The 44,025-nt window shown below is 42.7% G+C and carries 33 protein-coding genes and 4 pseudogenes; 27 read left to right on the top strand and 10 right to left on the bottom strand.

The genetic code is table 11. From position 1 onward, the window contains the following. The first annotated feature begins 327 nt into the window (after nt 1-327). The 5 genes from TOL9009_RS43730 (at nt 328) to TOL9009_RS49545 (ending at nt 4,251) form a co-directional block, all read left to right on the top strand. Complete coding sequence (locus tag TOL9009_RS43730) at nt 328-444, top strand: photosystem II reaction center protein I (RefSeq protein WP_072022158.1); 117 nt, start codon at nt 328-330, stop codon at nt 442-444. A 206-nt stretch (nt 445-650) separates the two neighbouring features. Then, the gene (locus TOL9009_RS0121295) at nt 651-3,167 is read left to right on the top strand and encodes a DUF3769 domain-containing protein (RefSeq protein ID WP_029634550.1); all 2,517 of its coding nucleotides are present in this window, start codon (nt 651-653) and stop codon (nt 3,165-3,167) included. A 320-nt stretch (nt 3,168-3,487) separates the two neighbouring features. After that, nucleotides 3,488-3,664, top strand: a complete 177-nt coding sequence (locus TOL9009_RS47580; RefSeq protein WP_186227619.1) for a hypothetical protein — start codon at nt 3,488-3,490, stop codon at nt 3,662-3,664. Nucleotides 3,665-3,689: 25 nt separating this feature from the next. Further along, nucleotides 3,690-3,923 (top strand): hypothetical protein, encoded by a 234-nt coding sequence (locus TOL9009_RS0121280; RefSeq protein ID WP_029634549.1) that lies wholly within the window; start codon nt 3,690-3,692, stop codon nt 3,921-3,923. Nucleotides 3,924-4,080: 157 nt separating this feature from the next. Then, a complete protein-coding gene (locus TOL9009_RS49545) occupies nt 4,081-4,251 on the top strand; it encodes a hypothetical protein (RefSeq protein ID WP_242055790.1) in 171 nt (56 codons plus the stop codon). Between the two features lie 175 nt (nt 4,252-4,426). Here TOL9009_RS49545 and TOL9009_RS0121270 read toward each other — a convergent pair whose 3' ends face one another. The 5 genes from TOL9009_RS0121270 to TOL9009_RS47575 all read right to left on the bottom strand — a co-directional run bounded on the left by TOL9009_RS0121270 (nt 4,427) and on the right by TOL9009_RS47575 (nt 8,004). Continuing rightward, entirely contained in the window at nt 4,427-6,568 is a 2,142-nt protein-coding gene (locus TOL9009_RS0121270; protein ID WP_029634548.1) for an endonuclease, read from the bottom strand. 126 nt (nt 6,569-6,694) lie between these two features. After that, nucleotides 6,695-6,892, bottom strand: coding sequence for a hypothetical protein (locus TOL9009_RS45995; protein ID WP_144238298.1), 198 nt, complete (start codon nt 6,890-6,892; stop codon nt 6,695-6,697). 34 nt (nt 6,893-6,926) lie between these two features. Continuing rightward, nucleotides 6,927-7,052, bottom strand: coding sequence for a hypothetical protein (locus tag TOL9009_RS49540; protein WP_260675924.1), 126 nt, complete (start codon nt 7,050-7,052; stop codon nt 6,927-6,929). A 95-nt stretch (nt 7,053-7,147) separates the two neighbouring features. Then, nucleotides 7,148-7,720: a peptidoglycan-binding domain-containing protein gene (locus tag TOL9009_RS48490; protein WP_051502980.1), complete on the bottom strand. Its 573-nt coding sequence runs from the start codon at nt 7,718-7,720 to the stop codon at nt 7,148-7,150. A gap of 116 nt (nt 7,721-7,836) precedes the next feature. Then, nucleotides 7,837-8,004, bottom strand: coding sequence for a hypothetical protein (locus TOL9009_RS47575; RefSeq protein ID WP_186227618.1), 168 nt, complete (start codon nt 8,002-8,004; stop codon nt 7,837-7,839). A gap of 45 nt (nt 8,005-8,049) precedes the next feature. Here TOL9009_RS47575 and TOL9009_RS45985 point away from each other — a divergent pair, with 45 nt between their 5' ends. Continuing rightward, the gene (locus tag TOL9009_RS45985) at nt 8,050-8,238 is read left to right on the top strand and encodes a hypothetical protein (protein WP_144238297.1); all 189 of its coding nucleotides are present in this window, start codon (nt 8,050-8,052) and stop codon (nt 8,236-8,238) included. Nucleotides 8,239-8,302: 64 nt separating this feature from the next. Further along, a complete protein-coding gene (locus TOL9009_RS0121250) occupies nt 8,303-8,536 on the top strand; it encodes an EF-hand domain-containing protein (protein ID WP_029634547.1) in 234 nt (77 codons plus the stop codon). Nucleotides 8,537-9,252: 716 nt separating this feature from the next. Here the strand turns inward: TOL9009_RS0121250 and TOL9009_RS0121245 are convergent. Beyond that, a complete protein-coding gene (locus tag TOL9009_RS0121245) occupies nt 9,253-9,915 on the bottom strand; it encodes a TetR/AcrR family transcriptional regulator (protein ID WP_029634546.1) in 663 nt (220 codons plus the stop codon). Nucleotides 9,916-10,035: 120 nt separating this feature from the next. Here TOL9009_RS0121245 and TOL9009_RS0121240 point away from each other — a divergent pair, with 120 nt between their 5' ends. Both TOL9009_RS0121240 and TOL9009_RS0121235 read left to right on the top strand, forming a co-directional pair. Then, the gene (locus tag TOL9009_RS0121240; RefSeq protein ID WP_029634545.1) at nt 10,036-11,025 is read left to right on the top strand and encodes a Rieske 2Fe-2S domain-containing protein; all 990 of its coding nucleotides are present in this window, start codon (nt 10,036-10,038) and stop codon (nt 11,023-11,025) included. A gap of 693 nt (nt 11,026-11,718) precedes the next feature. Continuing rightward, on the top strand, nt 11,719-15,462 hold the full coding sequence (locus tag TOL9009_RS0121235; protein ID WP_029634544.1) for a WD40 domain-containing protein: 3,744 nt from the start codon (nt 11,719-11,721) through the stop codon (nt 15,460-15,462). Nucleotides 15,463-15,474: 12 nt separating this feature from the next. Here TOL9009_RS0121235 and TOL9009_RS40005 read toward each other — a convergent pair whose 3' ends face one another. Next, on the bottom strand, nt 15,475-16,146 hold the full coding sequence (locus TOL9009_RS40005; protein WP_051502979.1) for an AMP-binding protein: 672 nt from the start codon (nt 16,144-16,146) through the stop codon (nt 15,475-15,477). 486 nt (nt 16,147-16,632) lie between these two features. Here TOL9009_RS40005 and psbA point away from each other — a divergent pair, with 486 nt between their 5' ends. Then, the gene (gene psbA / locus TOL9009_RS0121225) at nt 16,633-17,715 is read left to right on the top strand and encodes a photosystem II q(b) protein (RefSeq protein ID WP_029634543.1); all 1,083 of its coding nucleotides are present in this window, start codon (nt 16,633-16,635) and stop codon (nt 17,713-17,715) included. 538 nt (nt 17,716-18,253) lie between these two features. Beyond that, nucleotides 18,254-19,364, top strand: a pseudogene (locus tag TOL9009_RS44615) (IS630 family transposase). 363 nt (nt 19,365-19,727) lie between these two features. Here TOL9009_RS44615 and TOL9009_RS49535 read toward each other — a convergent pair. Beyond that, nucleotides 19,728-19,916, bottom strand: a pseudogene (locus TOL9009_RS49535) (IS4-like element ISLpn5 family transposase); the annotation flags it as partial. 181 nt (nt 19,917-20,097) lie between these two features. Between TOL9009_RS49535 and TOL9009_RS50915 the strand changes: the two are divergent. The 15 genes and pseudogenes from TOL9009_RS50915 to TOL9009_RS0121135 all read left to right on the top strand — a co-directional run. Next, nucleotides 20,098-20,247: pseudogene (locus tag TOL9009_RS50915) on the top strand (IS701 family transposase); the annotation flags it as partial. A 660-nt stretch (nt 20,248-20,907) separates the two neighbouring features. Then, nucleotides 20,908-21,434, top strand: a pseudogene (locus TOL9009_RS50910) (transposase); the annotation flags it as partial. A 354-nt stretch (nt 21,435-21,788) separates the two neighbouring features. After that, complete coding sequence (locus TOL9009_RS42265) at nt 21,789-22,718, top strand: DUF3102 domain-containing protein (protein WP_051502978.1); 930 nt, start codon at nt 21,789-21,791, stop codon at nt 22,716-22,718. Between the two features lie 1,065 nt (nt 22,719-23,783). Then, nucleotides 23,784-24,893, top strand: coding sequence for a 3-deoxy-7-phosphoheptulonate synthase (gene aroF, locus TOL9009_RS0121200; RefSeq protein WP_029634540.1), 1,110 nt, complete (start codon nt 23,784-23,786; stop codon nt 24,891-24,893). A 62-nt stretch (nt 24,894-24,955) separates the two neighbouring features. Further along, nucleotides 24,956-26,665 (top strand): HAL/PAL/TAL family ammonia-lyase, encoded by a 1,710-nt coding sequence (locus tag TOL9009_RS0121195; protein WP_029634539.1) that lies wholly within the window; start codon nt 24,956-24,958, stop codon nt 26,663-26,665. A gap of 13 nt (nt 26,666-26,678) precedes the next feature. After that, the gene (locus tag TOL9009_RS0121190) at nt 26,679-28,208 is read left to right on the top strand and encodes a class I adenylate-forming enzyme family protein (RefSeq protein WP_029634538.1); all 1,530 of its coding nucleotides are present in this window, start codon (nt 26,679-26,681) and stop codon (nt 28,206-28,208) included. 47 nt (nt 28,209-28,255) lie between these two features. Then, nucleotides 28,256-29,290 carry a methyltransferase gene (locus TOL9009_RS0121185; RefSeq protein ID WP_029634537.1) on the top strand — a complete coding sequence of 345 codons (1,035 nt, stop codon included), beginning with the start codon at nt 28,256-28,258 and terminating at the stop codon, nt 29,288-29,290. A 153-nt stretch (nt 29,291-29,443) separates the two neighbouring features. Next, the gene (locus TOL9009_RS39995; RefSeq protein ID WP_038296497.1) at nt 29,444-31,315 is read left to right on the top strand and encodes a ScyA-related TPP-binding enzyme; all 1,872 of its coding nucleotides are present in this window, start codon (nt 29,444-29,446) and stop codon (nt 31,313-31,315) included. A gap of 16 nt (nt 31,316-31,331) precedes the next feature. After that, complete coding sequence (locus TOL9009_RS0121175; protein WP_029634536.1) at nt 31,332-32,462, top strand: 3-oxoacyl-ACP synthase III family protein; 1,131 nt, start codon at nt 31,332-31,334, stop codon at nt 32,460-32,462. Between the two features lie 170 nt (nt 32,463-32,632). Next, nucleotides 32,633-33,538 carry an SDR family oxidoreductase gene (locus TOL9009_RS0121170; protein WP_221928648.1) on the top strand — a complete coding sequence of 302 codons (906 nt, stop codon included), beginning with the start codon at nt 32,633-32,635 and terminating at the stop codon, nt 33,536-33,538. Nucleotides 33,539-33,789: 251 nt separating this feature from the next. Further along, nucleotides 33,790-34,860, top strand: a complete 1,071-nt coding sequence (locus TOL9009_RS0121165) for an aromatic ring-hydroxylating dioxygenase subunit alpha (protein ID WP_029634534.1) — start codon at nt 33,790-33,792, stop codon at nt 34,858-34,860. Nucleotides 34,861-35,359: 499 nt separating this feature from the next. Continuing rightward, the gene (locus tag TOL9009_RS39990) at nt 35,360-36,865 is read left to right on the top strand and encodes an NAD(P)/FAD-dependent oxidoreductase (protein WP_051502977.1); all 1,506 of its coding nucleotides are present in this window, start codon (nt 35,360-35,362) and stop codon (nt 36,863-36,865) included. Between the two features lie 344 nt (nt 36,866-37,209). Further along, nucleotides 37,210-37,857 (top strand): O-methyltransferase, encoded by a 648-nt coding sequence (locus TOL9009_RS0121150; protein WP_029634533.1) that lies wholly within the window; start codon nt 37,210-37,212, stop codon nt 37,855-37,857. Between the two features lie 180 nt (nt 37,858-38,037). Further along, the gene (locus tag TOL9009_RS39985) at nt 38,038-39,486 is read left to right on the top strand and encodes a tyrosinase family protein (RefSeq protein ID WP_051502976.1); all 1,449 of its coding nucleotides are present in this window, start codon (nt 38,038-38,040) and stop codon (nt 39,484-39,486) included. 541 nt (nt 39,487-40,027) lie between these two features. Beyond that, complete coding sequence (locus TOL9009_RS0121135; protein ID WP_029634532.1) at nt 40,028-40,696, top strand: TetR/AcrR family transcriptional regulator; 669 nt, start codon at nt 40,028-40,030, stop codon at nt 40,694-40,696. Between the two features lie 225 nt (nt 40,697-40,921). Here the strand turns inward: TOL9009_RS0121135 and TOL9009_RS0121130 are convergent, their stop codons facing one another. Beyond that, nucleotides 40,922-43,081 (bottom strand): acylase, encoded by a 2,160-nt coding sequence (locus tag TOL9009_RS0121130; RefSeq protein WP_084763269.1) that lies wholly within the window; start codon nt 43,079-43,081, stop codon nt 40,922-40,924. A gap of 441 nt (nt 43,082-43,522) precedes the next feature. On the opposite strand from TOL9009_RS0121130, the gene TOL9009_RS0121125 reads away from it, so the two are divergent. Further along, nucleotides 43,523-43,705, top strand: a complete 183-nt coding sequence (locus TOL9009_RS0121125) for a hypothetical protein (RefSeq protein WP_029634530.1) — start codon at nt 43,523-43,525, stop codon at nt 43,703-43,705. A gap of 78 nt (nt 43,706-43,783) precedes the next feature. On the opposite strand, the gene TOL9009_RS47565 is transcribed toward TOL9009_RS0121125, so the two are convergent. After that, complete coding sequence (locus TOL9009_RS47565; protein ID WP_186227616.1) at nt 43,784-43,939, bottom strand: hypothetical protein; 156 nt, start codon at nt 43,937-43,939, stop codon at nt 43,784-43,786. Nucleotides 43,940-44,025: the final 86 nt, after the last annotated feature.

Raw genomic sequence — 44,025 nt, 5'->3', positions numbered from 1 at the left:
CCCTTCCCCCTTCCCCCTTCCCCGACTTTATTTCTTGACTCGGAAACCTCAGCCTCAAGTTCACGTCATCAGAAGAGTGTAATTGCTTTAATATTCAAAATTCAAAAGCGATCGCGTCGCATCTACAAAAAACCTACAGCAACTTTTACATTGCATCCTTTGAGTAATTAGCGTAAACCTTCCTTTGGACTTTGGACTTGGGATTTGCGATGGACTCAGTACCTGACAAAAAAGGGGCGAGATTTGGGTAATATATAAGAGCTATCTTTTCTGCATCACGGATACAAAAAAGCAAGCTGTTATTTCATACCCTTGGAGTTTTAGTCAATGGTTACTTTAAAAATTGTTGTTTATGTTGTTGTAGCCTCCTTCATCTTGCTTTTCATCTTTGGATTTTTGTCGAACGATCCAGCTCGTAACCCCGGACGCCGGGATTCAGAGTAAAATCACGACCCGATCCACAACTGCCGTTCATGCGAATGTAAATGTCACGGACGCTTGATTTGGCGTGAAAAATTCCACACGCTTTCTTAGTGTCCTTTCCAGGCGGCTTGCCGCAGGCTAGGCTGAAGGCTAAAGTCGGAAGGCAGTTAGGTGTAATTAGTCCTTCCGGCTTTCAATTGGCTATTTGTTAGGTTGATTTTGCGAATATGCTTCACCCAGTTCTGCCACCGGCACCACCTTCGATTGTTGAACCTTTACAACCTGGAAATCCGATGTTGACTGGTAGTGATACCAGGTTTCATTTAATTACCGAACTGGAGGCTTCATCCCAGAAAAATCAGCCACAAAGGCAACCAGATTCTGTATCCCCAACTCGACAAAACGCTACTCGACAAGATTTAGCAGTTATCCAGCGGCAAAGTACACCCAGTCAGCCAGAAAGTTTACCACCAGAATTTTCTCCCTTTACCGCCGTTAAGAGTGCCGCTGCTTTGGGAGATTCGATGGGAATTAGTTATCCCGTGCAGCCAGATGCAAATGTCGCATCGCAAAGCAAGATATCCCAAAAAGAGCAAATATTACAAGAAAAATTAGCCCCTTCAAAAGGGCAAAATAATACTATTGCCCAAAATGCGGCGAGTGCCGAACCAATCCAAAATATTACTTATACTAATCCTGACGCAGCAAGTACAGAAAAAGTTGAAAATGTTATAGAATTCAAATCTCGCAGCCAGACAAGCCAAATCACAGTTCCCCAACCCAATACGGTAGAACAATCTGCACCTATACCAAGCGGTGGTAGCACAAATCAGCAACAAAGTCAACCATCTCAAACAACTCCCCCAACAACAACAACGCCAGCACGAGAGAGAATTGTAGAAATTACTTCCGATCGCCAGGAATACGACCAGCAACGACGGATTGTCACGGCAGTGGGTAATGTGGTGGTACGATTTGATGGGGCGGTAGTAGATGCCGATCGCTTGCAAGTCAATTTAGACAACTTGATTGCCGTCGGTGATGGGAATGTCGCACTGACACGAGGGGATCAAGTACTGCGCGGAGAACGCTTTACTTATAACTTTATTCAAGATAGCGGCGAATTAAAAAATGGCAGGGGAGAAGTTTACATCCCCACAGCGGGTACTGATTTAGCCTTTAACTCTGTTGATACCGGAGTCGGTGGAGTAGTCACAGCACGTCCACCAAGCGATCGCATTCGGGCAAATCAGCCGACTGCAAGTGTCAATAGTCCCGGTGGAGTTAACTTCAACTTAGGTGGAAGGGCAGATGCAACAAACCTCCCAGGACCAAAAGTGGGAGGTGTAGTCAAGCGAGTGCGCTTTCAAGCAGAACGAGTTGATTTTTATCCGCGAGGATGGCAAGCGAGAAATGTCCGCTTTACTAACGATCCATTTTCGCCCCCAGAATTAGAGTTACGCGCCGATAAAGTCACTTTAACGCGAGAAGCACCTTTAGTAGACACAATTAAAACAGAGCGTCAGCGTTTAGTATTAGATCAAAGGACGACATTACCCATCCCTATAGATCGGCAGACAATCGATCGCAGGGAACGAGATGTAACGCCGGCAATTGTCTCTGTCGGTTTTGATGGCGATCAACGCGGTGGTCTGTTTATTGAGCGTTCTTTTCAACCCTTTAACACAGAAGGGGTACGTTTTAGCGTTACACCGCAGTTTTTCGCGCAAAAAGCCATAACTGGTGGTGGTAACTTCGCTTCGCTGTTTGGTTTGACAACAAAATTGACTGCAAATTTAAGCCCAAAGACAAGAATTGACGGTTCTGGGATATTAACCAGCTTGGATTTGGGGACAGTGGAAGACAATTTGCGGGCAAGCTTGCGATTGCGGCAAGAATTAGGCGATCAAAATCCTCACATATTGAATTTAGAATACAGTTATCGCGATCGCCTTTACAACGGTACCCTCGGTTTTCAAACTGTGCAAAGTAGCCTTGGTGCAGTCGTTATTTCCCCCAGGATTCCTTTAGGTACAACTGGTTTCAACTTGAGATATCAAGGTGGTGCTCAATATATTAACGCGAATACCGATCGGCTTGACTTACTCGCAACACAGCGAGAGAACAACCGCATCTCTTTAGGACGCGTGCAAGGTAGCGCTACCGTTGATGGTGGAATTATACTCTGGCAAGGTAAAGGATTAGCACCCACCCCCACAGAAGGATTGCGTTACACCCCAAACCCGATAGTTCCCTACATCCAAGCATTTGGGGACGTAACCGGCACAAGCAGTTATTACAGCAGTGGTGATAACCAAACCACTTTAATTGCCACAGCTGGCTTGCGCGGGCAGTTTGGACATTTCTCTCGACCTGCCTTTGATTATACCGCCTTTAATATCAGTTATTCCCAAGGTATATTTAGCGGAGCATCGCCATTTTTGTTCGATCGCGCTGTTGATAACAAAGTGCTTAATCTGGGAATTTCTCAGCAACTCTACGGACCATTTAGCCTTGGTTTTCAAACCTCAATCAACTTAGATACAGGCGCACGCACTAGCACCGACTATATTGTAGAATATAACCGCCGCACCTACGGAATTACTTTGCGTTATAATCCAGTGTTGGAATTAGGTGGTATCAGCTTTAGAATTAGTGACTTTAACTGGAGTGGTGGCACAGATCCATTCTCTGACCCTTCTGAACTTAAGCCTGTGCGAGGTGGCGTCCGGCAGGATTATTAGAATACTACTTAGGTAGCCTTTAGTGGTTCACAAAAGTTCTGTCTCCAGACCCCCACGGTTTTGACCGCGATCGCATCTGAATATTAAGCTCAAAAAGCTGGCGTGGCAGTCAATACAGTGCGGAAAGCCAAAACTGCACTTAATAGCAAGCGCCATCGCATCATCCCCAAACTACTTTGTGATTGTGTCATCATTGTTTTTATCTCCCGTTAGTGTGGGTTTACTACATGAAGGTGCGCTTCGCGATCGCTCTTAGTGTGATTGTGGCTTTACTGCGTTCAGTTTTGCTTATGGTATTTTGGCTAGAATAGTTAATAAAAATGATTAAGCCTAAAAATAATGTATATCGCGGACACGCAATAGAAAAAGTTGGTCACGGGAAAAGGGCGATATTTCAAACAACTATTAACGAAAAAGAGTGGTCTGCTGTCACTGAATCAGAAGTGAAAACAGGCATTGATGTTTGGATTGATGAAGGAATAGAGCCGTTGTCCTAATTGCCGATATCTATTGAATGAAATTATGCCAACTAATTTAATCGTCCTCATAGCTGCATTAATTGTTGCATTGCTGGTCTTTAGGGCTTTGCTGAGTCTGTTGAAAACATTCATAAGTACAGCAGTTGCCCTTGTTGTAATCGTCGTCATATTAATGGTTTTTGGCTTTACTCCCCAAGATTTGATACAAGAAATCATTAACTTACCCCAAACTCTCACTTCTGTGTTAACAGAGGCAAGAAAGTCATTGGGATTGTGAAAATGAATGTAGAGACGTAACATTGCTAGGTCTCTACAAGGGTTTCGGGCAACGCATAATTAATTTCTGGAGATGTCTATTGGGATGCTCCCAATAAATCTTATTTTCTGATGATTAAGGGGTTAGCTATGGAAGCAAGAAGCGAGATTACAATCAAATGAGCGTGGCACTACCACAAGCCAAACCTGCACCGAACAAAAAAGTCGAAGTTGAGCTAACCGACCAAAACGGTATAATTTTCACTGCTATAATCAATGCTAAAAGCTGGCGCAAGGCTGAAACTAACACCTCGGAGTTTGCTTTCTTGGGCTGGGGCTGTGTCGGGTAAACTCGGTCAGCGAACAGACAATGCTGCTGCGTCTAGAATTTACCCCAATACGGTTGGTGTTAAGCCTAAAATCCGAGTGTAGAGACGCGAAATTGAACTTCGTCCCGCTTCGCTAACGCGTCTCTACAGGTCAAAAATCAGTACAACAAATCCTTAACACCAAGCGTATTGGAATTTACCCAATGCCTAGGCTAAAATCGATTAAATCTGTCCATTTTGGAAAGTCAATCAATGGGTTACGGTTGCCCTGCCTCTGCTTACTGGCAATAGCCATATTTCTATGTTTCTCATGCTCGGTGACAGGATATTGCTTATGCCAATCAAGTAAAGTTTTTAAATGTTCTGGTTTGTACTCCTTATTTAAGTTATTGATAACGCCTGGGTAACGCAACAAAAAGTAAAGAGTAGCACGCGCGGCTTCCCCTTTACCAAAACCCGGTTCAAACCTGTTACCTTCAGATTTACCGCAATTGTTACGAGTTAGTTCTTTAAAGTTATCAAAGTCATCAAAGTCAGTGAAGGGACTACTTCCTCGGAAGGAGTTACACGCCATCTCACACGCGAACAAATGATGCAAATCGCCTTTCATCGGTTTGGGTGATACATCTTTAAACCACGACTGTGGAACTACATGCTCACAGTTGTATGGTAAATCTCTTTCAAGGGTATTTACCCTTTCTAAAATCTCTGCTGTCGTGAGTGACTCTCTAAGTATAATTTCTTGCAAACGAGATGCTCGCCTTTTTTCAATTAGGAGATCCTCTTGAATAATTTGTTCTGGTGTGTATTCAAGACGCGAGTAAATACTTCTAATCTTTGAGTCAGGTTGCAGATCCACCCACGGATACAAATACTTTTTCGGCTCATAATCTAACTTTCTGGTGTGGGTTTTTTCCAATAACTGATGCAGATCATTAAACAATTCAGACTTATTTAATGAGTTGAGTTTTGAGACAATTTCACTGTAATATTGGTCACGATTTTGCGTATCTTCAACCTGATCATAATAGAGAATTTCTCCAGTACGAAGGCGCTCTAATTGTCTCAGTTCTGCCTGCCACTCAGCATCGGGAGCAATATCTGGCAATTCAACATCAGATAGCGAAGTTTTGGCGCTTTGTGAATCTGGAGTTGGATGCACGGTAACTGAATTCGTTTGAGATGATGAAACAATCCCTGCTTGTCCAAGGTTTACACTGACTTGAAGAGGAATAGTCCAGGTAACAATGCCGTTATTTATGGTAGTAGTTATTGACTGCTGCTCTTTGACATCAACTACAACAGGCAAACGCAACTGACTCCCATCAAACAGCCCAGAACGCAAAGTGCGTTGCACTTGGGACAGATTTTGCTGGTTTTTGATGTCTTTAATAATCTGGCTGATGCGAATTCCTTCATTAGCTACCCAAGCAATGCGGTCTTCTCCCATTCCCGGAGTCCAGACACTTCCATCAATTGTCAAGTAGTTACCTTGGTCATCCATTTTAGGAACGCCAGAATGATGGAGTCCTACAACTTCCCACTGATCATTAAAAACAGGTGAGCCGGAAGAACCAGGAGCTGTGTCCGTTTGATAGTGCAGAAAATCATCTAGCAAATCGACTAATTGATTTTCTCTTAGCGCTACTTGCTTTGGTTCCCCTTTGGGATGCTGAATGATGTTAACGTACTCTCCTACAATCACCTTGCCTTGCTCTTCTATCAAAGGGTTCCAGCCAAAGTCATTTAGGGGAGAGCCATCCAGCTTTTCTTTAACAGCAACCAGGCTATAGTCGAGGTATTGATTTGTGATAAAGAAAGTAATGGGATCTAATTCATAGGCAGAGGACTGCAACATCTGTCCCTCTATGCTGCTTTGGTAATTAAACTCGGCTAAGGCTGGCATAGCCTCTTCCACCGAAGATAGTACATGATTGTTGGTAAGTAATAGACGGGGAGAAACCATAAAGCCAGTCCCGTACCCTATCACTCTCCCACTACGACTGCGTAAAATGATGCGGCAGATAGACCGCGAAACCTTCAGTCCATATTCCAAGTATGAAATACTCATTAGGTCTCTTTGACCAATAATCCGCTCTTGAACAACGCGATTAAACTCCTCGCTAGACAAATCGTCTATGGAAATTTTGGCTTCAGATAAAATAGAAGCAGCTACAGGATTACGAGCAATTCTTTCCAAACGTCTGTTGACACGTTCAGGGGTGTCTACATTGAGGACCGAACCAGATGAAAGTTTACGAATGTTGCGATCGCGCTCTGGGGAGCGCGTTTTATATCGTTCTATAGTTTCTTGGATTAGCTGTTGAGGAGGAATCATTTAATAGTTCTCAGAGGATGTTTTAAAAGTAAACAAAAGCTTACGTAACGATAATCTATTATTTACACCCTTAAAAACATATCCGATAGTACCCTTAAGGATACCATTACTGCTTGGGATTGTGTATCAAATTTGTTTAAGCCGCGATCGCATTAATACGAGCGCGAATTTCTCCATCATCTGTGCAACTGTATATGACCATTTAATTGGTTGTGCAGAATCATTGTGCAGTAAAAACATAATTATGAGGGAAACTGAGCGATCACTTCCCGTTCTTAGAGGAAAAATATCGTATGTAGGCGATCGCTCATCAGAATTTACCACTCGTTTGGTTTACTGATTAGGCAAAGTAGTTTAATTAGTAGGTGCGATCGCCTTCATTCAAGCGAACGCGCAGAGCGTCTCGAAGAAAGGAAAACCCAAGCGTCACCGAACAGCCCGTCCCAGACATCGCACCCCATACCCCCACCTTTAATTTGTCCAAAGTGGCAACTCCAAGAATAAAATGCTACTTCATATATCTAATTACAGAGGCTGAAGTAGCAATTAAATTAGGCTTGGCGAAGGCTAAAAACTCAATTACGAGCAAAGACTGCCAGACCAGTCTTGATGTCCTCGATTTGGCTGACACTTGTATTGCTCACCCACCCAGACAATTTCCCATTTATTTTGGTTGCGTCTCAATTCGATGCGATTTCGTATTCCAGCCACTGAATCATCAGCCAAACCCATTGTGGTATGTACGATTACAGCAGTTTCTCTTGTAGGATACGCTACTGTTATGTCCTCAGACTTTCTTGCTTCTTCTTCTTCTTCTGAGTTGCTAAACAATTGTACAGCTATTGCTTTTGGAGTAGAAACTCTAATCCGGTTAGAAGAGATAAATTCTTGTACGGTAATTACTCGAAAATCAGCTCGTGGATTGCTCTCTTGGAGTGCTGCGTTTAATTTAGACCAAGTTTTCTCACCTACAATGCCGTCGGCTACTAATTGTTGTGATTTTTGAAAATTGATGACAGCTTCCTTGGTTTTTGCCCCAAAAACACCGTCAACAATACCTGAATAAAAATTGAGCTTTTTCAAACCTTCTTGCAGCTTGGTAACTTCTGCACCTTTTGATCCTTCTTTAAGCAGAACAAAAGTAGTGTTCATGATTTCTCCTTGCCTAATTACGTTTTAGTATTTCGTGTTTGGTGTAAATACATACTTAATATCACTTTTTAATTTGCCCATTCCGGACGTACAACCATAAAAATTTCAGATTTTTCTCAAATGCTAGCTTGACAAACAAAAAGTGCTTGAGTGGGATAACGCTTTTTCTCCCGTGGTAAAAGCGATGCATCCACAAGATAAAACCATACGCCGGACTCACGGATAAAAATGTTACAATGCACTACCCAAAAGGTTGCCCCCAAACTCAGAACTGAAGTTTTCATTATACTTTCTTACCTTCTGCCCTCTGCCTTTCTTTGTAATGTTAATTGGCAGATGTACCCGCCCGCCCTATGGGCGATCGCATTATCCAACTCACCAACGATTACGAGCGCGAAGTATTTAATGGCGATGTTGGGTTTATGTTGAATTTAGATACTTGGATGCTGATGTCTGGGTTAAGACAGATGATGTTGGTCAATTCGTCATTACTCACCTTATATCCCGCCACTGATTGAGTAAATTCAGTGGGGGACTTACGGTGTTAAAGTTAAATTGAAAATTAATAAAGAAAAGAAAGTTATGGCAACCGAGCAAGAGCTGAAATCTCTTTTTGAGAAATTAGATCGCGATCAAGACGGCAAAGTCTCCATTAATGAGCTTTTTTTAAGTCCTGGCTTAAGTGCAATCATCTCATCAGAAACAAATACCAACACTCCTCAGGAGTTACTAGCACAGTATGGTTTAGACGAAGACGGTAGTATTACCTTTGAAGAGTTAAAGGAAGCTGTTGAGAAAGCAAATAATTTAACCTAGCAGTCAATTTTCAACACTGTGCTTAATCAAAAACTGCTGTAACCCATAAGTTACAACAGTTTGAGACGTTATTTTTAAGTCTGAAAATAATTAAGCAGCAGAGTGTTGCTTCAACTGTTGTATTAATAGATGCTTTTCCGTTTCCCCCCTTATCGTCGCTTCGCTCCTGGGTGTAGGGTGTGGGGTGTGGGGTGTGGGGAAGAAATATAGAGTTATTTGAACTTTCTCCGTATTTTATTTCCATGCCCTACACCCTACCCCCCACACCCCACACCCCATTTCTTCCACACCCCACACCCCACACCCCACAACCTTTTTGGTCATGAATTGGTGACCAAATTGAAGCCTAAGATTAAATGCCAAGCTTATTTTTCATCTCCTGAACCCTTGAAGAGTGCGAGCCTTTTAGGGAATGAAACAGCCCTGCTTTAATTCTTTTATCAAACCCCAAACTGGTTGATAAATTTTATACTTTAATTCTGCCTTTAATTTATTTTCTGCCGTAATTGATACTAAGTATCAAAGACTTGTTGCAGAGATTTTTGGAAATAATCGTAAAATGACTTGCTAGCAATCTTTTTGAGATATCTCATCAAGATGAGTTATCGTGCAAATACGTTTACTTATCGTAAATATAATTACTTTGTACTTAAATATAAGTTTTAGCGATCGCACCTTTTTTCCCCGACCTCACCAAATCGCGTTGCTCCCGTTTATTACTGCGATCGCTTCACAGCTGCCAAAATAAATGCAATCGCTTCTTCTGTGTGTTCCTCAATCATTTTTGGACTAAGGCGATCAATATCTGGTGTTAAATGTTTCCAGTTTTCATGCACTGTGAAGTAAAACATACAAACGCTCAAAATATGAGTCAATGCCAAAAATGGCTTGAGCGGACGAAAACATCCTTCTGCCATACCTCTCTCTAAAACCTTAAGTAGGTGTTTGTGAAGATTCAAAACATTGCATTCCCTAAAATAAGCTCCTTGATTTTGACTAGCTTCTTGAAACCAGAGCATTTGGCGTTGAGGGTTTTTAGCTTCATTTGAAATTGCAATACGAATAATCTGTTTAAGAGCTTCTTCTGAGGAAAAAGTATCAAAGTTTAATTGCCCAAGCATAGCTTGCGCTTCATTGACTGGGCGTTGCAAGACTGCTTTATACAAATTCTCTTTGTTCTCAAAATAGTAATGAAGCGTTGCGGTTGTCACCTTGGCGTGCTCCGCGATCGCACTCATGCGCCCGCCTTTTAAGCCATGTCGTGAAAATTCTTGCTCTGCGGCATTCAATATTTGTTGCTGCGTCACTTCAGCATCTCGAAACGGGCGGACTGATTTAGCAACTCGTTTACTTGATCGAACCACAGTATTTTGATTCATAGTTTGTCTTTCTATCGTACCAAAGAGCCACCGAAACTGAAGATGTTTAATCTTTGGATTGACACAGCAGTAACTTATTGATAAGCTTACTAATTAATTAGTAAGCTGTTTTGGACAATCATGAAGCAATTGCAAGGTGCACCGTGGCTTTTGACACATCGTTCAATGCTAAAGCCCAATAAGCCCATGAAATTTTCTCTGTTGGGCAATGATTACGTTCTTTGGCAAAATACTGATGGTGCGATTAGTGCCTTGCCCAACGCTTGCCCTCACATGGGTGCAATGCTATCAGAGGGATGGTGTGTGACAAAACCCGACGGCAATAGCGCGATCGCCTGCCCTTTTCATGCATTGGAATTTGACCATTCGGGTTGTACAGTCCTCCCAGGTTCTAACAAAGAAACTAAATCGTTAATGCAGCCGCTAGAGTTAATCATCCAAGGTGATTTTATTTGGTCTTATGGAGGGTATGAGCCGAAGATACCAATTCCAAACATCATGAATGAGATTGCAGCAGAGTATAAATTCATCGGGGTTACGGGCGAGCACAGCATTCGGACTGATATTCTGAGCTTGCTGCTGAATATGCACGACTACAACCATCAAAATGGCACGCATAGAGAATTATTTGAGATTGAACAAGTGCATGTGAAGCAGTTCATCGACGAAGGGTTGCATTCTCATGCCTACTTGTCGCAACCCAGGAAAAAACCTACATTTCGTGACATTTTGAAAAATCCCGGTCTGCTGGCAATGCCAAAAGTGTTGGAAGCTCATTTAGAAAACTTTTTTCCGTTCATGGGATTGATGCACGGAGAGAATAAGCTACTGAGCTTGAAAGAATGTCATTTCTATCTTCCAGAAGCTGATCGTCAATCTCGTGTGTTTGTGTTAATGTACATGAAGGCGCATTCTCCGATTGCACACTTGATCAAAGGCAATCTGCTGAAGTTGATTAATGTGGTTGTGGATCAAGACGCAAAGATTTTAGGTAAGATTTACGCCAATACACCACAGCGAATTAAGTTAAACAATGAAGTGGGAATGAATTGGGTACGGCGAAATTTTGAAAGCTTTCCAGCTGTTGCTGAACCAAATCTATCCCGGTAGTTGCCAGCAACATCACAATCATTACTGACAGGTTAAGGCTACAGTCCGTTTTTAAAACAGTAATTATACTGAAAATATTGCCAAAAATTGGGGGAGGAAACATAATTTTGAGGGAGGCGATGCGGAAGCCCTTGCTGGACGAACGCGTGCGAATTTAAACCCATCATTGATTCTTGTTCAGAAAATTCAGTACAAAGTTGAATTTAATACCTTTAAAGATAATTAAAAATTGACAATAATCTAGCTGTTTTAACCTGTTAATAATGGCTATATCTCAGGCAGCACAAGACATAATTCCCAGGCAGGTCTCTTAAAGAATCTTCGTGGCTATCTTCTTGAAGAGTGTCAAAATCGTTTATATCAACAGAGGAAGAACCCTACAGCTTTAACTAGGGGTTGCTGTTCAAGCGTCAACATCAAAGTATACTTGGGAAGCATATTTCAGAAGGCAGAAGGCAGGAGGCAGAAGGCAGAAGGCAACCCACCCTTACTCATAGTGGGATTGAAACAAGGACGTTTTATACCTCGCTGCAAGCAGTCTCGGTATAATTATTTGTTTCAACTGGGCTTTAAACCCACAAAGTAAGTTTTAATTGATACTCCTAACATAAGTGCCTTCTGCCCTCGAACTTCTGCCTTTCTTGTAAAGCGACTTACTGGATTCAAAAATTTTTATAACATTCTGCATTCATTATGACAGTTGAAGAAGCTTTGGTCACCCTTGGGGCAATTTTAGCTCAAGAGTCTTTAAATAACATTCAAAAGGTTGTGTTTTGTCAATCTTGGGAGCAGAAGACTTATCCGCAGATTGCCAAAAGCCTTGATTATGATGAGAACTACATTAAATATGTTGGCTTCCAGCTTTGGAAGATGCTTTCGGCGGTTCTTGGGGAAAAGGTAACCAAATCTAACTTTAAATCAGTGATCAGTCGCTGGAGAGCAGTGGCTAGCCGTAGCAATGCAGCAGAACTGTTGATTTCTTCTGCGGCGGGCTTTTCAGAAAATCCTGTTGAAAAAATCTCTGCGTCGTCCCCCTGTTGCAGTGTCTACGCATCTATCGCACCTACCGATGAACCTGCTGCGCTAACAGAAGTACCTCTGCATACACGCGTTACCGTGTCAGATACCACAACAAAATGCCACTTCGTTTCAAGTTGTCGGCAAGACTGGGGCGAAGCAATTGATGTGTCTGTTTTCTACGGACGCTTTTGGGAATTGGCAACGCTTGAGCAGTGGATTATTCAAGAAAAATGTCGATTAGTAGCCTTGCTAGGGATTGGTGGGATCGGTAAAACTGCTCTGTCTGTTAAGTTAGCCGAGCAACTTCAGGGGCAATTTGAGTATGTGATTTGGCGATCGCTTCACAACGCCCCCTCTGTTGAATCGATTCTGGCTAGCTTGATTCAATTTCTCTCAAACCAGCAGGAAAGTGACTTACCCAATGATGTCAACTACAGAGTTTCGCGACTGCTAGATTATCTGCGCTCTTCACGTTGCCTGATCGTACTTGATAATGCCGAGACAATTCTCCGTAGTTCTACATCCATAGAAACGTTTGAGGAATACAAAGGGTATAGTGAATTCTTCAAACGAATTGGAGAGTCGCGCCACCAGAGTTGTTTAGTGCTAACGAGTCGAGAAAAGCCCAAAGAGGTAGCTGCTCTAGAAGGTGAAACCTTTCCGGTTCGCTCATTGCAACTGTCAGGTTTAGCAACCGCAGAGGGACGAGAAATCTTTAGAGGTAAAGGAAACTTTTTTGGGTCGGAAAATGACTGGCAAACCCTGATTCAGTCCTATGTCGGCAATCCCTTAGCTTTGAAAATAGTTGCTACAACAATTCGCGATTTATTTGATAGCAATATTTGTCATTTTCTCTCTCAAGGCACAATCGTTTTTGGAGATATTCAAAATTTACTCGACAAGCAGTTTAGACAGCTATCCAAATTAGAATCTGAGATAATGTACTGGCTAGCGATTAATCGCGAACCCATCTCTATTACAGAACTCAAAGCCGACATAGTATCACCGATACTGCCTTCTCAACTTTTGGAAGCTTTGGAATCTTTAGAGCGGAAGTCGCTAATTGAAAAAGGATCTGCTCTTTTTACCTTACAGCCCGTCCTTATGGAGTACATGACTAATCAATTGGTCAAAGAAATTTACCAGGAAATTGAGACAATAAAAATCTCTCTCTTCAAAAATTACGCACTTCTTAAAGCTCAAGCTAAAGACTACATAAAGGATATTCAAGCTGACTTTATCCTTAACCCCATCGGCGAACAATTATTGCGGGTGTTTGGCACTCCGGAAAGTCTTGAAACTCACTTGATGGCAATTCTCTCATGTTTAAGAGGAAAAGTATCCATTGAAACTGGTTACGTTGCAGGAAATATAATTAATTTGCTGCGTCACTTAAAGCGAGATTTGAGTGCTTGGGATTTTTCTGGACTGACTGTTTGGCAAGCCGATCTACAGGGCATGAATTTGTACCAGATTAATTTCTCCTTCTCTGACCTATCTAAATCTACTTTTACGCAAAACCTCGGCTATATTTTTGCAATGACAGTAAGCCTAGATGGGGAACTTCTAGCTACGGCTGATAGTTGTGGCAAGATTGGCTTATGGCGAGTTGCAGACGGACAACAAATATTGTCCTGGGATGGACACATAAGTTGGGTTCCCTCTATTACCTTTAGTCCTGATGCCAAAACCCTCATTAGTGGTAGTGACGATCGCAATATAAAAATGTGGGATGTCAGCACGGGTCAGTGCCGCCAAACTTTACAGGGACACACGGGTTGGATATTGTTTGTTGCTTTCAGTCCCCAAGGTAAGTTCGTAGCTAGTGGCAGTGAAGACACAACTGTAAAAATGTGGGATGTCAGCACTGGTCGGTGCCGGCAAACTTTACAGGGACATACCTCGTCGGTATGCTATGTTGCCTACAGCCCTGATGGTCAAGTGCTAGCGAGTGGCAGTGCTGATCGCACCATAAAACTATGGGATATCAATACGGGTCAATGTCTTAAAACCTTGCAGGGACATAAAGATACGGTCGGATTTATTACTTTCAAAGCGGATGATCAAATCCTCATTAGTGCTAGTGAAGACCAAACTATAAAATTGTGGAACGTTCAGACTGGTCAGTGCGAAAGAACGTTACCAGTAGGACAAAACGGCTGGATGTGGTGGTCTGCTGTTGCCCTCAGTTCCGACAACAAAACTCTAGCGATTGGTAGTACAGACCAAACAGTAAAGTTGTGGGACATCAGCACGGGTCAGCTACTGAGAACTTTGCAGTGCAATAGTGGAATTCAATCTATCGTTTTCAGTCCCAATGGTGAAACTCTGATTAGTAGTCATGAAGACCAAACACTAAAGCTATGGAATATTTCCTCTAGCACCTGTATTAAAAAATACTATGGTTCGACTAGTGGAGTGTGGTCTATTGCTTTTAGTCCGGATAGTCAAACTCTAGTTAGTAGTGGTCCAGACCAAGTGGTGAAGGTCTGGAGTGTCTCGGATGGTAGATGTTTCAAAATCTTTAAGGGCCACACCGATATAGTTCGATCTGTTGCCTACAGCCCACAAGGGAATACCTTAGCCAGTGGGAGTGCAGATCGAACAGTGAAACTCTGGGACATTTCCAGTGGCAGATGCCTCAAAACCTTTAAGGGTCATACAAAGTGGGTAATGTCAGTTAAATATAGTCCAGATGCTCAAACTCTAGCCAGTGCTAGTTTTGACCAAACAGTGAGGCTTTGGGATATCAATACTGGAAAAGCCTTAAGAGTTTTACAGGCTCACAACAGTTTTGCTCTTTCAGTGGTCTATAGTCCGGATGGACAAACCCTAGCCAGTGGTGGTGCTGACAACATGGTAAGGTTTTGGGATATCAATACTGGACAAGTCTTAAGAGTCTTACAGGGACATACCAATTGGGTGTGGCCTGTCGCTTTTAGTCCAGATGGTCAAACTCTGGCTAGTGGCAGCATAGACCGCACTATCAGGATTTGGGATATTCGTAGTGGTAAGTGCCTCAATGTCTTGGAGGGTCACACGAGTTGGATTAATTCTATTGCCTTCAGTTTGGATGGTAAAACTCTAGCCAGTAGTAGTTTAGATCCAACGGTAAGGTTGTGGAATGTTCATCAGGGTAAGTGCCTGCAAGTGTTACAAGGTCATACAAGCTTCGTGCTTTCTGTTACCTTTACCTGCTACGAGCGACTTTCCCATGAGTTAGGTCAAGTCCTTGCAAGTGCTAGTGATGACCAAACCATACGATTTTGGGATATCGAAACAGGTGAGTGTATCAAAATCCTGAGAAATGAAAGACCCTATGATGGGATGAATATTACTGAGGTCGTTGGTATCACTGAGGCTCAAAGAGCAACGCTATTAGCGTTAGGAGCGATCGATCAAGCTCCGTTGCACTAAAGCTAGTTCAGTTTAAGAACAAATTACCGTTCCCCCGCAAGCAAAAGTTGATAGCATACACCCAACTAGCCCGTGAATGTGAAACAGCGGGATGATTGAGAGTGTCTTGTCATCTGCTGTGAGGGAATTGGCGCTTTGAATATTAACGGCTGATGATGCTAGAAGATTGCGATGGCGAATCAGGAAGCGCTTGGGACGCCTGGTAGTGCCCATGCTGTGGAGAATCATCGCCACATCATTAGCTTCAGCCAATTCAACCGAACGTGGCGAAGATTCTCCGCGTATGGCTTCAAAGTTCAGCGTTCCATCAGCTAAGGTATGAGCATGAAGTAGCATCATTTCGGGTGTTGTTGCCGCCAGAGCTTCTTCAACAGTTCCAGGTACAGTTAAAAGTGCTCTTGCCTGAGTATCTTTGTAATAAAAAGCAAATTCTTCTTGCTTGTACTTCGGATTCAACGGACAAGCGGTAGCACACAGGGCACAAGCCAGAAAGGTAATGACGATTTCTGGACTATTGGGGATGGCGATCGCAATTTTATCTCCTTGTCCCAATCCAAAGCGATTGAGTTGCGCTGCCAGTTCAATTACGTTGGAGCACAATTGTTTATACGTCAAAGCCGGACGCTCTGGCGCAACTAAGGCTATTTGCTCGTCTGCACCCGTTAAAAGATTGAGTAAATTCATACAATTTTAATTGCAAAAAGTTTTTGAGGGCGTGAAAACGCGTTGATGAATCTGATTTATGTAGCTACTTAAGTAAAGTTGATCTATAGATAAAAAAGCGCTTCCTTTGGAAGCGCTTTTTCAATAAAGCAATCAATAAAATATGACCACAACCTATCAATTACGAGAAAGTAATTGTCAGGTTGAAATTGCTCGTTAGCTTTAACAAAGCAATATATACATATTAGGGTATCCACTAAATTTTGTCAGTTATAAAAAGTTATATGTTTTATTATTTGTTTGCTAACAGCTTATAACAAGCAAGCTATACTCTTTTTCATTTTATCCTTTGACATAACCATCCATATTAGTTACTAACTTAATTTATAACTAGTTAGTAACTGACAAAACATATAAAAGTTAATTAAATTATTAATCATGGGTTGTTAACAAACTTATAAGCAGCCCACCCAGTAAAATCATAAATACATTGCAATCATTCAAGTTATGACTTCTACTCTCCAAAGACGCGAAAGCATTACCTTGTGGGAAAGCTTCTGCAACTGGATCACCAGCACTGAGAACCGTTTATATATCGGTTGGTTCGGCGTATTGATGATCCCCACCTTGCTAGCCGCCACCACCTGCTTCATCATTGCGTTCATCGCAGCACCTCCAGTAGACATTGATGGTATCCGTGAACCTGTAGCAGGTTCCTTGATTTACGGAAACAACATTATAAGCGGTGCAGTTGTTCCTTCCTCCAACGCAATTGGATTGCATTTCTACCCAATTTGGGAAGCAGCTTCCTTAGATGAGTGGTTGTACAACGGTGGTCCTTACCAATTGGTAGTATTCCACTTCTTGATTGGCGTATTCTGCTACTTAGGTCGTGAATGGGAATTGTCTTACCGTTTAGGTATGCGTCCTTGGATCTGCCTAGCATTCTCTGCTCCAGTAGCAGCAGCAACCGCAGTATTCTTGATCTACCCAATCGGGCAAGGTTCCTTCAGTGACGGAATGCCCTTGGGTATCTCCGGAACCTTCAACTTCATGTTAGTGTTTCAAGCAGAGCACAACATTCTGATGCACCCCTTCCACCAACTCGGTGTAGCAGGTGTATTCGGCGGGTCATTAGCTAGTGCTATGCACGGTTCTTTGGTGACCTCTTCATTGGTGCGTGAAACCACTGAAAACGAATCGACCAACAATGGCTACAGATTTGGTCAAGAACAGGAAACCTACAATATAGTTGCTGCTCATGGCTACTTAGGACGTCTGTTCTGGCAGTACGTTAGCTTCAAGAACTCTCGTTCACTGCATTTTGTCCTAGCTGCATGGCCTGTGATTGGTATTTGGTTCACCTCCTTAGGTGTAAGCACGATGGCGTTTAACCTGAACGGTTTTAACTTCAACCAATCCGTAATCGACTCTCAAGGTCGTGTAATCAGCACCTGGGCTGACATTCTTAACCGTTCTAACTTGGGTATGGAAGTGATGCACGAGCGCAACGCTCACAACTTCCCTCTGGACTTGGCTGCTAGTGAATCTTCACCAGTTGCTCTCACTGCTCCAAGTATTCAAGGCTAGAGATGATAAGGATCAAGTTTCAGTTACAAGTTTCAGTTAGCGGTTAAAATTATGTCCGTATTAACTGAACCATAAATATTAAAAGCGCTTTTTTATGGAGCGCTTTTTTATTAAGTTAATTCACATATCTAAATTGCATAAATCATAAATGCCAAAAATGTCTAAGAGTATACGTTTAAACCGTAGAACGTACCCGTGCCAGATACGTAGAGGGAGGAATTGAAGCGCGCTGTACAAGACCGCCCTCATCCACCAAAACAACGGAAATTAGATGGTCAATGTTTAGAAAGACGAATTGCTGACGTTCAAAAATTATCCTCTGAAATTGCTTCTTGGCAGAGCGATCGCAATTTTCATGCATGCGAGTGTAAATTGGCGCTTTAAAAGTACGGATGCACGTAAGAAAATGGGACGTTTATATCCACCTGTCTCACCAAGCAAAGTTGACTTGCCAGACTACTAGTAGTCCGTCAAGGCAACTTTGCTGGGTAATACCAATTTAAGGTAAGCTACTTTCATACGCTTTGTGGGCGAGATGATGGGTAAAAAATATACCATAAATTTCAATTTGGCAGAGGTCGAGCAACTGCGATCGTTAATTAGATCAGGCACAAGTAAAGCCCGAATTATCACGCGTGCTCGTATTCTGTTAATGACATTTGATGGAAAAACCGACCGCTTGATAGCAGAAGCCCTCTCTATCAACGTTTCGACCGTTGAGCGCACTCGCGCCAAATTTGTAACTGGTGGGGTAGACTTTGTTTTGAGCGATCGCCCTCATCCACCTAAACCTCGTAAGCTAGATGGTAAACAAGAAGCATTTTTAATTGCTACTGCTTGTTCTCACGCTCCAGAGGGACGTACACGTTGGACACTAAAGCTTTTGGCAGAACGCATAGTAAGTTTAGGCATAGTAGACTCTATGAGTTATGAAACTGTTCGCCAAACTCTAAAAAAAACGCTCGTTTAACCTTGGTTAAAGGAACAGTGGTGTATTCAATTATGTTGACGCTGAGTATGTAATGCGGATGGAAGATGTCTTGGATTTATACAATGAGTCTTACGATCCCAAACGTCCTGTAGTCTGCTTTGATGAGCGCCCATGTCAACTCCTAGAAGATATTAAGGAACCGTTACCACCTCAACCCGAACAACCTCTTCGTTATGACTACGAGTATAAACGTAACGGCAATGTTAACCTTTTTGCCTGCTTTCAACCGTTAGCAGGATGGCGCCATATGGAAGTCACCCTTTCTCGTACAAAAATAGACTTTGCCAAACAGATGAAAAATTTGGTGGACATATATTTCCCCAACGCAGACGTGATTCGTTTGGTAGTCGATAACCTTAATATACATAATCCAGCCGCTTTGTATCAAACTTTTGAACCACAAGAAGCACGGCGGATTATCCAAAAGCTCGAGTTCCACTACACACCCAAACACGCAAGCTGGTTAAACCAAGTAGAAATTGAATTGTCAGTTTTATCGCGGCAATGTCTGGAGCGGCGAATTCCTGACATACAAACATTGTCATCTGAAATCGCCGCTTGGGAGCAACAACGCAATCAACAAAGGGCAAGTGTCAATTGGCGCTTTAGTACTACGGTTGCACGTAACAAACTCCAACGCCTGTATCCGCCTGTTTAACCCAGCAAAGTTGTCTTGACGGACTACTAGCTATGTAACAAAATGTAAAAACTCCGTAACCGCAAGCGAATTGCTTGTCTGCGACACGCTGCGCGAACGCAATGACAGAAATGTAGTTGTGTTTATTTACACCCACCTACTTACCACAGAAAGTTAAAGACCGAGCAGAGGTAATGCTTGTTAAATGCACATGGCTGGTACGTGGAAAAATGTGTAATTAATTTTGTTTAACTACTTACAATAGTCTTCAATTAGCGCAGAAATTAGAGAGCGATCGCCAAATTCAACTGAGTCCTGACAGATTAAGACGGGTACTCAAAAAAAAGGGGATAAGAGTGGAAACGAGCTAGAAAGACCCACAGCTGCAATAACTGTTAATAAACCCAACATTGTTGGCATAATCTCACCTGCCAAGCGATAACTTTCCGCTTTACAGCCAGATTTTCAGATTTTGTGATAGTCTGCTATTCTCCATCTATACGTATACCACCGGAGAATTTGTTCAGCCTATTGTTGTGTCGAAACTAACACGCTTCTCAGTAGCATCCATGAAGATGAACTATCAGGGCAAACATTTGATGATGAATTAGACCTTGCTTACGCCGTAATTAATGGTGTTCAAGCTAGGGGAGAAAGAGGAAACTACAATACGCAACGTGTTAAATTTAACTCTAATCCCTCTAATTAACTTTTCGTTACATACTTGAAATTTTTCCCGCCCACTTATTTATATTGTATACATGTCAATCATGATGTTGGCAAATTTTGGGTAGTTGACTATCGTATTTATGACCCCGATAGACATGGAAAAACCAAGATAGACCATGTGACAGAAATACTGCAAAACCTTGTATGCCATAAGAATTTACCGTTTAAGGCTGTATAATGAGCAGTTGGCATTAAGTAGATGGGTGTAAATAAACACAACTATATTTCTGTCATTGCGTTCGCGGAGCGTCTCGTAGAGAGGAGGCACGACGTTCGCGCATCGTGTCGCAGACAAGCAATTCGCTTACGGTTATGGATTTTTTACATTTTGTTACATAGCTAGGTTTATTCGTGCATATCTACTTATACAACAATTGAACAGGGTGTGGGGGGTGGCTGAGTGGGGTGTAGGGCGTAGAAGAAGGGGTGTGGGGTGTGGGGAAAGAAATATAGAGTTACTTGAACTTTCTCCGTATTTTATTTCCACACCCTACCCCCAACACCCTACACCCTTCTTCTGGGGATTTGGACCCCACAAGAGCCGTAGACACCGCACTTTTTCGGTGGGGTCTTGAACCCAATTGCACTCATAGTGTGGGGTGTTCCCAATCTTCACTTAAGTAGATAAGTACGATAAAACCTAACTACGTCCGAAGCGAACGTAACGAAGTGAAGTGTTCGCGTTGGCAAAGCCTCTCGCAGAAAAGCGTCTCCGACAGGAGAAGCAATCACAAGGGTTTCGAGGGTTTTACATTTCGTTACATAGGTAGGTTTATTTGTGCCTACCTACTTACATTCCCCACACCCCACACCCCACACCCAGGAGCGAAGCGACGATAAATTGATGTTATATGTTGATGATTTAGGTAAATATTATTATTCTCCTCTCAAATGTAATCGACTTGTTGATGATACGGTAAATAAAAAAAGTTTATCAAAGAATTGAGTTATTATCTTGGCATAAGGAGGAGTTAAAATAAGATAAAATTGTTAAAATAAAAAAGCTCCCAGGTGCGAAAAAGGTGAAACTATTTCGGTTTGCTGTCTCTACCGATAGAACCTCCAAAGTCGCTACCAATGATTTATCTCAAGACTCAACGTCCGTTGTACAAAAAGTGTGTAAGGTGCGTTGGAAGGTTGAGAAGTTACACTCTTGAATTCAAATAATTGACCGGGATTGAATCATGCCAATGTCGCAAAAGTCGGATTCAAAGAAACCATATTGCCTGCGTTAGTTTAGTCTGTCTTAGGCTGAAAAATTTAGCTTATAGAAGTTGTAAAACAAATTATCAAATCAAGCATGGATTGTTGTCAAATTATCAAGAAAGGCAGAGGGCAGAGGGCAGAAGGCAGAAGGGATAAATCCCTTCAAGGAATTGCCCGAACCGTCTGCGCGACGGTCGTGAGCAAGAGTTTAAGCAAGGAGCCAAATTGAAAATTTGGTGGCTCTCGTTCAGGTGGGGTTTGAATCCCCATCGCAAACGTTACATAAGTGCCCTCTACCTCCTGCCTTCTGCCCTCTTCAATGAATTTAACAACTAAAACGTCCAGATATTCCCATGCTTCTAGTTTTTGCCTACCGAAGCAAAAGTTCCCTAGGCATCGCTGTGCCAGTTGCGTAAGTCCTGCCCTTGTTTTTCCGTAATTTTCCGAAAATTTGTCATTTAGTGAATGTGGTCAGGTTGTCCTTACTATAAAAAATGGAGTAAATATAGTATGAATTCAGGTGCATCTCCATCTAAAACTTTAGAACATCTATCAAATCAGGAAACTCCAAACTTTGATTATGGTGCTCTAGAAACCAAAAATCGAATGATTGTTCAACAGGTGACCTGCGAAATCAAGACCTTAATGCGCCGTAATGCTCAAGATATCATCGATATTGGCCGCAAGCTAATTGAGGTAAAGCAGTGTCTGGGACATGGAAGTTTCATAAATTGGCTTAAATCTGAGTTTCATTGGAGTATATCAACAGCTACTAAATTCATGCAAGTTTGGGAGCAGTTCAAATTCGTAAATTTTACGAATTTAAATATCACCGCCTCAGCTCTGTATCTGATTGCTGCTCCCTCCACACCTAAAGATGCAAGAGAAGAAGTTTTGAAACGCGCAAGTTTAGGCGAAAATATCAGCTACAGCAAGGCTAAGGTAATTGTCTGCCAACATCAGAAAAGCGCAAAGCTCAAACCTGACAAGGCAGTCACCGTTAAAGTTTCTGCAAAAACCAAAAAGTCTAAATTTAGCAAATCTATAGAACCTTTGCAGTATAAAACTTTGACTGCTTTCTCTGCGCCAGAGGATTTGACTCAAACAGAGGCAGAGATAAAAACGTGTTCGCTATCGTCGAAAGACGTGCTGCAATCTGCAGCAGTTGAAGACGAGCAGATCGTAACTAACAACAAGGATGTATCTGACGACACCACACAGATATCAACTAGCATCCTAAATCTAACTGCAATTTCCCAAGAGATATTGGATGCAGTGCTTACTGAAATGGCAATTAGCATCAATAACTTGACACCAGAGCAACTGGCTTTGGTTATCACAAAGTCTGTCAACAATGGATTGAGCAAACACCATCTAGAAGCTATTATTACGGCATCTCAACACGCACTCAGTATAGGGAGTAATATTAATCTCATCTGACTTCCATAAATGCAACTGACACTCATTGCTCCCGCCACAGTTGACGGAGTGATAAAGAGGTTGTAAGCATTGCTCTAAGCAAGTTAGAAGACTTGACAAAATAGAAGTAAGGTTGTCTTAGGGAGATCCAAAAAATAAACAGGACTTACGCAAGCGTCACAAAATAATGTCAACTGGCACAGATATTGAAATTTGAGGTTAATGCTTGTAAGTATTGATTTATAAACGCTAGAGCCAAATTAATTCAATGTGACAGTTCTCAAATAAATGTGCCAGTTGCGTAAGTCCTGTGATTATTAGGATTGCTTTAAGTGACACAGCAGATTGCAGGTTTATGAGGTATAGTAGCAGCAGGAGCGCAAACGAGTTTCGCATGAACGATTGCCGAAACGATAGATTGTGGAACGCACATTCGGCTGGCTCAATCGATTTCGGATTGCTATATCATTAGTTTTATTGGTAGCGATCGCATAGAATTGTGCTATTCTCAAGGGGAGAAATATCAAGCAACTATATCTACAAAAATGTATTAATCGCCTTCAAAAATTATGTCGAATATACAAAATACACACTAGTTTTTGGATCGGTTTATATGGTCAACATTGAGTGCTGGTATGAAAGTTTTCTCAGATTTAATCACAGCAATCATGCACACCAGACCCCATAAAATGCCCTAGCTTAAAATCTGATGCTTAACCAGTCTACTTTATAGTCTTATTGTGAACACTATCAGTTTTGCGACATTCTGTTTTACGTAGTAAATCTAGGCAAGTTCACTGTTACCTTCAGACCTTTTTGTTCAATTTAAAACAGTGATAAGTAGGTCGGCACGAATAAACCCAACTATGTAACAGAATGTAAATTACTCAAAACCCTTGCGATTGCTTCGTCGTACCTCCTCTCTACGAGACGCTCCGCGAACGCAATGACAAAAGTATAGTTATGTTTTTTAACGCCCACCTACTTAGCTCCATTTTGAATTAGTTTTACAACGGTAGAAAAAAACTGTTGTTATATCAATTAAAATCATCATTAGTTACAAAAATTAAGAAAGATATTGAATAAATGATTATCATCATGAAAACCGGCAGTCCATCAACAGAAATTGAGCGAGTCAGTAAAGAACTCCTCAGTTGGAACATCACCCCAGAAAAATCTGTAGGTAACCACAAAGTAGTGATTGGTTTGGTAGGTGATACAGCGGAGATTGATCCAAGACAAATCCAAAATTTAAGCCCTTTTATTGAGCAGGTTCTACGGGTGAAAAAGCCCTTTAAACGGGCTTCAAAAGAATTTCGCAATGGAGAACCTAGTGAGGTAGTTATACAAATTCCCAGTGGATCTGTAACCTTTGGCCAAAACCACCCTTTGGTTATAGTAGCTGGTCCCTGTTCTGTAGAAAATGAAGAGATGATTATAGAAACAGCGTGGCGAGTAAAAGCAGCAGGAGCGATGTTTTTACGAGGAGGAGCCTACAAACCCCGGACTTCACCTTATGCTTTCCAGGGTCATGGTGAGAGTGCTTTAGGCTTATTAGCCAGAGCTAGAGACGCTACAAGTTTAGGGATTGTCACCGAAGTCATGGATACAGCTGACTTAGAGAAGGTTGCACAAGTGGCGGATGTGGTGCAAATTGGTGCTCGCAATATGCAGAATTTCTCGCTATTGAAAAAGGTCAGTGTCACAGGTAAACCGATTCTTCTTAAACGCGGACTTGGAGCTACCATTGAAGAATGGTTGATGGCAGCTGAGTATATTTTGGCAGCAGGCAATCCAAATGTGATTTTGTGTGAGCGGGGAATTCGCACCTTTGACCGACAGTACACCCGCAATACCCTTGATATATCTGCGATCCCTGTTTTGCGATCACTGACTCACTTGCCGATCATGATTGACCCCAGTCACGCCACTGGTAAATCAGAGTTTGTGCCAAGTATGGCAATGGCAGCGATCGCGGCGGGTGTAGATTCAGTGATGATTGAAGTACATCCAAACCCAGCTAAGGCACTTTCAGATGGTCCTCAGTCTCTAACACTGGAACGATATGAGAGGCTAATGCAGGAAATGGCTGTCATTGGCAAAGCCGTGGGTCGGTGGTTGCAAGCACCACAAGTAACTGCAAAGCTTGAAAATATTCATTTACAAGACTCTACTTCCCTAGTTTCTGCCCCGTAACAGGTGCATGAAAAATTCAATCCTCTCTGTAAATAACTACCGCGAATTGGAAGGAAATCTAGATGAGTACAACATCATTACCAGACAATAGAGATACTGTTGTTCCATTACCTTTACCTTTTGTTAGAGATTCACATGCATCTATGGTTGTAGGTGAGCAAGACCTGACAATAGACGACGTAGTCAGGGTAGCACGTCATGACGCACGGATACGTTTAACAGATAGGGATGACATCTTGCAGGGCGTTCAAGCATCTTGTGCTTACATTGCCAATGCTGTCGAAAAGGCACAGCCAATTTACGGAGTTACATCTGGCTTTGGCGGTATGGCTAACATCTCCATCTCACCTGAATATGCAACTGAATTGCAGAATAACCTGATTTGGTATCACAAAGTTGGGGCAGGACAAAAGTTACCTAGCTCAGATGTACGTGCAGCAATGCTCTTGCGTGCTGCCTCACACTTGCATGGTGCATCTGGTATCAGGCTCGAACTCATCGAACGGATGATGACGTTCTTGAATAATGGCGTCACACCGTATGTGTATGAATTTGGCTCTATCGGTGCCAGTGGTGATCTCACGCCTTTGTCTTACATAATAGGTGCACTGATTGGTCATAATGCTAACTACACCGTTGATTTCAGAGGCGAAGAGATTGATGCCCCAACAGCACTAAGTCGGCTTGGTTTGCCACAGATGCAATTGCTGCCTAAAGAAGGGTTGGCAATGATGAATGGTACTTCCGTGATGACAGGAATTGCTGCTTTATGCGTACATGATGCTAAAGTTTTATTAGCGCTTTCGATGGGTGTCCACGCCCTATTCATTCAGGGTTTAAAGGGAACAAATCAATCTTTCCACCCATTTATTCATAAACGCAAACCACATTTTGGTCAAAAATGGGCAGCAGCTCATATGCTCAACCTTCTTGCAAGTTCGCACTTAATCCGCAACGAGTTAGATGGCTCTCACGACTATCGCGACAAAGAACCAATACAAGACCGTTATTCACTCCGCTGTTTGCCACAGTACATGGGACCTATCGTTGATGGACTAGTGCAGATTACCAAGCAGATTGAGATTGAAATTAACTCAGTTACCGACAATCCATTGATTGATGTTGAAAACAATGCCAGCTATCACGGTGGCAATTTCCTTGGACAGTATGTAGGTACTAGCATGGATCACCTACGCTACTATATGGGGTTGTTGGCTAAACATTTAGATGTGCAAATCGCGCTCTTAGTCGCACCAGAATTTAACAACGGGTTGCCACCGTCTTTAGTCGGCAATCAAAAGCGAATTGTCAACATGGGACTCAAGGCTCTACAAATAACTGGAAATTCGCTCATGCCACTGTTGACTTTCTATGGTAACTCGGTAGTCAATCACTTTCCAACCCATGCTGAACAATTTAACCAAAACATTAACAGCCAAGGGTTCAATTCGGCAACTCTTGCACGACGCACACTTGAAATCTTTCAGCAATACATGGCGATCGCGCTGATGTTTGGGGTACAAGCTGTTGACCTACGGACTTATGTAATGACCGGTCATTACGATGCACAAGCAACTTTATCGCCTACATCTGCGAATTTGTACACAGCTGTGCGCGAAGTTGTAGGACAGCCACCAGATAAGAATCAATCGTACATCTGGAACGATAACGACCAACCTTTAGACAAACATATTGCACTTATCGCAGCTGATATTGCTGCTGGTGGTCAAATTGTGCAAGCAATTAATGGTTTGTTGTCCAACTTAAAGTGAATTGGCAAAAATTATGAATATTGCACACAATATAGAGCGCGGTCGTCGATTTTTTCCGAATAAAAAAGCTCTCATTTTCGACGAAAAATCTTTTACTTACAAAGAACTTGATGAGATGGTTAATCGCGTTACCAATACCTTGTCCGGATTGGGTATTGAACGCGGACAACGAGTGGCAATATTTTTGCCAAATACTCCGGAATTTGTGATTTCTTATCTTGGCATTTTAAAAATTGGTGCCATAGCAGTCTCATTAAATGTTATGCTTAAAAAGAGTGAAGTCAAATTCATTCTTAATGACTGCTGTGCAAAAGCATTAATTACAACAGATTCTCTCAGCGAAAATGTGCTTGATTCAGAATTACCTGAACTCAAACATATTTTGATTGCAGTAGGTGAAGCCAGAAAGGGAATGAGTCTAGAGCAACTGCTGTCTTGTGCTTCACCTAACGCTCGTGCCATTGAAATGGAGCGTGACGAACCTGCTGCCATTGTTTACACTTCAGGCACAACAGGATTTCCCAAGGGTGCTACGCTGTCCCACGGCAATGTGATTTCAAACATTTATTCCAAAAACCGCTGTTGCAGGATGCAGCCTGAGGACCGATTACTGCTTTACGTGCCCTTATTTCATTGCTTTGGTCAAAACGCGATTCTCAATGCCGGACTCAACGCTTGTGCAACAATCATTCTGCAACGCCGTTTTGAGTTGGAGCAAGTACTAAAAAGCATCACTACTCATGGCGTCACTATGTTCTTTGGGGTGCCGACAGTTTTCATAAGATTGCTTGACACAGATATATCCGGCTTTGATCTAGATTCAGTACGCTATTACTTTACAGCCGCAGCACCTATGCCGATGGAAATTGTGCAAAGGTGGCACTCAAAACACGGTTATGTGATTCATGAAGGGTACGGTCTTACCGAAACATCCCCCTTTGCCTGCTATAACCACGACTTGAGATACAAACTTGGGTCTATTGGTACTCCCATTGAGAATGTGGAAATGAAAATTGTTAATGTTGATGGTGAGTCGTTACAGCCAGGGGAAGTTGGCGAGATAGTTGTTCGTGGTCCGAACGTCATGCTTGGTTATTGGAATCGCCCCTCGGAAACTGCTCAAGTTATCAAAAATGGTTGGTTTCATACCGGAGACATTGGTCGGATGGATGAAGATGGCTATTTTTACATCGTTGACCGCTTGAAAGACATGATTAATGTGTCTGGATTTAAGGTGTATCCAACTGAAGTCGAGAATGTTATTTATCTGCATCCAGCAGTTGCTGAGTGTGCTGTCTACGGAGTTCCAGACCCAGTAAAAGGTGAGATAGTTAAGGCAAACATCCTCTTCAAACCAGGTGAAGCAATTACAAAAGAACAGATCATTGCCTTCTGTTCTGAGAAGATGGCAGCTTATAAAATTCCACATACTGTTGAGTTTATCGATTCGCTTCCGAAAAACGGAACTGGTAAAGTTCTTAAGAAACTTCTACGTGAAGAGGCTAAACAAGCTTTTCGCTCAACCAAGATCACCCCTCGTTAAGTGGATTTACTCTTTACCATATCACTGACAAACTTCAGGAAGTTAATATGAGCCAAACTGCATCTTTCACCATTAAAAAACCGAGAACAAATGTACAGCCACTGTGGAATATTATCTATGGTGATATCTTAAAAAAAGTCGTCCTTATTGCTCATGACCTCAAGCTTTTCTCTCTTCTTGCTGCACAACCGCGCACCTTTGCAGAAATTTGTAGCCTGCTCTCAATTGATCCCCGTCCGGCTCAAGCTCTCTTAGCGGTACTTGCATCTGTTGAACTGGTGCAAGTAAAATATGACTGTTATTCACTCACCCTGCTTGCAGAAGACTATCTTCTCGAAAGCAGCCTCACGTATTTCGGCTACATTTTAGATGGGATGATTGCCCAAGATAATCTGTACTCGTTCGAGACTATAAAAAAGGCGGTTCTTAGCAATTCACCCCAGGTTTACGGTCACGGCGAACTCTTCAAGTCACATCAAGAGCAGGAAGACCTTACACGTACTTTCACTTACACTATGCATAGTGGTAGTATGGCATCTGCATTACTTTGGCCAGATGTCATTGATCTGTCAGGGCACAAATTGCTGCTTGACATTGGCGGAGGTTCAGGTGCTCATGCCATTGGTGCGACGTTAAGATGGTCAAACTTGCAAGCCATTATCCTTGACCTACCTTTGGTATGTGAGGTAGCACAAGAGTTTGTGACGCGTTATGGCTTGCAAAATCGTATCAATACCCACATGAGTGATATGTGGAACGACCCCTTTCCAGAAGCTGATCTCCACTTTTATGGTTGTATTTATCACGATTGGTCATTAGAGAAGTGCGGTTTTCTTACCCAGAAAAGCTTTGAGAGCTTGGAATCTGGAGGTCGCATTATCATTCACGAAGTGCTTTATAATGACCTCAAAACTGGTCCCTCTATGGCTGCTGCTACTGATGTTGGTATGCTTTTGTGGACAGAAGGTCAGCAATATTCAGGTCATGAATTGTTAGTGATGCTGATGGAAGCTGGTTTCACTGACGTTCAAGTCAAATCTAACTTTGGTTACTACAGTATAGTCACTGGTCGTAAACCGTGACCAAGTTTATTCTCTGGAAGAGGCTTTATCTGCTCCACGGCTGAAGTAAGTAGCTTCTCAGAGGGGGGAATTCGCACAGCTATAGTTAGTTGCCAGCACAACAATACACAATTGTGGGTGCTTGTCAAAGTTCACGTATTTAATTGGTGCATTATGAGCGCTAAAATCCATATTCAAAATGTGAGTACGGCTGAACAGTTGGAACGAGATACAGATGTGGAACTTGCGTCATCTGAATCTCCTAATTCTTCACTATCAAAGTCACCCGTACGTCGTTCACCTCTAGTAGATAATCAGCCCAACTCCTGCTCCGACAGTATGCCGAGTTCCAGCAGCCAGGAATCTGCACAGCTTTCGGTCGCCGAGGCTGTGGTCGAGATGCTGCAAAATATGGGAGTCGTTCATGCATTCGGCGTTTCGGGAGGCGGGGTGGCACCTCTATGGACAGTGCTGGAGCGTAGCCCGATCCAAGTTTTTCACTTTCGCCATGAAGCAGGAGCAGCCTTTGCAGCTACTGAGTCTTATCTTGCAAGTGGTCGCCCCGTAGTCGTGTTCACCACGACTGGTCCTGGTCTCACCAATGCACTGACTGGTTTGTTTGCGGCACGCTCAGACGGAGCAAAGGTAATTTTGCTGTCGGGTTATACTCCGGTAGCACAACGTGGACGGTGGGCTTTACAAGAAACCAGCAGCTATACAATGCCTATCTCAGGTCTTTTTACTTCAGGTTCGCTGTTCCATTATGCTACCATACTAGAGAGCGACGCCGAACTGCCGGAGATAGCTCGTAGGCTTTCTATCGGTTTAGGACAACTTGGTGGCTTCGTGGCTCACATTAGTATCCCAACAGGGATTCAGGGTAGCCCAAACAAGATATCGGTGCCACAAGTGGCTTTCTCTCGAACTATTGCAACTGTTAGTAACGAAGCGATCGCCAAATGTGTACAGTTGCTCAATGAAGGACCTTTTGCAATTTGGGTTGGCTTCGGTGCGCGGTATGCTGCTCAGGAAATTCGTCAGCTTGCTGAAAAAACAGGTGCAGCGGTCATGTGTTCCCCGCGTAGCAAAGGAATTTTTCCCGAAGATCATCCTCAGTTTATAGGTGTCACAGGCTTTGCTGGACATCCGTCCGTTCTGACCTATATGCAGGTGCAATGTCCTCGGCACGTGCTAGTGCTGGGAACGCGTCTGGGAGAATTCACTTCCTTCTGGCGACCCGATATGGTTCCCTCACGAGGGTTTATCCACGTTGATATTGATCCAGAAGTGCCTGGAACCGCCTATCCATCTGCTGAAACCTTTGCTATCCATTCTGATGTGGGAATGTTTGTCAAGGCGTTGCTGGAGGATATACCAAAACGTCGTGAGGGGTCAGAAGTTTTGTCGCTACCTCGTCCACACCATGAGATTATCAATCCCAGCCCAGAGAGGCTAGTGCGTCCTGAGGTACTGATGGATGCCATTCAACGGGTAATTGTTGAAGGCAGTGATGCTTTGGTCATGGCTGAGGGAGGGAACTCATTTGCTTGGGCAATTCACCTGCTAAAATTTACACAACCAGATCGTTTTCGGATCAGTACTTATTTTGCATCTATGGGCCATTTTGTCACAGGTGTTGTGGGTGGTGCATTGGGACATAATGGTAAGGCTGTCGCTATTGTCGGAGATGGAGCCATGCTAATGAACAACGAAGTCAGCACGGCTGTTAAATTCCGGATTCCTGCTGTTTGGATCGTACTTAATGATGCACGTTACAATATGTGCGACCAGGGCAATACGGCACAAGGACTGATCGGCGTGGATACAGAAATTCCGCGTAGTGACTTTGTAAAAATTGCCACCGGAATGGGAGCCTGCGGCATTCGTGTGGAGAAAGAATCCGATCTAGAAGCAGCGTTAGAGATGGCACTTACTTCAAAAGCCCCATTCGTAGTTGACATCCAGATCGATCCGACCAGACCAGCGCCGATTGGCGGTCGCATTCAGGGTTTGATCTCGCAAAGAACACAAGAACTACAGAATTAAAAGGAGAGACACCACAATGTTTCAACCAGTAGGTATTCACTCACTTGCAGTTAGCTTTCCTAGCGTCATCCGTACCAATGATTATTACAGAGAAAATTACCCCGAGTTAATTGCTCAGGTCGAGCAAAAAACATTATCCAAGGTATTTTCACCAGCAGATTCCACTCCTAGTAATGAATTTGAAGTAGAGATGGCACCCTATCTTCAAGATCCTTTTCGCGGCAGCGTTGAGCGACGGGTGCTTGGTCCAGGTGAGACATCCTTAACACTTTCTTGTCGTGCTGCTAAGAACGCCCTTGAGGCAGCAAATCTTTCTGTCAACAAAATAGATTTGATGCTCGTTGCCACAATTTTTCCTGAGCAAATTGTACCTGGCAATGCTGCCTTTATTGCTGGTGAACTCGGATTTCAGGGTGCTGCATGGAATCTTGATTCCACCTGCTCAAGTGCTGTAGCTGCTATCCAGAGCGCTAGTGCGCTAGTACGTGCTGGAGAGTACCGCAATGTGCTAGTAGTTATCTGTACTAACTACTCTCCCTTTGCTGACGAAAACGATACTCTCTCGTTTTTCTTAGGTGACGGAGCAGGAGCCTTTGTAGTTAGCTCTCTCAAAACCAACCAGGGTGTCCTTGGCACAAAAATTGTAAATACAGCCTCAACGTGTGGGACTTTCTTTAATCAACTGACAACGGACGCTCAGGGTAACCCACGGATGTATATCCGGGCAGCTAAAGGTACGAATAAAGTGCTCAGTGAAACTGCCGCCCCGCTCCTCCGGCAATGCTGTATGGGTGCGCTAGAAGTCGCTGGCGTAACTCTTGATGAAATTAACTTTTTTGCCTTCAATACGCCTACTGCCTGGTATGCCAGCCTTTGTATCCAGGCACTGGGTATCGATCCTGAACGCACAATTGATCTCCACAAACGTTATGCCAACATTGGACCGATGCTCCCACTCGCAAATTTGTATCACGGTGCAGAATCAGGCAAGATTCGTGAAAATGACTTGGTTCTGGTTTACAACATTGGTTCGGTATCCAACGCTGGAGCGACTGTGATGCGCTGGGGTGATGTTGCACTAGGTCCGGCTCCTGCACCTCCAGTAAGCTTTGATTTACAAGCGGATAAGGTTTTCTCTCTTCGCTAAATGGCACTTTCAAGTCAACTTTGTGTAATTTATTCTTGTAGCTTTATTCACTGTTGACCGTCAATAGTCAGCACAGGATGAAGTACTTTCGGTAGCAGTCTTTTACTGTGGCAAAAGCAAAAACAAGCGTTATCTAGAAAAATACTGTCATGGCACATCAAATAAAAGATATGTCTTCTCAACCCATAATTGTTGTTAGCGGTGCAACCGGAACAACTGGTAAATATCTAGTTAGACTACTTTCTCAAGTCAAGGATGTTAAGGTACGTGCCGCAGTCCACTCTCTGAAAAAAGCTAGAGAACTACCTGAGAATGTGGAAGTTGTTCAGATGGATTATGCTCAACCAGAAACGGTGGTGTCCGCTTTTGCAGGTGCTACTAAGCTTTATCTCTTGCCTCCTAGCGATGCAGATCACGATCGGTCTAAGATAGCACCTATAATGATGGAAGCGGCAAAGAAAATAGGAATCCAATATATTGTTCTTATTAGCGCCTTTGGAATTGATCGAGAGCCAATTCTGCAAACGGATCGAGAATTATATTTCCAAGTAGAAGAAATGGTGATTGGCTCTGGCATAGCTTATACTATTCTGCGCCCCAGTTGGTTTAATCAAAACTTCATTTCGCCCGTATTTTTTGGTCCACAAGTTCAGCAAGGTATTCTCGGTTTACCAGTCGGAGAAGGAAGGGCTGGATGGATAGACTCTAGGGACATTGCTGCTGTAGCTGCGACAGTTCTCACCCAGACAGGTCATGAGAACAAAATCTACAACTTGACTGGTCCGGAATCACTGACTACGAGTGAGTTAACCGCTATTCTTTCTAGGGCTGCGGATAGAGAAATAGAATTCATAGACGTTTCTGAAGAGTCTTATGCCCAAATGCTGAGGCATTTTGGTCTTGATGAATTACCAATACAAAGGTTACTTGACATAATGAGAAAGTGGAAGATTGGATCTCACAATATCGTCACACAAGATGTTGAAAAAGTAACAGGCAAAAAGCCCATTTTTTTTAAGGAATTTGCAATAGCTCATGCTCACTTACTACGACAATTAAATCTTCAAGAGGCATGAAGTACTCAAAAAACCGCTGTATTGCTATATGTGTAAATTTATAGCGGTTTTAACTTGCATTAAATACACTTTTTGTGGAGTAAGCATCTTACCACTCAGAGCCTAAAATGGTCTTTTTGCCCATCTCACAATAAACCAGCATTGTTATGTATTTGATTGATGCTATATTGCAAGTTTTACTTTGTCGTACGGGTTGTTTTTTTTAGCTAAAAAAGCTGTGTATATATTATCAAGTATACAAGGGGTAACAAATGAACACTATTTTTGAAAAAGTTGAAATGCCAAAGTCAACTCAATCAAAAACGCAAGACAATAAAGGAGCGATAAATTTTCCTGCCAGTTGGTATGTTGCTATGCACTCCCAGGATTTGGGTAAAAAGCCAATGGCAATAGAGTTATTTGGTCAGTCCTTAGTAGCTTGGCGAGATCAAAATAATCATCCAGTCATTATGGAACCTTACTGCTCGCACAAAGGCGCTAATCTGGCTATTGGTAAGGTAATAGATGGTTGTATTCAATGCCCTTTTCATCACTGGCGCTATGACTCCTCTGGGAAATGTGTTTTCATACCTGAGGTAGACCACATTCCCCCAATGGCTCGTCAAGCTACTTATATTACTGTCGAAAGATATGGTTGCGTTTGGGTATGGTATGGTTCTAAAACTCCTCTGTTCCCTCTGCTTGAGTTTCCAGCAGCTGAAGATGAGAAAGATAACTATATATTTACACCTCAAGTTATAAGAATCAACACACCGCTGCAAGAAGCAATTGAAAACTTAGTTGATTATTCTCATTTAAAAACAGTACATGAAATGAAGTTTTCTGCTCCTCTTCAAATCACTCTACTTCACGAGCATAACTCGATACAACAGAACGAAACAGTTATTCAAAAAGATGCTTGGTTTGGATTTAATGCTAAATTCCCACTCTACAAAAGAGGGGGGATAATAGGTGCATTAAGTCGAGCTTTAGGGCTTGTTTCTGAGTTTTCGGTAATACGAGTAGATAGTTGGCCAAGCGGATTTACATCTCTTAATTTAATGGATGAGAAGGTGATATATGCATTGATATCTAGCTTCATTCCAGTGAATGAAAACAAGACCAATATGATAAGCTGGATAATGTACAAGAAAACTGGTAACTTTTTACTAGATAGGTTTTACGCCGCTCTTATCGCTTGGCGAATTCAAGCTACCGTAGTTCAGGATATACCTATTTGGAATACCATGAAGCCAAGTGCAGGCAAGGTTCATGTCAAGGATGACTGGTTACTCTTAAAGTTCAGAAATTTTTATCAAATGTGGGTTGATAAAGTCGAATAGTGCAGTTTAAAAACTGAGGCTTGCACTATAAATGACCAAAACACGTTATGGGGTTGCAGGTTTAGGGTGTAGGTTCAAAACGAAATGCCCATACCCTAAAAGGTACAAGCCCCTATTTTTAAATATGGAAAAAGGAAAAAGATGTGTTTCGATCCGACGTAGTACGAGAAACACGGTGTCCTTCTTTGAAACCCTTGATTTTAATTATGGGGTTCACCACACCCTACACCCTAAACCTGCAACCCCCTTCATCTAACACTCTCAAATTGAGGAAGGCTGTTTCACAGCGCAAACATAATGCACTCTTCTAAGAAAAAATTCTGAGGGTGAATGAAAAGTTCTTCCAAAGAATTATCGGTTTTGATTAAGTTTTGCGAACCTGGATCTATCTTCGCGATCAACATGGCTCTTTGTTGAGTCTTGGACAATCTTAGAATTTTGGAAAAATAACCAAGTTTCTGATACAAACACAAACATAATTTTACGGAGAAAATACTGTATGTCTACTCTACCCAAGTTCACACAAGTGCTTGTTATTGGTGGTGGTCCAGCTGGATCTACTACTGCCACTCTCCTAGCCCGTGAAGGTTTTGATGTGACGTTGATGGAGAAGGCAGTAGGACCACGCTACCACATCGGAGAATCCCTTTTGCCCTCCTCTATGGAAATATTAGAGTTAACAAACGCAAAAGAAAAAGTGGAAGCTTATGGTTTCCAGCGCAAAGAAGGAGCATACTTCGAGTGGGGAACTGACAAATGGAGTTTTGATTTTGGACAACTAAACGGGAAGCAAAAGTATAGTTATCACGTTCGTCGTGCTGATTTTGACAAGCTGCTTTTGGATCACGCAACCAGCCAAGGAGTGAAAGTCTTTGAGGGGACCGAAGTGCGTGAATTATCTTTCAATGGAGCCAGACCTCAGAGTGCTATTTGGTCACAGAATTCTGGAGATAATAGTTCTGGAGAGATATCTTTTGACATTCTAGTTGATGCGTCAGGTCGTGCAGGTGTGATGGCGACACGCTACCTCAAGAACCGTCAGCAAAATCAAGTTTTTCAAAACATTGCTGTTTGGGGATACTGGAAGGGTGCTGGCAAAGTGACGGAAGCTCCGGCAGGTGCCTTCGTTGGTGGCTCTACCGAGGATGGCTGGCTATGGGGAATCCCACTTCATGACGGTACGTTGAGCGTGGGTGTGGTGATGCACAAAGAGAGCTATAAGGCAAGACGTTCTACGAGTTTAGAGGAGTTTTACTTAGGCGCGATCGCTGAGTCCCCATTAATGACGAAGCTTCTTACCCAAGCCGAGTTAGTATCCTCAGTGCAGGCTGAACAAGACTACTCTTACGCTGCTGAAAACTTCTGTGGATCTGGCTACTTCCTGATCGGAGATGCCGCCTGTTTCCTAGATCCTCTGCTCTCAACGGGGGTACACCTTGCTAACCTTAGTGCATTATTGGCATCAGCAAGTATAACAAGTCTGCTACGTAATGAAGTCTCAGAGAACCAAGCAATATCTTTTTACGAGAAGAGCTATCGACAAGCTTATCTGCGCTTCTTGTCGTTGGTGTCATTCTTCTACGATAAGAAACGCGGTACGGACGCATACTATGAAGAAGCTCAGGAACTGGCTCACAATGATTACAGAGACTCTGCTCCTAACACTGCTTTTGTGAACTTGGTTTCTGGCATGGAAGATTTGACTGAAGCTCAAAACGGTATTGATAATTTGGTTATAGAGAAAATATCTCAACGAGCTGCAAGAAGCTTATCTCTTGAGCAGGTTCAAGAAGACTTAGACGGAGAAAAGATGGATACTCAAATCATGAATGTGATGGAAGGAATGTACACGTTTTCAAAAGATTTGTCAGTTGAAGCAGCCATTGACGGTTTCTATGTTGTAACGCGACCACGGCTAGGGTTAGGTCGTGTTTCAGAAAAAGTTGAAGAAAGTGCACAGAAGCGTTTAGCTGACTCAAATGCCCCAAGCCCCAGCATCAGATAGTAAGCTGTTGCACTTTTAATTTACACAGTAGGGTGGGCATCCCTGCCCGTCCCACTCATAGTTAAGTTTACTAAGGCTGTGCAAGTTAAAGAATTGTTAGCTTAACACTGCTTGATGCCTCGGTAGTCCTACTTGATAACGTCTGCTTGCACTTGCAACATCAAAACACTAAGTATCCCAGTTTAGTTCTTCTCTTGATCTGGTGGGGGAAAGTGTCAGAGTGCAGTTGACAATTAAACAGCGAATGCAAAGTTAGACCACATTATCCTGCATTGATCATCTCTGCTTACGCTTTACTAACTGGTTTTGGCCACACTTATCTGAAATAACAAGAACTAATAACCATGGAATTACAGGTTGTCAATCTGCTAACTGAACTTGAAGCCCGTCTGAGAGTAGAGGAAAGCCAAAGTCCAAAGGAAAACCCGTTCACCACTCTTAGCCCCGAAGAACTAGATAAGCTAATGAGTCAGTTAATGCTGGCTGTTGGACCGGAGACTGGTAAGTTCTTAAATATGCTCCTGAAGATGCAGGGTGGTAAACGCATTCTTGACATTGGAACCAGTTTCGGATATTCAACGCTCTGGCTAGCGGAAGCGGCACGGGTGAATGGTGGTCATGTGATTACTCTAGAATACGTGAACTCGAAGCAGGCGCAAGCAATTGAACACATCCATAGAGCTGGTCTACAAAATGTTGTGGACTTCAAACTAGGTGACGCAGTGGCATTGCTTGAAACTTTACCGGGACCATGGGATTTTGTGCTGATCGATCTGTGGAAAGATCTTTACATCCCCTGCTTCGACCACATTTATGAGAAGCTCTCTCCAGGGGCTATTGTCATCGCGGACAACATCAGTTTTCCCGTTGAGTTTCGTGAAACCATGAAGGCTTACCAACAGCACGTCCGCTCGAAGCCAAACCTAGATTCAGTCGAGGTTGGTGTCGGTCATGGTCTTGAATTAACGCGCAAGCGATCTGACATCAGTTAGAAGTTAGAGACTTACGGCTGGTGACAGCTCATAAACCTGATTGGCAGACAAAACTAAAAGTTGTTATAAAGTATAATTTATTACTTTTACACTTAGATGTGATCTGCAACTATGGTATAGAGGCTTTTATTCAAGTATCGAGACAATTTTGAAGTTTTTACAAGTCAATAAGCGAAGAGAATGAAAATTCCTCAAAAAATATTCAAGACAATAGCCATTAGCATCACTGCATTAGCTATTAGCATCACTGCTACCCTTGGTATATTTGTAAATCCGGTACTTGCCAATAATGGTAAGCATTATGAGCACAATCGGCTATTGAACCAGGTGTCTACAGAAAATAGCAATCCTAGTAGCAAATCGAATACAGTTCAAAGAGCCTTTGTAAGGAAGAATGTTGTTAATCTTACTCCTGAGGAAAGAACAGCATTCGTCAACGCTTTACATACCTTAAAAAAAACAATTCCAGAAGGCAGTACAGTCAGTATCTATGACCAGTTTGTTGCAACGCACGAAGGATTAATGACATTCCAGCCAATGCTAATGCAAGATGATAAGGGAAACCTAATGCCAATGCCACCTACTGGAGTAGGTCCAGCGAGTGAAGCTAATCCCGGTCATGGAAATGATGCATTTCTGCCGTGGCATCGCGAATTCATATCTCGATTTGAACAAGTTTTGCAATCAGTAGATCCTAGTGTAACGCTTCCTTATTGGGATTGGACAGATCCTAAAGCTTTAGATGTTATCTTTCAACCAGACTTTTTAGGTACAAAGGGAGAAGGAACCATAAATATCCCAGGTATTGGAGTTTTTCAAGGAGGTCCTGTTGGTGGTAATTTCTCAGAAGCCAATGGGTGGGTTCTAAATAAAGACATAAATATTGACACTTTGGGACACCAACATGGAAGCGCACTTATACGATTTCTACAGACACCGCCCACAGATAAATATCCTCTATCTAAAACAGATCTGGATAAAATCTTTTCCTACGACTCCTACGACGAATACCAATACCGCCTCCCTGGTGATGGTAATCCCCACAACAGCAACTTCTACACTAAACCCAGTTTTCGTCCTGCTATAGAAGGAAATTTTAGGGAGGATGACCAGGGGAACTTAAAACCAGGATTCTATATGCATAACTATATGCATGGACTAGTCGGTGGGCAACTTACTGATGGCAGCTTAGACTCTTTTGGAAGACCTAAGATTACTGGGCTTTTAGGCACAATGAACTTTGCCAGTGTTACCTACGATCCAGCCTTCTGGCTGATCCACTCCAATTTGGATCGTCTCTGGGCTCAATGGCAGGAAAATGGGCATACAGGTACCGATTTTTATCCTTCGGAGGGTCAGCCTTATGGACACAATCTCAATGACCCAATGTGGCCTTGGGATGGAGGTCAGTCCACCCCCGGGCTGCTTGCATCAGTGAATTTACAACCCTACTTACTAAGTTTTGCACCCAAAGATATTGTCACACCTCGAGACACTTTGGATTTGAAGCGTTATGGCTACACCTATGACACCCTTACAACTTCTCCCGAACTCGCTTCATCAGTAGACATCTCCGGAAAAGATTTAGAGACCGCAAATTTACACACAAACCTAACCCCCCTTCGCTAGCAGAAGGGGGGTTTTAAAGCCTCTCGACCTTTCGGGGAGAGGAATGGAAGCGGGGTCTTTTTTCTTTTCTGGAGATATCTAGTAGATTTGGATATCGAGGCTACGTAAAACAAAGTTTTATCTGTAAGACTAGTAGTCTATGTCATTAATTCTGATGGGTAATCAAATTTCCAAAGCCTTAAAAATCAATTATTTTGGTAAGTTGAAACCCCTCAAAACTTATGACATGGACAACTAGTATCTCAGCCTTCAAAGCCTGTTATGGAAACACCAGCGCAGTGATTGGGGCAGGGCAAACGCATCTTAATTAGTCTTGACAAAAACCTTAATTAGTGGATTAAGGCGATCGCTTAAAACCTTGTCAATTAGCAGGCTTTAATGCGATTATTTCGGACTTTATTGATATTGGCAGGTTCTTGTTGACTGTCCGGCGTTTGCCCTGTACCCCAGCATACTCTTGGCAGAAGAAGAGGTTGAACAGGTTTAGCTGACTTTTGCAAAAGATGCCCATCAACAGAATTCACAAGGCAAGGAAGATGTTATGGTTCGAGCGCTCAAGACTAAGCGAGTCACCAAATCGGTTCGTCTGTTTCGGGATGCTGAGGTCACGCAGCAGCAGATTCTTGATGCCGCAGAACTGGAGTTTGCTAGGCTTGGTCTCAAAGGTGCTCGATTGAGTGCGATCGCCCATTGTGCCCGCATTACAACTGGCACAATTCATTACTACTTCGAGAATAAACAGGGTTTATACAAAGCCGTGTTGCAGCGCCAGATCAATGAAGTTCAGGCAATGGTCGATCAACTGAATCTCGATATGAAGCCACCTGAAGATGCACTCAAGCATATCATCCGAACTGCAATTGTCTACCAAACTACCAATCCCCATCATCAAATGCTCTGCTTTCAAGAAGCCAGTCAAAATCAAGGCTTGTATTTTAAGCAGGATAACTGGTGGAGTTTACACGAGCATCTTCTCAAAATTCTCGAGCGCGGTATGGCAGGGGGGTGTTTCCGTCATCTCGATCCACACTTAACCCTGACTCATATCCTTAGCGTTTGCATTTTCTACTTCACTATGCACGAAAACTGGAAACACTTGACCCCTGACATTAATTATCTCAGCCCAGAAATGCTGGAAAAGCATACCCAGGCGGCGATCAAATTTGTTTTGGCAGGCGTGAAGAAAACTTCGTGCTCTGGAGATTATTGAGTTCAGGGCTTACCAGGGCAAACGTTGGACAGTCAACAAGAACCTCTCAATATCAATAAAGTCCCAAATAATCGCATTAAACCCACATTCCGCACTTCAAAATGCAATACGGAGATGCGCGATCGCTATACATCTAATCAGTGATTCGTTGTTGTGGCGATCGCTGTCTTAGCGATAAACAGATTTAATCCCCAGACCTGAGCAAAATAATCTGGGGATGTTAGCCTAAAAGACTTTACGTTCCTCTAAATGTGCTGTAATTTCCTCTCGCTTACGCCAAACTGGACGCAACTTTTTCTGAGCAAACATTTGTAACTGTTCACCAACATGGCGCGAACCAGGTTGAGAGGAATTACCATAACTCATCAGCGCCATCGCCTTGACTGGGTTAGAAAACTCAATTGCAGCAACGTAAGAATCGCCTGCGACGGGTTGAAATTGACCATTTTCTGAAGGAGCAAAATTGACGACGCGGAAAATCCCTAAATCTCCATCACCACCGTTACCGGGTAAATCCACGTTGCCATATTTCAACCGGAAAACCTCTCCCCAAGGGACATCTAATTTTCCATAAGCCTTTTCTACTTTTGTTGCTGCGCTTTCCAGTAATGTCACTGCACCTTGAGGATTCGCTAATCCATCAGGTGTAGTTCGAGGTGAGTGTTCAATCCAAGGTTTACTAAAAGTTTTATCGAAGTCTAACTCTTGTGCCCAAGCAGCAAATAATACTGCTCCTTTGCTATCTGCATTCGCTTGTCTATCCCACTTTTCTAAGATAGTTGCTGCTTGTTTTCCCAATTTCCCACCATATTTCCGCGCAGATGGGATTAAATCATCTAGAATCCGGTCTGCAAATTCCATGCGTGTTGAGTGCTTGTATTTAATCATTTCATCCAGGGTGATTTTTTTATCTTCATCCAGCATTCTTGCGGAACTCTGCGCTCGGAAATCCATGAAACGGGGTGCCATATAGGGCGGATATTTATCTGCTTTAATTGCTGCTGGAAAGGTTGTTGTCCAAGGTGGGTCATTAGTATTTTGTAACCAACCACTTGGAGGGTCAATCACACGCGGTAAATCTTGATAGGGGTGAATTTTTGTCCATAAGGTTTTTGATGTGTTCCCAGGAATAATTCCTTGCCAATATTTAAAATCCCCTTGCTTACGCACCGGAACCTGCCCGTTAAATAGGTGCATAATATGCCCTTCTCGGTCAGCATACATCACCGTAAACATTGGCAATTGCAAACGTTGAAGTGCTTTTTCAAATTGTGCCAGATTTTGCGATCGCGCCATATCCCACCATTGTTCCAACACTCCTGGTTGGTTAAGACCGACAACACGCAGTGCTGTAGCTTTACCTTCTTTCTCTGACACAATCGGTCCGTGAACAGAACTTTTTACGACCAGTGGTTGGTCACGCAGTGTCCCATCTTTTTGTTTTACCTTCAAAGAAACAGTCTTGGTTTCAAAGGGACGAACTTTGCTATCAAAACGATAGCCATCACCAGCTAGTTCTAATTGATAAGCATCCCACCCATCATAGGTGTTGACGGTATGAGTCCAACCCAAATTATCGTTGAAAGCGATTGTTAAAACGGGGATACCGACAAGTGATGCTCCATAAGCATCAATTCCCGGTGCAGTAATTTGGGCTTCATACCACAGGTACAAATCTGACCAGGGAAGGTGTGGATTTGCAAGCAACATGGCATTACCAGAAGCTGAACGTTTTGGTGCGATCGCCCACCCATTAGAACCAGCTTTTGACTCTGGTGTACTAACACCCGCAACTTGTTCAGGACTGACTACGAATGTAAAATTCAGCACTCTTTGCAGATGAGCGAGTATATCTTCTCCTTTAACTGGCAAGACAACTTCAACAGCATCATCAATTGCATTCGGGTTTTCTTTAACGTAAGTATTAATACTTTCTGCAAAGGCATCCAAATAACTACGAAAAGATGCATTCTGTGCCTTATACCAAGAGCGAGCGCGTTCGGGTACTCCCATTGTCAATACCCAACGGTCTGAATCTATATATTTCTCTCCCCAATATTCAGCAGCACGTCCTCTTGCTTGTCCGTAAAGACGCAAAAGTAAGTTCCCATGACTTTGCATTTGTGCCCATCCAAAGGCGCGGAATGCACTTGTGGCATCCTTGCCATAAATATGCGGTATGCCGTAGGTATCCCACAATATTTCCGTAGTTCTTATTGCTGGGGAACCTAGAGTTTGGTATCCTAGAATTAATGTCAGCAGCATACCAAGTGTAAATGCTAGAATTCGATTCTGATTTTTTTTGAAAACCCTGATTATGTTGAGTTTCTTGAAATCAGTCAAAATACGAATGATACTAATTAACTGCGAAGAGCTAATAAACATTGGTTGTGGTTAATTTATGACACTTTCAAAAAGCCACAGATGTGCTAGATAGCACATCTATTAAGGGACACAAAATTTATGAGTTGAAAGCCTTGCATTAAGCAACACTTTTATTTACTCTCAATAAATCCTAACAGTAATTGTTCTCAATTAATTTTAATTTCTCTTAATGGGACTTAGACAAAAATCAAGCCTAAATAAAGCCGAAACTGGCTTTATGAGCGGCAAATACGTCACGATTTATGGTGAGCCATTCAAAAAAACGAAAAGAAATAGTGGGACTTAAACAATCCGAGGATTCATGGAAATAAGTTTAAGCTCAATGAGCCAACGACATGGTGGACAGCCAACCAACTATTAGATGTACTAGACCCAAAGTTAGGACAATTACGCATTCATCTGTGGCATAATCTCCACTTTCAACAGTCTGCCAAACATCCTATGAATCTGATACTTGTCGAGCGCACTGACCAAACAAAGGGAAAAACATTCAAACCTTTATGGTTAATTTGGGTGGGGGAGAAAATGCTCCAACTTCACCAAATTTGGTGTCAGTATCTACGCCGCTTTGCGATTGACCACTGGTATCGATTCGCCAAACAACGCTTGCACTCTTTCACTTGAGTTATTTTGTCATGCCGTTAGTCTAAACTCCAGTAGCAATACTGCCTTGAAAAAAGCGATCGTTAACTGGTGGCAAATTCAACAAAGCAACTCCTTTTCCTCAGATGGAAATTTTCCTTTGCATAAACTGTTTGTTTTGTCAAGTAAAATAGTGTCGTCGGCAGTTTGATTTTTTGGTCGTTCTTCAGAGGAACGGTGGTAGGATTTGCAGACAAATAAAGTGTGTTTGGGCATAAGATTAAGGTGTGTTGACTAGCCCTTTCAAGGTGAGCATATGTACTATCCAATTTTTAACCGTATTTCAGGCATTGACTGCAATT

Source organism: [Scytonema hofmanni] UTEX 2349 (assembly GCF_000582685.1).
Classification (GTDB): Bacteria; Cyanobacteriota; Cyanobacteriia; order Cyanobacteriales; family Nostocaceae; genus Hassallia; species Hassallia hofmanni.
This window is presented reverse-complemented; position numbering and strand designations above follow the sequence as displayed.

Coding starts and splice junctions, on each gene's coding strand:
- TOL9009_RS43730 (WP_072022158.1), top strand. CDS start 328: ATGGTTACTTTAAAAATTGTTGTTTATGTTGTTGTAGCCTCCTTCATC.
- TOL9009_RS0121295 (WP_029634550.1), top strand. CDS start 651: ATGCTTCACCCAGTTCTGCCACCGGCACCACCTTCGATTGTTGAACCT.
- TOL9009_RS47580 (WP_186227619.1), top strand. CDS start 3,488: ATGATTAAGCCTAAAAATAATGTATATCGCGGACACGCAATAGAAAAA.
- TOL9009_RS0121280 (WP_029634549.1), top strand. CDS start 3,690: ATGCCAACTAATTTAATCGTCCTCATAGCTGCATTAATTGTTGCATTG.
- TOL9009_RS49545 (WP_242055790.1), top strand. CDS start 4,081: ATGAGCGTGGCACTACCACAAGCCAAACCTGCACCGAACAAAAAAGTC.
- TOL9009_RS0121270 (WP_029634548.1), bottom strand. CDS start 6,568: ATGATTCCTCCTCAACAGCTAATCCAAGAAACTATAGAACGATATAAA.
- TOL9009_RS48490 (WP_051502980.1), bottom strand. CDS start 7,720: ATGAACACTACTTTTGTTCTGCTTAAAGAAGGATCAAAAGGTGCAGAA.
- TOL9009_RS47575 (WP_186227618.1), bottom strand. CDS start 8,004: ATGAAAACTTCAGTTCTGAGTTTGGGGGCAACCTTTTGGGTAGTGCAT.
- TOL9009_RS0121250 (WP_029634547.1), top strand. CDS start 8,303: ATGGCAACCGAGCAAGAGCTGAAATCTCTTTTTGAGAAATTAGATCGC.
- TOL9009_RS0121245 (WP_029634546.1), bottom strand. CDS start 9,915: ATGAATCAAAATACTGTGGTTCGATCAAGTAAACGAGTTGCTAAATCA.
- TOL9009_RS0121240 (WP_029634545.1), top strand. CDS start 10,036: ATGAAGCAATTGCAAGGTGCACCGTGGCTTTTGACACATCGTTCAATG.
- TOL9009_RS0121235 (WP_029634544.1), top strand. CDS start 11,719: ATGACAGTTGAAGAAGCTTTGGTCACCCTTGGGGCAATTTTAGCTCAA.
- TOL9009_RS40005 (WP_051502979.1), bottom strand. CDS start 16,146: ATGAATTTACTCAATCTTTTAACGGGTGCAGACGAGCAAATAGCCTTA.
- psbA (WP_029634543.1), top strand. CDS start 16,633: ATGACTTCTACTCTCCAAAGACGCGAAAGCATTACCTTGTGGGAAAGC.
- TOL9009_RS42265 (WP_051502978.1), top strand. CDS start 21,789: ATGAATTCAGGTGCATCTCCATCTAAAACTTTAGAACATCTATCAAAT.
- aroF (WP_029634540.1), top strand. CDS start 23,784: ATGATTATCATCATGAAAACCGGCAGTCCATCAACAGAAATTGAGCGA.
- TOL9009_RS0121195 (WP_029634539.1), top strand. CDS start 24,956: ATGAGTACAACATCATTACCAGACAATAGAGATACTGTTGTTCCATTA.
- TOL9009_RS0121190 (WP_029634538.1), top strand. CDS start 26,679: ATGAATATTGCACACAATATAGAGCGCGGTCGTCGATTTTTTCCGAAT.
- TOL9009_RS0121185 (WP_029634537.1), top strand. CDS start 28,256: ATGAGCCAAACTGCATCTTTCACCATTAAAAAACCGAGAACAAATGTA.
- TOL9009_RS39995 (WP_038296497.1), top strand. CDS start 29,444: ATGAGCGCTAAAATCCATATTCAAAATGTGAGTACGGCTGAACAGTTG.
- TOL9009_RS0121175 (WP_029634536.1), top strand. CDS start 31,332: ATGTTTCAACCAGTAGGTATTCACTCACTTGCAGTTAGCTTTCCTAGC.
- TOL9009_RS0121170 (WP_221928648.1), top strand. CDS start 32,633: ATGTCTTCTCAACCCATAATTGTTGTTAGCGGTGCAACCGGAACAACT.
- TOL9009_RS0121165 (WP_029634534.1), top strand. CDS start 33,790: ATGAACACTATTTTTGAAAAAGTTGAAATGCCAAAGTCAACTCAATCA.
- TOL9009_RS39990 (WP_051502977.1), top strand. CDS start 35,360: ATGTCTACTCTACCCAAGTTCACACAAGTGCTTGTTATTGGTGGTGGT.
- TOL9009_RS0121150 (WP_029634533.1), top strand. CDS start 37,210: ATGGAATTACAGGTTGTCAATCTGCTAACTGAACTTGAAGCCCGTCTG.
- TOL9009_RS39985 (WP_051502976.1), top strand. CDS start 38,038: ATGAAAATTCCTCAAAAAATATTCAAGACAATAGCCATTAGCATCACT.
- TOL9009_RS0121135 (WP_029634532.1), top strand. CDS start 40,028: ATGGTTCGAGCGCTCAAGACTAAGCGAGTCACCAAATCGGTTCGTCTG.
- TOL9009_RS0121130 (WP_084763269.1), bottom strand. CDS start 43,081: ATGTTTATTAGCTCTTCGCAGTTAATTAGTATCATTCGTATTTTGACT.
- TOL9009_RS0121125 (WP_029634530.1), top strand. CDS start 43,523: ATGAATCTGATACTTGTCGAGCGCACTGACCAAACAAAGGGAAAAACA.
- TOL9009_RS47565 (WP_186227616.1), bottom strand. CDS start 43,939: ATGCCCAAACACACTTTATTTGTCTGCAAATCCTACCACCGTTCCTCT.